This window comes from Hymenobacter siberiensis (assembly GCF_018967865.2).
Classification (GTDB): domain Bacteria; phylum Bacteroidota; class Bacteroidia; order Cytophagales; family Hymenobacteraceae; genus Hymenobacter; species Hymenobacter siberiensis.
In genome coordinates this window covers 1722305-1779975 of record NZ_JAHLZY020000001.1, presented here as the reverse complement: position 1 = coordinate 1779975, position 57671 = coordinate 1722305, and the positions used below count along the sequence as shown (strand labels likewise).

General features: G+C 62.1%; 41 protein-coding genes (1 of these 41 cut by a window edge). 22 read left to right on the top strand and 19 right to left on the bottom strand.

Going from position 1 to position 57671, the window contains the following annotated elements; all coding sequences use genetic code 11:
- Positions 1-156 precede the first annotated feature (156 nt).
- The 7 genes from KQ659_RS07840 (at position 157) to KQ659_RS07810 (ending at position 7843) form a co-directional block, all read left to right on the top strand.
- The gene (locus KQ659_RS07840; RefSeq protein WP_216689293.1) at positions 157-1170 is read left to right on the top strand and encodes an MBL fold metallo-hydrolase; all 1014 of its coding nucleotides are present in this window, start codon (positions 157-159) and stop codon (positions 1168-1170) included.
- Positions 1171-1305: 135 nt separating this feature from the next.
- Positions 1306-2811 carry a sodium:solute symporter gene (locus KQ659_RS07835; protein ID WP_216689294.1) on the top strand — a complete coding sequence of 502 codons (1506 nt, stop codon included), beginning with the start codon at positions 1306-1308 and terminating at the stop codon, positions 2809-2811.
- Between the two features lie 96 nt (positions 2812-2907).
- Positions 2908-3402, top strand: coding sequence for an energy transducer TonB (locus KQ659_RS07830; protein ID WP_216689295.1), 495 nt, complete (start codon positions 2908-2910; stop codon positions 3400-3402).
- Between the two features lie 212 nt (positions 3403-3614).
- Positions 3615-5459: an ABC transporter ATP-binding protein gene (locus KQ659_RS07825; protein WP_216689296.1), complete on the top strand. Its 1845-nt coding sequence runs from the start codon at positions 3615-3617 to the stop codon at positions 5457-5459.
- Between the two features lie 38 nt (positions 5460-5497).
- Positions 5498-6070 carry a hypothetical protein gene (locus tag KQ659_RS07820; protein ID WP_216689297.1) on the top strand — a complete coding sequence of 191 codons (573 nt, stop codon included), beginning with the start codon at positions 5498-5500 and terminating at the stop codon, positions 6068-6070.
- Positions 6071-6166: 96 nt separating this feature from the next.
- Positions 6167-6406 (top strand): DUF433 domain-containing protein, encoded by a 240-nt coding sequence (locus tag KQ659_RS07815; protein ID WP_216689298.1) that lies wholly within the window; start codon positions 6167-6169, stop codon positions 6404-6406.
- A gap of 552 nt (positions 6407-6958) precedes the next feature.
- Positions 6959-7843: a DUF2911 domain-containing protein gene (locus KQ659_RS07810; RefSeq protein ID WP_216689299.1), complete on the top strand. Its 885-nt coding sequence runs from the start codon at positions 6959-6961 to the stop codon at positions 7841-7843.
- Between the two features lie 116 nt (positions 7844-7959).
- Here the strand turns inward: KQ659_RS07810 and KQ659_RS07805 are convergent, their stop codons facing one another.
- The 6 genes from KQ659_RS07805 to KQ659_RS07780 form a co-directional block, all read right to left on the bottom strand.
- Positions 7960-8751: an SDR family NAD(P)-dependent oxidoreductase gene (locus KQ659_RS07805; RefSeq protein ID WP_216689300.1), complete on the bottom strand. Its 792-nt coding sequence runs from the start codon at positions 8749-8751 to the stop codon at positions 7960-7962.
- A gap of 397 nt (positions 8752-9148) precedes the next feature.
- On the bottom strand, positions 9149-11089 hold the full coding sequence (locus KQ659_RS07800; RefSeq protein ID WP_216689301.1) for a CocE/NonD family hydrolase: 1941 nt from the start codon (positions 11087-11089) through the stop codon (positions 9149-9151).
- Between the two features lie 115 nt (positions 11090-11204).
- Positions 11205-12095: a glycerophosphodiester phosphodiesterase gene (locus KQ659_RS07795; protein ID WP_216689302.1), complete on the bottom strand. Its 891-nt coding sequence runs from the start codon at positions 12093-12095 to the stop codon at positions 11205-11207.
- A gap of 150 nt (positions 12096-12245) precedes the next feature.
- Positions 12246-12887 carry a phosphatase PAP2 family protein gene (locus tag KQ659_RS07790; protein ID WP_216689303.1) on the bottom strand — a complete coding sequence of 214 codons (642 nt, stop codon included), beginning with the start codon at positions 12885-12887 and terminating at the stop codon, positions 12246-12248.
- A 98-nt stretch (positions 12888-12985) separates the two neighbouring features.
- Positions 12986-14362 (bottom strand): aspartate kinase, encoded by a 1377-nt coding sequence (locus KQ659_RS07785; protein WP_216689304.1) that lies wholly within the window; start codon positions 14360-14362, stop codon positions 12986-12988.
- A gap of 122 nt (positions 14363-14484) precedes the next feature.
- Entirely contained in the window at positions 14485-17136 is a 2652-nt protein-coding gene (locus KQ659_RS07780; RefSeq protein ID WP_216689305.1) for a PIG-L family deacetylase, read from the bottom strand.
- Between the two features lie 494 nt (positions 17137-17630).
- Between KQ659_RS07780 and KQ659_RS07775 the strand changes: the two genes are divergently transcribed.
- From KQ659_RS07775 to KQ659_RS07765, 3 genes are all read left to right on the top strand, one after another.
- The gene (locus KQ659_RS07775) at positions 17631-18029 is read left to right on the top strand and encodes a hypothetical protein (RefSeq protein ID WP_216689306.1); all 399 of its coding nucleotides are present in this window, start codon (positions 17631-17633) and stop codon (positions 18027-18029) included.
- 112 nt (positions 18030-18141) lie between these two features.
- Positions 18142-19797 carry a S8 family peptidase gene (locus KQ659_RS07770; protein ID WP_226929879.1) on the top strand — a complete coding sequence of 552 codons (1656 nt, stop codon included), beginning with the start codon at positions 18142-18144 and terminating at the stop codon, positions 19795-19797.
- 114 nt (positions 19798-19911) lie between these two features.
- Entirely contained in the window at positions 19912-21372 is a 1461-nt protein-coding gene (locus tag KQ659_RS07765) for an IS4 family transposase (protein ID WP_216689307.1), read from the top strand.
- A gap of 139 nt (positions 21373-21511) precedes the next feature.
- On the opposite strand, the gene KQ659_RS07760 is transcribed toward KQ659_RS07765, so the two are convergent.
- The 3 genes from KQ659_RS07760 to KQ659_RS07750 form a co-directional block, all read right to left on the bottom strand.
- Entirely contained in the window at positions 21512-21733 is a 222-nt protein-coding gene (locus tag KQ659_RS07760) for a PID-CTERM protein-sorting domain-containing protein (protein WP_216689308.1), read from the bottom strand.
- A 57-nt stretch (positions 21734-21790) separates the two neighbouring features.
- Complete coding sequence (locus KQ659_RS07755) at positions 21791-25807, bottom strand: FG-GAP-like repeat-containing protein (protein WP_226929877.1); 4017 nt, start codon at positions 25805-25807, stop codon at positions 21791-21793.
- A gap of 114 nt (positions 25808-25921) precedes the next feature.
- Entirely contained in the window at positions 25922-27034 is a 1113-nt protein-coding gene (locus tag KQ659_RS07750; protein ID WP_216689310.1) for an IS4 family transposase, read from the bottom strand.
- A gap of 177 nt (positions 27035-27211) precedes the next feature.
- Between KQ659_RS07750 and KQ659_RS07745 the strand changes: the two genes are divergently transcribed.
- A complete protein-coding gene (locus tag KQ659_RS07745; protein WP_216689311.1) occupies positions 27212-28324 on the top strand; it encodes an IS4 family transposase in 1113 nt (370 codons plus the stop codon).
- Between the two features lie 31 nt (positions 28325-28355).
- Here KQ659_RS07745 and KQ659_RS07740 read toward each other — a convergent pair whose 3' ends face one another.
- Entirely contained in the window at positions 28356-29165 is an 810-nt protein-coding gene (locus KQ659_RS07740; protein WP_168674137.1) for an SDR family oxidoreductase, read from the bottom strand.
- Between the two features lie 273 nt (positions 29166-29438).
- Here KQ659_RS07740 and KQ659_RS07735 point away from each other — a divergent pair, with 273 nt between their 5' ends.
- The 5 genes from KQ659_RS07735 (at position 29439) to KQ659_RS07715 (ending at position 39959) form a co-directional block, all read left to right on the top strand.
- Positions 29439-31709, top strand: coding sequence for a GEVED domain-containing protein (locus KQ659_RS07735; RefSeq protein WP_216689312.1), 2271 nt, complete (start codon positions 29439-29441; stop codon positions 31707-31709).
- Positions 31710-31819: 110 nt separating this feature from the next.
- Positions 31820-37378, top strand: coding sequence for a T9SS type B sorting domain-containing protein (locus tag KQ659_RS07730; protein ID WP_216689313.1), 5559 nt, complete (start codon positions 31820-31822; stop codon positions 37376-37378).
- A gap of 243 nt (positions 37379-37621) precedes the next feature.
- Complete coding sequence (gene rlmD, locus KQ659_RS07725) at positions 37622-39034, top strand: 23S rRNA (uracil(1939)-C(5))-methyltransferase RlmD (RefSeq protein WP_216689314.1); 1413 nt, start codon at positions 37622-37624, stop codon at positions 39032-39034.
- Between the two features lie 2 nt (positions 39035-39036).
- Complete coding sequence (locus KQ659_RS07720; RefSeq protein WP_216689315.1) at positions 39037-39573, top strand: hypothetical protein; 537 nt, start codon at positions 39037-39039, stop codon at positions 39571-39573.
- An 11-nt stretch (positions 39574-39584) separates the two neighbouring features.
- Positions 39585-39959 (top strand): hypothetical protein, encoded by a 375-nt coding sequence (locus KQ659_RS07715; protein WP_216689316.1) that lies wholly within the window; start codon positions 39585-39587, stop codon positions 39957-39959.
- A gap of 145 nt (positions 39960-40104) precedes the next feature.
- Here the strand turns inward: KQ659_RS07715 and KQ659_RS07710 are convergent, their stop codons facing one another.
- From KQ659_RS07710 to KQ659_RS07690, 5 genes are all read right to left on the bottom strand, one after another.
- Entirely contained in the window at positions 40105-41148 is a 1044-nt protein-coding gene (locus KQ659_RS07710) for an LLM class flavin-dependent oxidoreductase (RefSeq protein ID WP_216689317.1), read from the bottom strand.
- A 229-nt stretch (positions 41149-41377) separates the two neighbouring features.
- Positions 41378-41842, bottom strand: coding sequence for a YybH family protein (locus KQ659_RS07705; protein ID WP_216689318.1), 465 nt, complete (start codon positions 41840-41842; stop codon positions 41378-41380).
- A gap of 122 nt (positions 41843-41964) precedes the next feature.
- Positions 41965-42486, bottom strand: a complete 522-nt coding sequence (locus KQ659_RS07700) for a glycine zipper domain-containing protein (protein ID WP_216689319.1) — start codon at positions 42484-42486, stop codon at positions 41965-41967.
- A 326-nt stretch (positions 42487-42812) separates the two neighbouring features.
- Positions 42813-43844, bottom strand: a complete 1032-nt coding sequence (gene thiL / locus KQ659_RS07695) for a thiamine-phosphate kinase (RefSeq protein WP_168674145.1) — start codon at positions 43842-43844, stop codon at positions 42813-42815.
- Between the two features lie 165 nt (positions 43845-44009).
- Positions 44010-45161 (bottom strand): T9SS type A sorting domain-containing protein, encoded by a 1152-nt coding sequence (locus KQ659_RS07690; RefSeq protein WP_226929873.1) that lies wholly within the window; start codon positions 45159-45161, stop codon positions 44010-44012.
- Positions 45162-45445: 284 nt separating this feature from the next.
- On the opposite strand from KQ659_RS07690, the gene KQ659_RS07685 reads away from it, so the two are divergent.
- Positions 45446-46066: a hypothetical protein gene (locus KQ659_RS07685; protein WP_216689321.1), complete on the top strand. Its 621-nt coding sequence runs from the start codon at positions 45446-45448 to the stop codon at positions 46064-46066.
- 103 nt (positions 46067-46169) lie between these two features.
- Positions 46170-46337, top strand: a complete 168-nt coding sequence (locus KQ659_RS07680; RefSeq protein ID WP_216689322.1) for a hypothetical protein — start codon at positions 46170-46172, stop codon at positions 46335-46337.
- A gap of 77 nt (positions 46338-46414) precedes the next feature.
- Here KQ659_RS07680 and KQ659_RS07675 read toward each other — a convergent pair whose 3' ends face one another.
- Entirely contained in the window at positions 46415-48157 is a 1743-nt protein-coding gene (locus KQ659_RS07675; protein WP_394369629.1) for a M3 family oligoendopeptidase, read from the bottom strand.
- 242 nt (positions 48158-48399) lie between these two features.
- Positions 48400-49500: a 2Fe-2S iron-sulfur cluster-binding protein gene (locus KQ659_RS07670; protein ID WP_216689323.1), complete on the bottom strand. Its 1101-nt coding sequence runs from the start codon at positions 49498-49500 to the stop codon at positions 48400-48402.
- A gap of 196 nt (positions 49501-49696) precedes the next feature.
- Here KQ659_RS07670 and KQ659_RS07665 point away from each other — a divergent pair, with 196 nt between their 5' ends.
- Positions 49697-50383: a peptidoglycan DD-metalloendopeptidase family protein gene (locus tag KQ659_RS07665; RefSeq protein WP_216689324.1), complete on the top strand. Its 687-nt coding sequence runs from the start codon at positions 49697-49699 to the stop codon at positions 50381-50383.
- A 162-nt stretch (positions 50384-50545) separates the two neighbouring features.
- Here KQ659_RS07665 and KQ659_RS07660 read toward each other — a convergent pair whose 3' ends face one another.
- Complete coding sequence (locus KQ659_RS07660; protein WP_216689325.1) at positions 50546-51769, bottom strand: ABC transporter permease; 1224 nt, start codon at positions 51767-51769, stop codon at positions 50546-50548.
- A 110-nt stretch (positions 51770-51879) separates the two neighbouring features.
- Between KQ659_RS07660 and KQ659_RS07655 the strand changes: the two genes are divergently transcribed.
- The 3 genes from KQ659_RS07655 to KQ659_RS07645 all read left to right on the top strand — a co-directional run bounded on the left by KQ659_RS07655 (position 51880) and on the right by KQ659_RS07645 (position 54702).
- On the top strand, positions 51880-53103 hold the full coding sequence (locus KQ659_RS07655; protein WP_216689326.1) for an exo-beta-N-acetylmuramidase NamZ family protein: 1224 nt from the start codon (positions 51880-51882) through the stop codon (positions 53101-53103).
- 45 nt (positions 53104-53148) lie between these two features.
- Positions 53149-54090, top strand: a complete 942-nt coding sequence (gene fmt, locus KQ659_RS07650; protein WP_216689327.1) for a methionyl-tRNA formyltransferase — start codon at positions 53149-53151, stop codon at positions 54088-54090.
- Between the two features lie 123 nt (positions 54091-54213).
- Positions 54214-54702, top strand: a complete 489-nt coding sequence (locus tag KQ659_RS07645; RefSeq protein ID WP_216689328.1) for a dihydrofolate reductase — start codon at positions 54214-54216, stop codon at positions 54700-54702.
- Between the two features lie 96 nt (positions 54703-54798).
- On the opposite strand, the gene porU2 is transcribed toward KQ659_RS07645, so the two are convergent.
- Positions 54799-57671 carry the 3' portion of a putative type IX secretion system sortase PorU2 gene (gene porU2 / locus KQ659_RS07640; protein ID WP_216689329.1) on the bottom strand. The gene runs 2317 nt beyond the window's last position, so only the last 2873 of its 5190 coding nucleotides appear in the window; its start codon lies off the right edge, out of view — the gene reads right to left on this strand; the stop codon is at positions 54799-54801.

The following is a 57671-nucleotide window of genomic DNA, read 5'->3' as shown; positions in this document are numbered from 1 at the left end:
TCACCGAATGTCGCCCCGCCGGGGCTTTGTTGTTCTGTTTATGCCGTTTACTACCGATATGTCGCCCCGCCGGGGCTACCGTCCCACTATCACCACAAAACACTTGGGCCTTCTACCCGTTTCTTTGGCTCCTCAAGCTTCTCCGATTCTCGCCTCATGGCCCAACGCATTTCTTATCTCCGCAACGAGGCCCTGCCCACCGTGCGGCCCGGCTACCCCGGCAACAAGCTATTTGGCAACGAATTCGCCAACGGCGAGGAATTGTTTGAGCCCAGCTTTGCTAATCTGCTGAGGTGGCAGCTCTCAACCAACCCCCAAAAAGAGGCAAAGAAGCGCGACACCTGGGCCCCGGAAGTGGTGGACTGCGCGGCGGCGTTCTCCTCGACGGAGGACATGCTGGTGTGGCTGGGGCACTCATGCTTTCTGCTGCGGGTGGCGGGCGTGTCGCTGCTCTTCGACCCCATGTTGTTTTCGTCGGTTGGGCTGCGGCCGCGCCATGCCCTGCCCTGCCCGCCCGAGGCCATGCGCAGCATCGACTACCTGCTGCTCTCGCACGGCCACCGCGACCATCTCGACGAGAAATCCATTAAGCTGCTGGCGGTCCAGAACCCGCAGATGCAGGTGCTCTCCTCGCTGCGCATGGCCCCACTACTGCACGGCATGGTGCCGGGCCTGCCGGTGCAGGAGGCTGGCTGGTGGCAGCAGTACGACCTGGGCCCGGCCGCGCCGCTCGAAATCACCTACCTGCCGGCCTCCCACTGGCACCGCCGGGGCCTGGCCGATGTGAACCGCGTGCTCTGGGGGAGCTTTATGATTCGGGTGCAGGACCGGCTCATCTATTTCGCCGGCGATACGTCTTACGCCGACCATTTCGAACAAATCGAAGCCCGCTTCGGCCCCATTGACATTGCCATGATGCCCATCGGAGCCTACAAGCCGGCTTACATGATGGCCAAAAGCCACGTCAACCCCCACGAAGCCGCCAAAGCTGCCAACGTGCTGCGCGCCGGCCACGTCGTGCCCATGCACTACGGCACCTTCGCCCTAGCCGACGAGCCGGCCTCCGAACCCCTGCGCCAACTACGGGAAGTGGCGGCCGGCGGCATGCTGCGCGGCGAGCTGCACGCCCCCGCCGTGGGCAAAGTACTGCGCTGGCCGGACTGGGAATAGGGAAGTTTTGAGGGTTGAATGTTGAGGGTTGAATGAGGAATGCTTCGTTGCGGGGTAGCTTTGACCCTGATTTCGGATTGAGAGGAATTTAGCAAGCTCAATCAACACTCAACATTCAACACTCAACCCTTCTGAATGTCGCCAACTTTAGTTCTGAGCCTGGTTGCGGGCTACTTCCTCGTCCTCATCGTCATTGCCATGCTCACGTCGCGGGGTGCCACCAGCGAAAGCTTTTTCGTGGCCAACCGCAACGCGCCGTGGTACATGGTGGCATTTGCCATGATTGGCACCTCGCTGTCGGGCGTCACCTTCATCTCAGTGCCGGGCAACGTGTATGGCAAAAGCTGGAGCTACCTAGCTGTTGCCCTGGGCTTTGTGGCGGGCTATGTCGTTATCGGCACGGTGCTGCTGCCGCTCTACTACCGGCTGCGGCTGGTGAGCATCTATTCGTATCTGGAGCAGCGCTTTGGCTACTGGAGCTATAAGACGGGGGCGCTGTACTTTTTGATTTCGCGCTCACTAGGCTCGGCCCTGCGGCTGTACCTGGTGGCGGGCGTGCTGCAATTAGCGGTATTTGATGCGATGGGCGTGCCTTTTGCCGTGACCGTGGTGGTCAGCATCCTGTTCATCTACCTCTACACCTTCAAGGGCGGGCTGAAAACCATTCTCTGGACCGATACCTTCCAGACCCTGGCCATGCTGAGCTGCGTGGCCCTGAGCATCTACTTCATGTCGGATGCGCTGAATTATTCCTTCAAGCAATTGGTCACGTCGGTGCGCGAAAGCTCCATGTCGCAGGTCTATTTCGCTGATTTTCGGGACGATAAATTCTTCTGGAAGCAGTTCGCCTCGGGCATGTTCATCACTATTGTGATGACCGGCCTCGACCAAGACCTAATGCAGAAAAACCTGAGCTGCCGCAACCTCGGCGAGGCCCAGAAGAACCTGTTCTGGTTCACGCCGGTCATCGTGGGAGTCAACATCCTGTTCCTCACGCTGGGCGTGCTCATGTACCAATACGCCGCCGCTCGCGGCCTCAAGCTGGCCGAGCTGCCCCAGCTCCTCAACCTCAGAGGCACCCTCGATACCGACAAGGTTTTCCCTTTCCTGGCTACCACACAGTTCTCGCTCACGGCGGGCATCATCTTCATCCTGGGCATCATTGCCGTTACCTACGCCTCGGCCGATTCGGCCCTGACGGCTCTCACCACCTCGTTCTGCGTCGACTTTCTGAATATTCAGCAGTACCCCGAAGCCCGGCAGACGCGCCTGCGCCAGCTCACGCACCTGGGCTGGTCGGTGGTGCTCATCGTCATCATCCTCATCTTCCGCGTCCTCAATGAGCAGAGCCTGATTGATGCGGTGTATAAAGCCGCCGGCTTCACCTACGGGCCACTTTTAGGCCTGTTCGCCTTCGGCATTCTCACCGGGCGGCAGCTGCGCGACCGCCTGGTGCTGCCTACCTGCACGGCGGCCGTACTGCTCACACTGCTCATCGTGTCGCACTCCGTGGAGTGGCTGAATGGCTATAAGTTCGGCTTCGAAATCCTGCTGCTGAACGGCGCGCTGGTGTACATCGGCCTGCTGCTGATTTCGCGCCCTGGCGATACCGTACCCCAAGCCGCGAACCTGACGGCGTAATCCGGGGTTGAGGTATTCCGGGGGTTGATTCGTCTATCGCCCAACCGGCGGGCCGCGCCCACGCGCATCCGGCCCCGTCTTTGCATTTCGTCGCTCATGAAGACTTTATTTGTTCCCCTCGCGCTGCTGGCCACCTTCACCGCCCACGCCCAAACGCCCGCCGCGCCGGCCACCGGCCAGACCATCATATTGAAGCCCGGCAACATGCAGGTGCAGCGCAACCCCGCCGCCAACCGGCCCGACCGCGCCCCGGTGTACCCAGGCGGCGAGCAGGCCATGGGCCTGTTTTTCCTCGAACACATCAACTACCCCGCTGCGGCTAAAGCCGCCGGTATCACCGGCAAAGTACTAGTGAATGCCACGGTGAATGAGGATGGCACCACCAGCAACCCCGTAGTAGCCCAGTCGCTATCGCCCGAGTGCGACGCCGAAGCCCTGCGCGTGGTGAGCCTGCTGGCGGGCTGGCAGCCGGCCATGCGGCGCAGCCGCCCGCTGCCGGTGCTGGTGCAGTTGCCCGTGCCCTTCGGCGCGGCCGGCATGATGCACGTGGAGCAGGTGAAGCGCCAACCGGTGCACGGAAAACGTCAATAAGTAAATGAACGTCATGCCGAGCGCAGCCGAGGCATCTCGCGTGAGGAAGTAATTCAATCGTGAAAGCGTTATTGATTAGTGATGGCACGCGAGATGCCTCGGCTGCGCTCGGCATGACGTTCTAGCGTGACTTTCAAGGGGCGCTTCACCCGCGCCTCATGCCCGGCGACCGAAATTGCCGCGTTATAATTAGCAGAATTAGATAAGACCCGATGGCCCGTAGTGGACTCAACACCAGCGGCAACGACGCAACCGCCGACTTGCCCAAACCGAAAGTAAACAAGGAATCACTCAAGCGCAGCCTGCGGATTTTCCGCTACGTGCTGCCTTATAAGGGCCTGTTCTCCGTGGGCCTGATGATGTTGCTGCTCAGCAGCAGCACCTTCATGGCGTTTCCGTTTCTGGCCGGCAAGCTCATCGACGCAGCCAACCACAAGCCCGTTATCCTGCCCAATGGCATCGAGCTGGGCATCGACCGGATTGCCATGCTGCTGTTTGCGATTATCGTATTTCAGGGCTTTTTCTCATTTGGGCGCATCTGGTTCTTCACGCAGGTGAGCGAGTTCACGGTGCGCGACATCCGCAAAGCGCTCTACGCCAAATTCGTGCAGCTGCCCATCCCCTTCTTCGAGCAGAACCGCGTGGGCGCCATCACCTCGCGCATTACTTCCGATGTAGGCCAGATTCAGGACACGTTTTCGCTGACGCTCGCCGAGCTGTTCCGCCAGATTTTTACGCTCGTTATTGGTATCACGGCCATCATGGTGGTGTCGGTGAAGCTCTCGCTGTTCATGTTGCTCACGTTTCCGCCCATCATCCTGGCGGCGGGGCTGTTTGGGCGCAAAATCCGCACGCTGGCCCGCAATACGCAGCAGGAGCTGGCCACCACCAACACCATTGTGGAGGAAACCCTGCAGGCCATCAACTCGGTGAAAGCCTTTACCAACGAGCAGTTTGAGGCCCAGCGCTACGGCTCGGCGCTCGACCGCGTGGTGGCGGCGGCGCTGCGCAGCAATCTGTTCCGGGGTGGCTTCGTGTCGTTCGTCATCATTGGCCTCACCGGCGGCATCATCCTCATTCTGTGGCGCGCTGCCACGCTGGTGTACAACCCCGGCCCTGACCATCTTGAAGTAAGCCAGCTACTTACGTTTCTGCTTTACACAGCCTTCATCGGCGCGTCCATCGCCGGTCTGGGCGAGATGTACGGCAAGGTGCAGAGTACGCTGGGCGCATCGGAGCGCATCCTCGAAATTCTGGATGAAACGCCCGAGCCCACCCACATTGAGCCGGCCCGGGGGCTGGTGCCGGCCCGCATTCAGGGCGATATTCGCTACGAGCACGTAGCTTTCCGCTACCCCACCCGGCCCGATATCGCGGTGCTCAAGGACATCAACTTCCACATCGCGGCGGGCGAGAAAATTGCCCTCGTAGGCCCCAGCGGCGCGGGCAAAAGCACCATTGCGGGCCTGCTGATGCAGTTTTACCCGCTCAGCGGCGGCCGCATCATCGTGGACGGCCACGACGTGCAGGACTACGACCTCACCAGCCTGCGCCGCCACATCGGCATTGTGCCGCAGGAAACACTGCTCTTCGGTGGCACCATCCGCGAGAACATCGCCTACGGCAAGCCCGGCGCGAGTGATGCCGAAATCATTGAATCGGCCCAGCGGGCCAACGCCTGGCAGTTCATCCAAGCCTTCCCCGAGGCGCTCGATACGATGGTGGGCGACCGCGGCATCAAGCTTTCGGGCGGGCAGCGCCAGCGCGTGGCCATTGCCCGCGCCATCCTGAAAAACCCTGCCATCCTCATCCTGGACGAAGCCACCTCCTCCCTCGACAGCGAAAGCGAAAAGCTGGTGCAGGGCGCCCTCGATGAGCTAATGGAGCACCGCACCAGCCTCATCATCGCCCACCGCCTCTCCACCATCCGGAAGGTTGATAAAATCCTGGTGATTGACGGTGGCCGAATCGTAGAGGCCGGCACCCACGAGGAGTTGAGCGAGCGCGAAGGCGGGCTGTATGCGAACCTGCTGCGCCTGCAGTTTGAGCTGACGTAGGGTTTTTCATTGCTATTGAGAATTTAATAGTAAAGCTCTTGAAACATAAGTGGCTCATTGCTTTTGGTTGCTTTTTCTGGTACGCTTCATTTTTTTGTGAAGAATCAGGCTTACAACCCTACTCCACCGTTGGACTAGTTATTGCACCTATTCTGATAGTTGTCGGAATATTTGGTTGGGTCCTGCATTATTATAAAACCAGAGGACATTACCCCAGAATAGGGCACACTATTAGTATGGTTATCAGCGGCATGACGAAAAACCCATTCTTTGGGATAGGTTTCCTATTTAGTCATTTACTACAATTCTGGACTCTTATTACCCTTTTCTGGATAGGAATTTCATTCTTAGGGTTTGGCATTTTTGGCAATTCAGATGCATTTATAGCAACCCAACAATACTGTGAAACAAACAGTAGTATCCTTTCAAATACTGGAAGAATAAAGTATTATTCTCCTTTAATTGGCGGAAATATTAGAATGCATAATGATGATGGAAGCGCCGAATTATTCTTCACAATTATTGGCGCAAAAGGCAATTTCGACGCTGAGTCGAGGCTAATTAAGCAAGATGGAAACTGGATGGTGCAAGAGCTTAAAATGAAGCAATAGCCATTCTTCCATGCCACGAAACCCGTGCCCCAAGCGCGGGTTTCGTGGCATGGAAGAATGGCTATTGCTTCATTTTAAGCTCTTGCACATTCTCCAATGGACCTTCACGCCATCATCACCATTGACCCCGAAATCCTCGGCGGTCAGCCCGTTTTTGCCGGTACCCGCGTGCCCATCGAAACGCTGTTTGACCATTTGGAGGCGGGCGTTTCGCTGGACGAGTTTCTGGATGACTTTCCGAGTGTTTCCAAAGCGCAGGCCATTGCGCTGCTCGAAACCGCAACCAAATTGCTTACCTCCGCCAATGTAGCCCAACTATATGCGGCTGCTGCTTGATGAAAACCTACCGAAGCGCCTGAAGTCGGATTTTCACACCCATGAAGTATATACAGTGTGGTAGAAACAGTGGAATGGCACCAAGGATGGCGAACTGCTGGAACTGATGCTGGCCGATGGTTTCCATGCCCTGCTGACGTTTGATAAAAACCTGCACCCGCCCGCGAAAATCCCTAATCAATCCGAATAAGGTTTATTGAATGCGCCTATCAATGAAGCTGTTTAGAAAGTCCCCGAACGGTCATGCAGCGCGCAGCGAAGCATCTTGCTCGCATCGTCAGGCCCGTTCAACGAGGCGAGCAAGATGCTGCGCTCTGCATGACCGTTTGAGTACCTTTTGTGACTTTCTAAACAACTCCAATACCTACGCCGAACTAACGAAGCTCTCTGCTCAAATTAATGTGCTGCTGGCAGCGGGCAACCTGCCGCCGGGGCCAATTATTATCAGGGCTACGTAATAATGCAGGTTGCGAATCCCCCAAAGCCCGCGCCCCAAGCGCGGGTTTCGTATTTTTAGCCCTTCAACAACTCTCCCTCACTCTCTCCTTACTGATGAGCAAGCACTTCGCAAGTTTCTCCGTCGCTGTTGCAGCGGCTGCTACCCTGCTGGCCGCCCCGGCCGCCTACGCCCAAATCAAGACGCCCGCTGCCAGCCCCCAAAGCACCGTTTCGCAGCGCGTGGGCCTCACGGATATCACCATCACCTACTCGCGGCCGGGCGTGAAGGCTCGGCAAATTTTCGGCACAGTGGTGCTGTTTGGCAAGCGCTGGCGCACGGGCGCAAATGCCACTACCAGCATCAAGTTCTCGGATGATGTGACGATTGAGGGCAAGAAGGTGGCGGCCGGCGAATACGGCATCTACACCATCCCGAACAAGACCGAATGGATGGTGGTGCTCAACAAAAACACCAAGCTGGGCGCCGACGTGGACGGCTTTAAGGACGACCAGGATGTGGCCCGCTTCACCATCAAGCCCTACAAGCTGGGCAGCAAGGTTGAAACGTTCACCATCAACTTCACCGACCTCACCCCCGCCACTACCAACGTGGCTATGGAGTGGGAAATGACCGGGGCCAAGTTCAAGGTAATGGCCGACGTAGAAAGCAAAGTGATGGCCCAGATTGAGGAGAAAGTCACTAAAAACGACAACCCCGCCTCGACGGACCTCGCCGCCGCTGCCGTGTACTACTACGAAAACAACAAGGACCTGAAGCAGGCCCTGACCTGGATGGAAAAAGCCAACGCCGCCGAGCCCACCAAGTTCTGGAACCTGAACACGGAAGCCAAAATTCACCTGAAAATGAAGGACTACGCCGGCGCTACGAAAGCCGCTGAGGCTTCGAAGAAAGCCGCGCTGGCCGCCACGCCGCCCAACGGCGAGTACGTGAAGATGAATGAGGATTTGATGGCAGAGGCGAAGAAAATGGGTAAGTAAGCATCCCCTCCGCACCCTGATTAGGGCAAGGGAGCAACTTTCGCGAAAGTTGCAGCCACCCGACTATCAGCGAGCCATGGAAGGCCGCAGCACTGGTGCTGCGGCCTTCTTTTTTTCTATTTCTCCGCCGCATGCAGCTGGTTGTTCATGATGGTAGCCAGCATGGAATCGGGAAGCACGAGGCTGGTGAAGAAGTTGACTTTGGCGCTCATGGTGGGCAGGCTGCGAGCGTCGCCTTCCATTAAAGCGTCGTAGCCCTCTTCGGCCACGGTGCGTGCCGATACGGTGTGGTTGGCAGCGCGGGTGTTTTCGGCGTGCGCAACCTGGAAGAAGTTGGTATCGGTGGGGGGCGGGCAGAGCACGGTCATGGTCACGGCCGATTTCTGCTGCTTAAGCTCGTGCTGCACCGCTTCGGTGAAGCTGAGCACAAAGGCCTTGGTGGCGGCATACACGGCCTGGTACGGACTGGGCGTGAAGGAAGCCAGCGAGCCGACCTGCAAAATCCGCCCGTCGTTGCGGGCCACCATATCGCGCAGGTAGAGCTTGGTAAGCTGCACGAGGGCCGCCGCGTTTACCTGAATGATGGCGAGCTCGGTGGTCAGGTCGGTATCGGTGAAGTAGCCGGTTTCGCCAAAGCCGGCGTCGTTAACCAGCGCGTCAATTTGCAGGCCACGCGCCGTGGTTTCGGCGTAGAGCTGGGCGGGCGTTTCGGGGTGGCTGAGGTCGAAGGGCAGCAGCACAATTTCAACTTCTTCAAACTCCTGGTGCAGCAGTCGGGCCGCTTCTTTGAGCTCAGCGAGGTGGCGGGCTACGAGCACTACCCGATAATCGTCGCGGGCAAAACAACGGGCCAGTTCGAAACCGATGCCACTTGAGGCACCGGTAATCAGGGCGGTTTGGTCGTTCATAGCAGTTGGGGTTAGGTTAAATTGATTTACTATGTTAATATAATCATTAAATATTTATTATTATATATTATTGAAAATCAAATCGTTGAAATTCATAGAGTTTCGCCTATGCAATAGCGCTGATTTCGTGCAAGTCTTTCATTTCTCCCCCAAAGCAGGGTGTAGCCTGCTTACATAGAAGGCAAAAAGCCCGATTCCATGCGGAATCGGGCTTTTCCAAACCTGGGGTCATTGCGCCGGTCTGACCGCCCTAGGCAGTCTGACCGGTTGTCGTTGTTGCGATATCGTGCCCACTTCAACCGGTCTGACCGCCCTAGGCGGTCTGACCGGCGCAATGTATTGCCTCCTCCCCTGGCGGCGCGTGCTGGCTTCGTGAGGGACTCGGGCCGTTGTACCGCTAGGGCAGCACCTTCACCACCAGCTGCGAGGCGTGGGCGGGCGAGTGGTACAACTGGTGCGTGGCAACCTGGAAATCAGCTTCTTCAGCGTTGTAGATATTATCGATGTATTTCTGCGGGTTGCGGTCGACGAGCGGAAACCAGGTGCTTTGCACCTGCACCATCAGCCGGTGGCCGGGCTGGAAAGTGTGCATGAGGTCCTGCACGGTGAAGGGCACGGCGGTGACCTGGCCGGGCGTGAAGGGCTCGGGCTTACTGAAGCTGTTGCGGAAGCGGCCGCGCATTACTTCGGAGCGCACCATTTGCTGGTAGCCGCCGAGGTGCACGTTGGGGTTCAGGCGCGGGTTGTCGGGGGTGTTGTCGGGGTACACGTCGATGATTTTCACGACCCAGTCGGCATCGGAGCCGGTGGTGGCCACTTGTAGCAGCGCCTGGATGGGGCCGGCCAAGGTGAGCGGCGCGGTGAGTACATCGGTCTGGTAGGTGAGCACGTCGGGGCGGCGGCTGGCGAAGCGCTGGTCGTCGGTCATGTACTCGCGGGTCATGCCCACGTTGGTAGCTTCGGTGAAGGGCACGGGGTGGGCCGGGTCGCTCAGGAACTGGTCGAACTCGGAGCCGGCGGCGGGCTGCTCAAAACCGATTTTGCCGCCCGGCTGGAAGTAGAGCGTTTTTTCCTGCGTCTGCCGGGGCGGCCAGGCATCGAAGGTGCGCCACTGGTTGGTGCCGCTTTCGAACACGGTGGCTTCGGGCAGGTTGGCCGTCTGGCCATCCTTCAGGTAGGATTTGAAGAACGGGGCTTCGATGTTCTGCTGATAATAGATGGACGGCGCAGCCCCGTAGGCCACATTACCCACTATCTCGCCCGAGCCGCGCGCCCAGCCGCCGTGCACCCAGGGGCCCATCACAAGGCCGTTGCGCATGCCCGGGTTTTGCTTCTCAATGCTCTTGTAGATATTGAGCGCGCCGAACAGGTCCTCGGCATCGTTGAAGCCGCCCACGGTGAGCACGGCGGTGCCTTTTTGCAGGTTTTTGAGGTGCGGCCGCAGGTCGCGGGCCTGCCAGTACTCGTCGTAATTCGGGTGCTGCATCATCTCGTTCCAGAACGCGACCTGGCCCTTGTAGTAGCGGGCATCGGCGTTTTTCAGCGGGCCCATCTTCATGAAGAAGTCGTAGCCATCGGGGGTGCCGTGCTGGAAGCCGGGGTTGCCGGTGGGCGTGGGCTCGGGCCGGGGCAGGCCGAAACTGGCCAGGAAGTTGAACGCGTGGGGCAGAAAGAACGCGCCGTTGTGGTGGAAATCGTCCCAGAACCAGTCGGCGATGGGGGCCTGGGGCGAGGCGGCTTTCAGGGCCGGGTGCCGGGCCAGCAGGCCGGTGGCAGTGTAGTAGCCGGGGTAGCTGATGCCCCACTGGCCCACGCGGCCGTTGCTTTTGGGCGCCTGCTTGTTCTTGAGCAGCCACTCGATGGTGTCGAAGGTGTCGGTGCCCTCGTCAATGTCGGTTTTGCCCTTGTGCACTTCCTTTTCGGGGCGCACATCCACGAAGGTGCCTTCGCTCATGTAGCGCCCGCGCACGTCCTGATACACAAAGACGTAGCCCTCGTGCATCATCTCGCTGCTCGGCCCCAAGCTCTTTTTCATGCTAGCCGACTTGTAGGGCCCGATGGCGTAGGGCGTGCGGTTGAGCATGACGGGGTAGCGCACCTTGTCGGCATCGCTGGGCGCGTACACGATGGTATAGAGCTTCACGCCATCGCGCATGGCCACCTGGTGCTCCGTCTTTTTGTAGTGCTGCTGAATATAGGCCGTATCGGCCATCACAGTAGCATAGCGGGCCTTTTCGACCTCGGACCATACCGGGTACGCGGGGCCGGGCTGCTGGGCAAGCGCCGGGATGGCCGCCGTCGCGCCAAGCATCAGGGCAAATAGAAGAGTTGATTTCATGCAGTGCAGGATTTGAGTGGGAGTACGCCGGTAAAGGTAGAAGCCTCACTCAAATACACAGCTTTAACCCGCGCATTTTTCAGGTTGATGGCCGGCCTTCTGCAACGCTCCCCTGCTACTGGCCCCGACCCTGCATTATCAGCAGGCGCTTCACGTTATCTACCTCAATCTCATCGGGCTGGGTTTTCAGTACGCGGCGCAGGTCTTTGGGTGAGCGGCCGCCGAACACCACCACTTTCAGGCCGGCGGCGTGAGCCTGGGCACTTTGCTCGGGCGTTACACGGTCGGCATCGAGCACCACGGTGTGCACCTTTTCCGTTTTAGCCACTTTCAGGCCGAAGGCAAATTCGTCGGAAGCAATTTCGAGGCCGATGCGGACGCCCGGCATGGCAGCGCGGGCCAGTCGCACGGTAGCACCTTCCTGGGTGATGAACAGGACTTTATCCAGCGGTGTGTGGTTGCGGGCGAGGGTGCGGGCAATCTGGCGCACCAGCAGCGGCACCTGCTCGTGCTGGCGGCCGGGGGGCAGGCACTGGTCGTCCTCGTGCAAATCGAGGTGGATGAAGGGGAACGTGGGCCGGCGGTTGAGGCGGGCCAGCAGGGTATCGAAGGTGATGGGCCGTTCCTTCTGAATGAGGTCGTAGGGAAAGCCGCCTTTGTAGCGCAACTGAGTGATTTCGGCGGCCGTGCGCTCGCTCACGCAGCCGGTGCCGGTGCTGCCGTCCTGCAAATGCTGGTCGTGGTAGAGCATTACCACGCTATCGCGGCTCATTTGCAGGTCGATTTCCACGCCGTCGGCCCCGCGCAGCAGGGCGCGCCGGATGCCGCGCCAGCTGCTCGGCGGCCGGAAATTGAACGGGCTGATGGGTGTGTAGAAACCGGAGCCGGCGTGGCCCAGCACCACCAGCTTGGGGTTGGCTACGGGTTTAGTGGCGGTGCAGGCCGCCAGCATTGCTATCAGGAAAAGCGCCAGGGAAGCAGCGGAGAGTACGCGAATTTTATTCATGCAAAAACGAGGGCCGGCACGCGCCGATTGGGGCTGAACGGGAATGGAGTTGGCAGGTTGTAGCGACGCATCCTTGCGTCTTGTCGTTGGACGGAATCATCTGGCTATCCCTTTGCAGGCCGTTCAACGCCGAAACGCAAGAATGCGTCGTTATATCACAGCTGTTTTACGCGGACTATCCAGCAGGCCGAACAAAAACGTGAGCGCCACCACCAGCCAGATGGAAAACCACACGTCGCTGAGGTAGTGCGCGCCCAGCACCAGCCGGCCCAGCGCAATGAGGCCCGGCAGCACCAGCAGCGGCCCCCGATACTTCGGAAAAGCCACCGCCAGCGGCCAAAACAGGCTGAAATAAGTAGCAGTGTGCGTAGAAGGGAACGAGTCATTGTGCGGGCCGGTGGCCCACAGACCCGTGCCCGCGTAGCCCGTGCCAAACAGCACTTCGGGCCGCAGGCGGTGCACTGTGCCCTTCAGCACGTTGGCCAGCACCATGCTGAACTCGTGGGTGAGCAACAGGATGAGAAAGATAGTGGCCCCGCGTCTTTTCAGCCCATAGCGGCCCACTGCGAAGGCCAGCCCCAACGCCAGGAAGATGATGGGCAGGCCCACAACATGCATCATCAGCGCATCGTGGATTTTATCGGCGGTGGCCGTGAGGGTGGCGAAAAACGGGGCCGCGCCGCCGAAATGCCCGTGAATGAACCGGGCCAGCGGCTGGTCGCCGAACACTATCAGCAGGGCGCAGGCGGGTAGCGTGAGAGCCGTGAAAGCGAGGAACTGGCGGAAGGTCATAAGTCGTAGCGCGGACTTTTAGTCCGCGAATCCAAACGGGCGTGGCAGGAACAATTTTTCACGGCTTGTTACTCGCGGACTAAAAGTCCGCGCTACTGCTACCCCAGCGCCCGATTCAGGGCGATGATGGCCGTTTTGTAATCCTCGCGGCCCACGATGAACTGGATATTGACCTTGCGCAGCGCAAAGCCGGCGCTACGGATGTTGATGCCCGCATCGGCCAGGGCCCCGGCGGCGCGGGCCAGCAGGCCGGGCTCATCAATATTGGAGCCGATGAGGCAGACCAGGGCGGCCGGCTGGACGGTCACGTTCTCGTACTTGGCTTCCAGGGCGGCCACGAGCTGCGGCTTGAGGTCCTTTTCCCAGATGAGCAGCGAAATGCTATTGGCACTGGTGGCCTTGAAGATGTAGCTCACCCCGAGGTTGAAAAACACCTGCATCAGGTGCAGGTCGAAGCCGGCCGCGCCCACCATCAGCGGGTCGTGAATGTCGATTATGACGACTTTCTCGGTGCCCGTGATGACTTCGATGCGCTTGGTGGGCGAGATGTAGTCGCGGGTGATGAGGGTGCCGGGATGCTCGGGCTCGAAGGTATTTTTGATGCGCAGGTCGATGGCGTTTATCTCCAGCGGCTTCGAGGCTTTGGGGTGAATAGCCTCCATGCCCACGTCGGCGAGCTGGTCGGCCACGTCGTAGTTGGTAAAGCCGATGGGGTGGCACTGGTCCACGCCCACCAGGTTAGGGTCGGCGGAGCTCAGGTGGTATTCCTTGTGAATAATGGCCTCCTGGGGCCGCACGGCCACGGCAATCTTGCTGAAGGTGACTTCCGAATAACCCCGGTCAAACTCGCGCATAATGCCCTCGGTACCCTTGGTGTAGCCGGTGGCAATGCTGATGGTGCGCGGAAAATCAATGTCCGTAAACGCCTGCCGGATGCGCTCGTCAATGGTCAGCGGCTGGGCGTCGTCGAAGCCGCTGAGGTCGACCAGGGTGGCGTGCACGCCCCGGTTTTGCAGGATATTCACGGAGTTGAAAGCCGAGTGGGCCTCCCCTATCGAGGCTAGGATTTCACGCGCGGCCTGCAGGATATTCACGCTGTTGACGTAGCCGGAGGCCAGCACGTTCACCAGGCTTTCGAGATAGGTCTGGGCCTGGTCGATGCGCTGCTGGATGAAGGCATCGGCCACAGCCAAATCGAGACCCAGCGGCTCGTACTGCTGGTTCAGCTCTTTGAGCTGGGCAGCCACGTCCTGCAGCGGCCGGCTAAACTCCTGGCCCTGGGTGATGTGGTGATACACGCCGGGAGCGCCGGTTTTCTTGTTTTCGAGCAGCCAGTTGGTGACGTTGGCGTAGGCTGACACCACGAAAATGCGGTTGTACAGCTTCGCGCCCTCGCGGCCGTGGAAGATGATGTTGTCGAGGACGTCGGCGAAGGCGGTCATCGAGGTGCCGCCGATTTTTTCTACTGTGAGCACGGGTGTGTTGCATGTAGAGACGCATACTTGCGTCTCGTCGTTGCTGATGTTGTTAAGTCTGTGGGTTGTCGGCGCAGTTCCGCTCGTTCAACGACGAGACGCAAATATGCGTCTCTACTGCGCTACTTCCCGTACGAAATCATGTTCGTAATCAGCCGGTACGCCCCCGGCACGCCCGCCGGCAGCTCCCGGAACAGCGACAGGCCCGTGTAGATGTAGTGGCCCTTGCCGTAGTCCGTGACCAGAATGGCGCTTTCCTTGGCCGCCTCGCCGGGGTCGCTGCTGGAAATCACGGTCTGGTATTTCGGGTCCCACTTCGAGGGGTAGTAGAGGCCCTGCTCCTGCACCCAGCCTTTGAAATCCTGCTCGGTGATTTTGTTGGGGGCGGCCAGCAGCGGGTGCTTCGAGAGCGTCACGGGGGCGTCTTCCACCGTGACCCGGTCGCGGGAAAGTGTCATGGGATAGGGGCCGATTTCGGGCAGCACCGTGCCGCGGTCGACCACGTACTGCACCACCACGTTGCCGCCCTGTTCGATGTATTTGAGGATGTCGGGCTGCTTGGTTTTCAGGGCCTCGACGGTGTTGTAGGCGCGGATGCCGACCACCAGCGCATCGAACTCCTTGAGGCGAGCGGCGCTGATTTCCTCGGGCTTGAGCAGGGTGACGGTGTAGCCGATTTGGCGCAGGGCGTCGGGCACTTCGTCGCCGGCACCCATGAGGTAGGCCACGTTCTGGCCGCGCCGCTTCAGGTCGAGCTTCACCAGCGGGGCCACGGCCTCGGGGAAGAGGAACTGCGTGGGGATGTGCGGGTACTCAATCTTCTGGATGCCGCGGGCGTAGGCCTGGCCGGCCACGGTGGCAGATGCCCGCAGCTCGGCGCGGCCGGGCGCTGCCCCGGCCAGGGGCTGCACCTGGAAGTTCACGGTCAGCTCCTCGTCTTTGGCGGCGAGGGCGAAAGGGACGGTGGCGGGCTCGCACTTCCAGCCGGCGGGCAGGGCCAGGGCCAGACTGCCGCTCACCCCGGCGCGCCCGGCCCGCAGCGTGACGGGCACGGTCTTGGGCTGGGCATCGGCGAAGACGTAGGAACGGGCGGGCGGCAGGTTCACTAGCACGGGCGGCACCACGGCCAGCGGCTGGTAGAGTTCGCCCAGCACGGGGTCGGTGTGCTTGTATTGGACGGGGACGGAATAGAATAACCTACTCCCATTTACTTGTACTATGAAACAAACACCACCTGCCGGCGGATTTTCAGGCATTCCTATTAAGGATTGTCGCCAAAGCATGTAGCCAAAACTTCCGGTAGGCTCGTCGGCTGGTAACTGGCTGACACCAGCTTTCGATTGAGCCATTAACACAGCTGCACCTTCGCTAAAAGGAAAACTTAGCGATTCTGGCACCGAATACATACCAATAGAACCCGGAATCTGCAACCAGTATGGTTGTGTCTCCTTACCAGAAAAGCCTGCTTCACCCTTTCTCTTAATGCTAATTAGTTTATTGAACGGTAGAACAAGCGCACTATCATACGTAAAACCTAGTCCATGAATGCTGGTAACGGTAACCGGGACATGAGACTTGTTTATTACCTCTAGGTTCACCTGAAAAGATTGTCCCCCTTGAAAGGCGTGACCTTCAGCAACAGAAACTTGCGTTGCAGTAGCTTCTAACCCCAATCCAAGACAGTTTTTAATCAGACTTTCTACCTGTTGTGTTTTTTCCGTTTTCCAGAAGGACAAGTCTGGAGCATTGCCGCTCCAAGAAATTGGCTTTGTTGCAAGTGCTGCCCGCACCTTCAGTAGCCCCGCTACACTCGCGCTGGGGTTGCTCGGGTCATACTTGCGAATCACCTCCTCGATGAGCTTGCCCACGGCCGCGCCGCCGGGCACCCGGTTCCAGCTCTGGTCCACGCCTTCGAACAGGTCTTTGGTGGCCGGCGCGCCTTTCACCAGCTGGAAATACTCCAGCGCCTCGCCCCGCTGGGCGGCCGAGCCGAAGCCCTGGCTGCGGTGGTTGGAGCGGCTGCGGGCCGCGATTTCGCCGTAGCTCTGGCCCAGCAGGGGGTTGTAGCCGCCGGCATCGAGCCGGAGGTAGCCGTCCATGTTGTCGCCGGGCTTCACGAAGAAGCTGCCGGTGTTCCAAAGCAGGCGCTTGGGCTGCCAGGCTTGCACGTACTGGAGCTGTTCGGGGAAGCGCTTGGGGTCGCCGGCGGCGTCGAAGGCTTCGGCAGCGAGGATGGCGCTGGCCTGGTGGTGGCCGTGGCCGGCGCGGGCATCGGGCGGAAAGCGGGTGATGAGCACATCGGGCCGGCGCTGGCGGATGACCCACACCATGTCGGCGAGCACCTGCTCCTTGTCCCAGATGCGAAAGGTTTCGTCGGAGGTTTTGGAGAAGCCGAAGTCGTTGGCGCGGGTGAAGAACTGCCGGCCGCCGTCGAGCCGCCGGGCCGCGAGCAGCTCCTGCGTGCGAATCACGCCGAGGCCCTCGCGCAGCTCGGGGCCGATGAGGTTCTGGCCGCCGTCGCCGCGGGTGGCGCTCAGGTAGCTGGTTTCGAGCAGGCGCTCGTTGGCCATGTAGGCGATGAGGCGGGTATTTTCGTCGTCGGGGTGGGCGGCGATGTACATCACCGAACCGAGGACGTTGAGCTTCTTGAGACCCAGCAGGATTTCGGAGGAAGTGTAGGACTTCGGCGTTTGGGCCTTCGTCTCAATGAAGAATGAGGAATGAAGAGTGAGGAATGCCGTGAGGACGGCAATGGGGCGGAGGAGTCGGAACATGCGCGGGAAACCGGGGTTGAGGGCGTGAAGTTACCAGCCGCCGGCCCTCCCGTTGCTGGCGCACGTCTGCGACACGTGCTGACTGGCGGTGAGCCTGTGGCTCGGGCAATGAAGACGCTGCCATACGTAACCCCTTACCCGAGCCAGAGGCTCGGGGCCGGTCGGCACGTGTCGCAGACGCGCGCCAGCAACGGGGCGCACGGTCGCGCAACAGTACGGGAGCAGTTATTTAGCCAGGTGTTGTGGTTAGTTAGCCAAACATTGTAGTTAATTAGCCAGACATTTTGGCTAGTTAACCAGATATTGCGGCTAGTTAGCCAGGCATTGCAATTAATCAGCTTGGTTTAGTAGTTATTCAGCCAGATTCTGCGATTAATTAGCCAGGTATTTTAACTAATTAGCCGGTTTATGTAGTTAATTAGCCAGGTGTTGCAATTACTTAGCCTGAAATTGAATTAAATTAGCCCGTGGATTTACATTTCCATCAATACGCTATGCCCGAAACCCTACCCGCCGCCTTTGCCCGCCGCGTGGCCGAGCGCGACAACCCGCCGCCACCGCCCCCACTCAGCCAGGAGCCCGCCGCCGTGCAGGCCCGCCTCGAAAACTGGCTGCTGAAGACCTATAAAGTGCGCGACAAGCGCGGCCGTCTGCGCCAAAGCCTGATGCTGCTGGCCCTGATGCAGCACCCCGAGCGCACCACCGCCGAGCTGGCCGAAGCATCCGGACTGCCCGCCCGGGCCGCCGCCCGCGTGGCCGTGCGCCTCGGCGAATTTGACCTGCTCACATGGGAATACCGCAGCCTCTGGCGCTACTGGCACCTCACCCGCGCCGCCGAAGATGCCCTGTTGCTGGTGGTGGTGGGGCTGCCCACGCCCGCGCCGGTCGCCTAGCGGCGCAACATCGGGCCGGACGGGTGCGTCTTTGGCGCGGCTGAACTTCATTTGTGTGAAAATCGGTTTATCACCCACACCGGCTGCCCACTTGCGGCCACTTCCTTTGTTTATGACGATTCTTCCCTTCCGCCGCTGGTCGCTTTCGCTGGCCTTATTGGCGCTGCCCGCCTTGGTCCAGGCCCAGGCGGTGAATGCACCCTCCCCCACTCCCGCCACCCCCACCGGCGATATGAGCGCCGCCCAGTGGTACCTCAAAGACCCGCAGCTCGACAACGTGCCCGGCGTGGGGGCCACCCGCGCCTACGCCGAAATTCTGAAAAACCTGATTCCAACGCCCGTTATCGTGGCCGTCATTGACTCCGGGATTGACACGGCCCACGTCGACCTCAAGCCCGTGCTGTGGGTGAACCGGGGTGAAATTCCCGGCAACGGCATCGACGACGATAAGAACGGCTACATCGACGACGTGCACGGCTGGAACTTCCTCGGCGGGGCCGACGGCCGCAACGTGAACGCCGAAACCCTGGAGATGACGCGCATTGTGGCCGCCGGCCGCAAGCGCTTCAAGGGCATCACGGCCAAGACCGTGAAGCCGGCCGACAAGGCTACTTACGCGCTCTATCAGAAGGCCGAGAAAGCGTATTCGGCCCGCCTCAAGGAGGAAACCGAGCGCAGCAAGCAGGTCGAAGAAATGTCGGGGCCTCTCACCATGATGGTGACCAACATGAAGCAGGCGCTGGGCACCGACAAGCTCGACACCACCGCCCTCAAAAATGCCAACACCAGCGACCCCAACCTGAAACGCGCCGTGGCCGGCATGCTCGACATGATGCGCCAGACCGGGGCCGCCGATGCCGATGCCCTGCTCAAGGAACTGAACGAGGGCATGAAGCAGGAGCGCAGCATGCTGGACAATTCGCTGAACCTGAGCTTTAATCCCCGGGCCGACATCATCAAGGACGACCCCGAGGACATGAGTCAGCGCTTCTACGGCAACAACGACCTCCACGGCCCCGACCCCATGCACGGTACCCACGTTTCGGGCATTATCGCGGCGGTGCGCACCAACAACCTCGGCATCATGGGCCTCGCCCCCGACCCGGTGCGCATCATGATGGTGCGGGCCGTGCCCGACGGCGATGAGCGCGACAAGGACATTGCCAACGCCATCCGCTACGCCGTAGACAACGGCGCGCAGATTATCAACATGAGCTTCGGCAAGGAATTCTCGCCCCAGCGCCCCGCCGTGGAAGCGGCCTATAAATACGCTGCTCAGAAAGGCGTGCTGCTGGTGCACGCCGCCGGCAACGAAAACCACAACCTCGACGTGGCCGACAACTACCCGGCCTCGTTCTACCTGAACAACACCACCATCCCGAACCTGCTCACGGTGGGCGCATCCGGCCCGAAGGACAACGTGAACCTGACCGCCGATTTCTCGAACTACAGCAAAAAGGGCGTTGATGTGTTCGCGCCCGGCGTGGGCATCTACAGCACGCTGCCCGGCAGCACCTACGGCAACGAAAGCGGCACCAGCATGGCCTCGCCCGTCACGGCCGGCGTGGCAGCAGTCCTGAAATCATACTTCCCCAAGCTCACGGCGGTCGATTTGAAGCGCATCATCATGCAGTCGGCCCAGGTGCACCACACCAAAGTGCAGACGCCCGGCGGCGAGAAGCAGGTCGATTTCTCGACGCTGTCCGTAACCGGCGGCGTGGTGGATATGTACGAAGCCGTGAAGCTGGCGCAGAAGGCATCACTATAAAGGAGTTAAGAGTTGAAAAAGCCCGCCAGGATTCCTTGTCCTTACCCAAAACTTTTGCAAAGCGCCGGCCGGTAGGCCGGCGCTTTTTTTGCGCTTAGCGGGTAGCTTGCGCGCATGAGTATTTCGACGGACTTTGGGAACGCACCGCAGTGGGCGCACACGCACTTTAGTGGGGTAGGACTGGGCGACGTGCGCCGCAACCGACGCGTGGTGACGCTGGCGGCCGGCTGGGCGCGGGAGCCGGGAGCGACGATTCCGCGCCTGAGCCAGGGGCAGGCCTACGCCGGCAAAGCCGCCTACCAGTTGCTGGGCCACGCGCAGACGACCCCGGACGCGCTGCAAGCCCCTCACCGCCAACACGTGGGCCAGCAACTGCAGGCGCCCGGCACCTACCTGCTGGTCGAGGATACGACCGAGCTGAGCTGGCCCGAAGCGGCCGAGCGCCGGGCGGGCCTCGGGCCGGTGGGGCCGGGCAAAGCCTATAGCCAGGGCGTGCTGCTGCACTCGCTGGTGGCCGCCGCCTGGCCCGCCACCGACCCCGACCCGGCGGCCAAACGGCCGGCCCTGCCGCTGCTGGGCCTGCTCGACCAGCAGTTTCACGTGCGCCAACCCGTGCCCGACGCCGAGAAGGCCCACCCCCACGGCGGCTCCCGCCCCCGCCAGGGGCGGCCCCGCGAGTCAGCCCTGTGGGCCCAGAGCCTGCGGGCCGTCGGGTGCCCACCGGCCGGTACGCGCTGGGTGGTGGTGGCCGACCGCGGGGCCGACATCTACGAGCACTTGCAGCAGTGCCAGGCCCAGGGGCTGGGCTTCGTGGTGCGGGCCGCCCAAAACCGGGCCCTGGTGGCCGGGGCGGACAAAACGGCCGCCGGCCGCCTCTTCGAGCAGGCGCGGGCGCAGCCCAGCGCCGGCACGTTTTCCCTGGCCCTGCGCGGGCGGCCCCGCCAGCCGGCACGTGCGGTGGTGTTGCAGGTAAGTTTCAGCCCGGCCCTGGCCCTGCGGGCCCCGCAGCGGCCGGGCGGGGCCACGGGAAAGGGAGCGCCCGTGCCCGTCGGCCTGGTGCGGGTCTGGGAAGAACAGGGGCCGGATGCCCCGGGACCCGGCCTGGAGTGGCTGCTGCTCTGCGACCAGCCCGTCACCGACTTCGCCCAGGCCCTGGTCTGCGCCCGGCAGTACGCCAGCCGCTGGCTCATTGAGGACTTTCACAAGGCCCTGAAAACGGGGCTGGGAGCCAAAAAGCTGCAGCTGCAAACGGCGGCCCGCCTCTTCGCCGCCGTGGCCCTGCTGAGCGTATTGGCCCTGGCCCTGGTGGATTTACGCGAGAAAAGCCGGCTCGAACCGGACTTGCCGGCCCAGGCGGCCGGCCTGACGGCCACCGAGTTGCGGGTGCTGCGCCACCAAAGCCGCCGCTCCCTGGACACGGTGCGCGCCGTCTACCTGGCCTTGGCCGCGCTGGGTGGGCACCTGGGCCGCAAAGGGGACGGCCCACCCGGTTGGCAAACCCTCTGGCTCGGCCGCCGGAGCCTGCGCCTGCTCGTGGAGGGCGTGAACATGGCGGCGCAACTACTTGACGAATAACAGACAAAAAAGCGCCGACCTGTCGGCCGGCGCTTTTTGAGTTTTGGGTAAGGACAAGGGCCTCCCGCGGGGCTTGCTTGGCGCGGCGGCAGCCCGCAGTATCTGCGGCGGAATCTCCCACCGGGGGCCACTTCGGCCGCTAGCGCTGGCGGCGCTGGCGGAGCTTGCGCAGGGCGTAGCCCACGCCGCCGACCAGCAGCAGCGAGGCCCCGCCATCGAGGGGCACGCCCGTGGGCGCAGACGTAGACGTGGGCACGGGGCCACCCGAACTGGGTTGGGCGCGGGCTTGCAGGGCCGTCAGGACCATCAGGGCCGGCAAGGCGAGCCGCAGCAAGCGGGTCGGGGAAAAGAGCTTTTTCATAAAACGGGGGGATGAGTTGGTGAAGGGGCCGGCCCCCGCGGGAGCCGGCCCCCGGAATTATTGCAGGACCACGCGCTTGGTCAGGGTGGCGGTGCCCACCTGCATGCGCAAGGTGTACACGCCGGTGGCCAGGCCGGCCGTTTCCACCGCGAAGGCGGTGCCGCTTGCGGCCGCTTGCGTACGCATAACCTGGCCCAAGACGTTGAGCAGGGTGACGTGTACTTGCGTGGCCCCGGCCACGGTTGGCACGAGCACCGTAAATCGGTCGTGGGCCGGGTTGGGGTACAACGCCACCTGCGCGGCACTCAGGGCCGGTGCGGTGGCCAGCGCGGCGCGGGCGGCAAAGTGCAGCGTGAAGCGGCCGCTGATGAGTACAGCGGCCTGCGTGGGGCTCACGCTAAAGGCGTAGGCCGGCTGCAGGCGCAAGTTCACGGTCTGGCCCGTTTGCGCGTCGCTCAGGAAAGCATCCAGGGCCGCGGGGATGTTGTTCAGCGCCACGGCGGTGAAGGAGTAGGTGCCGGCGGCGGGCACGCCCAGGGCCAGGGGCAGCACGGTGGCGGCGGTGAAGGCCGGCCGGGCGTCAATCGAGAGCGCCTCGCCGCTGGTAGCGGTGCTGCTCAGGTTCAGGCCCGTGGTGTTGGCCAGCTTGGCGGCGTCGAACTGGCTATCGAAGGCCGGGGTGGCCCCGGTTTCGGCGTAGGCGTAGAGCGCATCGGCGAGGGTGCCGGTGCTGCCGCGCAGCTCGAGCTGCACCAGCGGGCGGGCGTCGGCGGCGCCGCGCTGGAAGGCGGTGGCGTCCGGGGCCGTCAGGCGCTGGCTGTTGCGGAAGGTGAGCGCGCCGCTGGTCTGGCTGTCGCTCACGCGGACGAAGAAGCCCTGGGCCACCGGCAGCACGGGGTTACCGCCCATGCCGTTGACGTAGCTGCGGTAGGTGCCTACGTACTGGCTGGTGCTGCCATAGACGTAAATGGCCGCGTCCAGATTGGCGCGGTCCACGCCTTCCACCAGCGCGTAGTTGAGTGGGGCGGGGTAGGGGTTGCCCACCAATTGCCAGCCGGCGGCGGAGTTGCCGGCCACGCGGCTCAGGACCAGGGGTGGCTGGTCGCCGTTGGTGAGCGTGCCCACGAAGTCGACGAGCTGGTCGCCGGCGATGTTCACGGCGTAGCCCTTGCCCACGGCCAAGGGCGTGGTCAGGGCGGCGGGCACCACGAAGCCGCGGTCAAACGGGGCGGAGCTGTTGGCCAGGCTCACGCGGCTCTGGTCGTAGCCGAACACGGTGGGGAAGGGCGTGGTGGTGCCCGGCGTGGCCGAGGCGTTGTAGGACGTGGTGAGCGTGGGCGTAAAGCCGGTCGTGGTGGCCAGGTCGGCCACGGTGGTGTTGCTCACCGGGGCGCTGTAATGGCGGTAGCCGGGGCCGGCATTGGTGGTCGGGTCGATGTAGCGCTGCACCGTGACGGTGCCGGTTACCGTGCTGCCGGTGCCGTTTTCCACCAGAGCCGTACCCGTGGCGTTGCTCAGCAGCGTGAGGCTGCCGCCCGCGCCCAGGGCGGTCGTGGAGTTGTTGTACACGCCCAGCTTGCGGCGCACCTGCACGGGGACCTCTATGCTCAGGTAATCGTAGCTGCCCTGCTCGCCCACGGTCAGGGTCTGGAACGTGACGCCGGCCGTGCCGTTGAGCACGTGGCTGGGCCCGCCGAAGCCGATTTCGCTGGTCGCATCAAGGACGAACGTCGCCCCGTTGTTGGTCATATTCTGCGTGATGTAGAGCTCGCTGCCCGCTCCTTGGGTGAGGGTGCTGCCGGTGGCTAAGACCAGGCTGCCGTTGTTAAAGGCGCTGGTACCCAGCGTGAGCTGGGTGGTGGGGGCCGTGGTGGCGGCCAGTGTGAGGCTGGCCCCGGCCTGCACGGTCACGTTCTGCACCAGCTGGGTGCCGGTCACGGTGGGCTGGGCAGCGGCGGCAACGACGGTGGTGTTGAGGTAGGTGTTGGGCACGGCGGGCGGGCTCCAGTTGGTGGCCGTGGCCCAGGCGGTGCCGGCGCTGCCGTTCCAGGTGACGTTGTCGGTCAGGCTCAGGGAGAAGGCGGCGCTGGTGCCGTTGGCATTGGTCACGGTCACGTTGTACGCACCGTTGGTGTTGGGCGCGGCCAGGGGCAGGGCGAAGGCCAGGGCCGTGGCCGTGTTGCTGCTGAAGCTGGTGAGCGTAATGGGAGAGAAGCCGCTGCGGGCAAACGTGACGCCGGTGGCCCCGGCCAGGCCGGTGCCATTGAGCGTGACCAGGCCGCCGCGGGCCACGGGGTTGTCGGCCGCGCTGCTGATGGTCGGCGCAACCGTCACGGTGAACGTCTGGCTGCTGGCGGCGCTGGTGCCGCCGGGCGTGGTCACGGTCAAAGTGCCCGTCACGGCCCCGCTGGGCACCACTACGCCGGTGATGCTCGTGCTGCTAGCCACGGAGAAGCCCGTGGTCACCACGTTGCCGCTGGTACCGCTGAAGGTGATGGCCGTGGCCCCCGTCAGGCCGGTGCCCGTCAGGCTGATGGTCGTGCCCGTCGGTCCGCTCGTGGGCGTGAAGCTCGCAATAGCAAGCCCCGTCCCGCCGTTGAGCCGCACGCTCGCCGTGTTGTCGTAGTAATTGGCCGTGAGCAGGTCCAGGTCGCCGTCGCCGTCCACGTCCCCCACCGCCACGCTGGAAGGAGTGTCGCCCACGGTGGGGTTGGGGTTGGTGGCCGGGGCCGTGAAGTTGCCCGCCCCGTCGTTGAGCTGCACGCTCACCGTGTTGTCGCTTTGGATGGCCGTGAGCAGGTCCAGGTCGCCGTCGCCGTCCACGTCGCCCACCGCCACGCTGATAGGACCGTTGCCCACGGCGAGGTTGGCATTGGTGGCCGGGGCCGTGAAGTGGCCCGTCCCGTCGTTGAGCCGCACGCTCACCGTGTTGTCGTCAAAGTTGGCCGCGAGCAGGTCCAGGTCGCCGTCGCCGTCCACGTCCCCCACCGCCACGCTCTTGGGAGTGGTGCCCACGGCGGGGTTGGGGTTGGTGGCCGGGGCCGTGAAGTTGCCCGTCCCGTCGTTGAGCCGCACGCTCACCGTGTTGCTGCCCTGGTTGGCCGTGAGCAGGTCCAGGTCGCCGTCGCCGTCCACGTCTCCCACCGCCACGCTGGTAGGATCGGTGCCCACGGTGGGGTCGGAGCCGCCAGTGAAGTTGCCCGTCCCGTCGTTGAGCCGCACGCTCACCGTGTTGCTGCCGGCAGCCGCGAGCAGGTCCAGGTCGCCGTCGCCGTCCACGTCCCCCACCGCCACCCTCTGGGGATTGGCGCCCACGGCGGGGTCGGAGCCGCCAATGAAGTTGCCCGTCCCGTCGTTGAGCCGCACGCTCACCGTGTTGCTGCCGGAGTTGGCCGTGAGCAGGTCCAGGTCGCCGTCGCCGTCCACGTCCCCCACCGCCACGCTACCGGGATTGGCACCCACGGCGGGGTCGGAGCCGCCAATGAAGTTGCCCGTCCCGTCGTTGAGCCGCACGCTCACCGTGCCGCTAATCAAGTTGGCCGTGAGCAGGTCCAGGTCGCCGTCGCCGTCCACGTCCCCCACCGCTACGCTGTAAGGACCGTTGCCCACAGTGGGGTTGGCGTTGGTGGCCGGGGCCAGGAAGTTGCCCCTCCCGGTGCCGCCGGTGGCGGCCGTGAACTGGTAGACCTGCCGGACGGCCGCCGCGCCGCCCGTGCTTTGCACGGTGGCCGGCACGGTCACGAACAGCGTTTCGCCCGGCTTGAAGCCCGCTACCTGCGAGCCCGTGGTCGGCACCGTCGGCGCGAGCGTGGCCGTGGCCCCGCTGGTGCTCACCGAGGCCGTGCGCTGCCCCCGGTACTGCTGCGAAAACACCTTAATATTACCTGTCGTCGCCGGATTGAGGTTGGCCGAAAACGTCACGCTCACCGGCGTGGTGAGCGCCGCTGCCCGCGCGTTGCGGGCCGGGCTTCGCGCCGTCACGGTAAGGGTCTGGCCCTGCGCCGTCAGCGGCAAGGCCAGCGGGGCCAGCAGCCCGCAGGCCGCCAGTAGCGAAGTAAGTAAACTGTTCTTCATGTGAGGGGGAATAAAAAAGAAAACCGCGCCCACCACCAACGGCGGCGCGGCAGTAAAAGTAGCTATTATTACAAATGCTTGCAACATACTATGATTTTATTGTACGTTTGTACTCTACCCTACTATTTTTAGTAATTGATTTTTAGCAAGTTGCCTCGTAATCCAGTTCAGTAGCGTTTCAACCAAGCGGGCCAATGGGTCCTCGGGCAGGGTCAGCGGGCGGGCGAGTTGGCGGAGCAGGTTGAGGCCGTGGCGGCTCAGGCTGGCGGCCCGGTAGCCGTGGTTTTTGCGGGCAATGGGCTGGCGGCCGCCGTGGGCGGCCGCGCCCACGCCCAGACAAAACGCGTAGGCCAGGCTGACCAGGGCCACGAGCTTGCGCAGCTTTTGGAAACAGCGCAAGTGGGTGGCTTCCAGGTTAAAGCCCCGCCCTTTCAGATTTTGAAAGCATTGCTCAATCGTCCAGCGCTTGGCGTAGAGTTGCGCGAGGTGGTTCAGGCCGGCCGTGGCAAACAGGAAGACAAACGCGTCCGCCGCCACGGCCTTGACCCAGACCTGCCCCCAAACCCCGTCGACCTGCAGGTGAGCGAAGCGGCGCACCTGCCCCGGCACCAGGCCCAGGTCGGCCACGGCCTGCCGCCGGCCGTCGGCGTGGGTCAGGCAGTGGTGCTTGGGCAGGCGCATGACAAAATTAAGCCCGTTGTCTTTTAGCCACTTGAACCACGCATGGCCGACAAATTCCCGGTCGCCCACGACCAGGCCGATGCGGTCTTTCCCCAGCAAGGCCACGCATTTTTCGAGCACGGCGATGCGGTCGGCGGCGTTGGAGTTGCCGCTGCGGTTGTCGAGTAGGTGCCAATAAAGGGGCACGTGGACCTCGCCCGTGCCGACGGTGACGAGCAGGATGTTCACCTGGCACTGGCCGAAGTCCCACTCCGTGCGGTCGAGGCATAAGCGCAGCTTGCCCTGCGCAGGCAACAAACTCAGTAAAAGCTTGGCCACCAGTACGTAATTGAGGTCTACTTCGCGGAAAAAGTCCTGAATGCGCGTTTCGTTCGAGGCGGGCTTGGCCGCGTCGTTCAGGTGCTGGGCCACTTCGCCAAATTGCACGTTGCGGCTCTTTATCAGGCCAATAATGAACTGGCCCACAAACTTTTGGCGGGACAAGTGGCCCACAAACGGGGCCTGTTGCAAAAGCGTCGTAATTTTAGCGGCGAAGTGTTGCTTCACGGGGCAGAACGGATTTTTGGTGGTGTCAGAACCCCAAAGGTCGGGCTGCCCCGTTTTTGTACCTGAAAAATAGTAGGTAGAGTACTCCTAAGCTACTCTACCCTACTAAATTTTAGGGCATAAAAACGGGGCAGCCCGACCTTTGGGGTTCCAACCACCAAAAACCCGTTCTGCCCCGTGAAGCAACACTTCGCCGCTAAAATTACGACGCTTTTGCAACAGGCCCCGTTTGTGGGCCACTTATCTCGCCAAAAGTTTGTGGGCCAGTTCATTATTGGCCTGATAAAGAGCCGCAACGTGCAATTTGGCGAAGTGGCCCAGCACCTCAACGACGCCGCTAAGCCCGCCTCGAACGAAACGCGCATTCAGGACTTTTTCCGCGAAGTCGACCTCAATTACATGCTGGTGGCCAGGCTTTTGCTTAGTTTATTGCCTGCGCAGGGCAAGCTGCGTTTGTGCCTGGACCGCACGGAGTGGGACTTCGGCCAGTGCCAGGTCAACGTGCTGCTCGTCACCGTCGGCACGGGCGAGGTCCACGTGCCGCTCTACTGGCAGCTGCTCGACAACCGCAGCGGCAACTCCAACGCCGCCGACCGCATCGCGGTGCTCGAAAAGTGCGTGGCTTTGCTGGGGAAAGACCGCATCGGCCTGGTCGTAGGCGACCGGGAATTTGTCGGCCATGCGTGGTTCAAGTGGCTCAAAGACAACGGACTGAATTTTGTCATGCGCGTGCCCAAGCACCACGGCCTGACCCACGCCGACGGCCGCCGGCAGGCCGTGGCCGACCTGGGCCTGGTGCCGGGGCAGGTGCGCCGCTTCGCCCACGTGCAGGTCGACGGGGTCTGGGGACAGGCCTGGGTCAAGGCCGTGGCGGCGGGCGAGTTCGTCTACCTGTTTGCCACGGCCGGTCTGAACCACCTCGAGCAACTCTACGCCAAGCGGTGGACGATTGAGCAGTGCTTCCAAAACCTGAAAGGCCGGGGTTTCAGCCTGGAAGCCACCCACTTGCGCTGCTTGCAAAAGCTGCGCAAACTCGTGGCCCTCGTCAGCCTGGCCTACGCCTTCTGCCTGGGCGTGGGCGCAGCCGCCCACGGCGGCCGCCACCCCATTGCCCGCAAGAAGCACGGCTACCGGGCCGCGAGCCTGGCTCGTCACGGCCTCAACCTCCTCCGCCAACTCACCCGTCCGCTAACCCGGCCCGATGACCCGTTGGCCCGCCTGGTTGAAACGCTGCTAAACTGCACTACGAGACAACTTGCTCGAAATCAACTACTAAAAATAGTAGGGTAGAGTACTCCTAAGCTTTAACTCTTAACTCAAATCACCCCACATCCACCCCTTTTTCCTCTTTCTGGAAGCTGCTTAGCACCAGCCGGTCCGTCAGACCGGGCAGCCATTTGTTGAGAAAAACCACCAGCTTGCCCTGGCCGGTGAGCACCAGCGTGCGCTTGCGCTGCTGCACGGCTTTGAGGATTTCCTGGGCCACGGCTTCGCTGCTCATCATAGCGCCTTCGTCGCGCGGCGACTCGCCCTGCGAGGAGCCGTCGGCGGCCAGCGCGGTCTGGCGGATATTGGAGGCGGTGAAGCCGGGCGCGGCCGTGAGCACGTTCACGCCCTGGTCGAGCAATTCGGTGCGCAGGGCTTCGAGGAAGCCGTTCATGGCGAATTTGGAGGCCGAGTAGCCGGTGCGCCCCGGCAGGCCCCGGTAGCCCGCAATGCTGCTGATGCCCACGATGCTGCCCTTGCTGGCCAGCAAATGCGGCAGGGCAAACTTGGTGGTGAACACGGTGCCGAAGAAGTTGGTCTGCATCAGGCGCTTGATGACTTCGAGGTCGGCATCCTGAAAGCGGGCGCGCATGCTGATGCCCGCGTTGTTGAGCAGCACGCTGAGGCCGCCGAAGCGGGCCACGGTTTCGGCCACGGCGCGCTCGGCGGCGGCCTCGTCGCCTACATCGGCCCGGATGGTGAGGTGGGCCACGCCGGCAGCGGCCAGCGCGGCGGCGGTATCGGCGAGTTTAGCTTCGTCGCGGCCGGTGACGGCCACCTGGTAGCCGGCCCGGCCAAAGGCCAGCGCGCAGGCCCGGCCAATGCCCGAAGTGCCGCCGGTGATAAGAACAGTAGGAGTTGCCATAAACTAAAAGGAGTGGCCCGGTCGGACCGGGAGAAGACGGGCAAATAATATTGGCAAATTTACGGGTGGCTGGTGCGATTTTTGCACCGCCCGATTAAACCTGTTTCCCGGGTTCTGGTCAGGTAGTTGCCGGGCGGGCGGTGGTGGGCAGTAGGCGAACCGGTGGGTTGAGTGGGCGACTCATAGCGGGCAGCGGCCGATTGTGGGCAGGCCATCCCCGCTTTCTGCTTACATTTATCCGTTGAATTCAATTGCTTTATTTCAAAGTACCGCATGCATCCACACCTACGTTCCTGGTCCCGGTTCACGCCGGGTTTTATTGCTGTTTTGCTGGGACTGGGCGTGAGCTCAGAGGTCGCCGCCCAAACCACCTGCCCCATTGCGGCCGTGTGCACGCCGGGCAGTGCCACCAACGGCCAGGCCAACCTCTACGGTATGGGTATTCTCAACGTTACCGTTGGGAACAACCTCATTAATAACACCACCAGCAACTACATCGACGGCTACCGCGACTACGGCTGCACCTTCAACGCCGCCCTGACGGTGGGCCAGATCTACACCATCAGCGTGCGCACCGGCCCGAACACGAACGAGAACGTGAAGGTCTGGATTGACTACAACAACGACGGGGCCTTCACCGGCACCAGCGAGCTGGTGTTTGATGGGCCAAACAGCATCCTGCACACGGGCACGTTTGCGCCGCCCGCCACGGCCGTACTCAGCACCAACCTGCGCATGCGGGTGGCGTCGGACTACGCGCTGGGCACCGTGCCCACGTCGTGCTCCACGCCCCAGTACTCGCAGGTTGAAGACTACAGCGTGCGGCTGTCGTCGAACGTGAGCGCCCCGGTGGCGGCCTTCACCACCAATGGCACCACCACCTGCTCCGGCACCGTGCAGTTCACCGATGCCAGCCAGAACCTGCCCACCGCCTGGCTCTGGGCCTTTGGCGACGGCACCACCAGCACCCTACAAAGCCCCTCGCACACCTACACCACGGCCGGCACCTATGCCGTGACCCTGCGCGCTACCAACGCCGTGGGCAACAACACCAGCGCCGCCACCAGCATTGTTTATAACGCCTCGGTGCCGCTGGCGGCCGGCTGCTCGCCTCAGACCACCAATTACTTCGCCAACTACGGCATCACCCGCTTCCGGCTGGGCAGCATCGATAATACCTCGGCCGACGGCAGCGCCGGCTACCAGGACTTCACCTGCCCGCAGCGCACCGATTTGATTGTGGGCGTGAATAACCCGATGATTATCACCACGGGCGGCGTGAACCCGCACGACATCCGGGTGTACCTGGACCTGGACAACAACGGCGTTTTTGCTACGTCCGAGCTGATTTATACCGGCCTGAACACGGCCAGCCCCGGAGCCACCACCACCCTCACCCTGCCCACCAGCACCGTGCTCAACCAGCCCCTGCGCCTGCGCGTGATTGCCGACGCCATTGGCAACACGGCCGGTCCCTGCGTGAGCCCCGTGAGCGGCCAAGTAGAAGACTACACCATCATTGCCCGGCCCAATACGCTGCCGCCCATCATCAACTTCAGCACCAACTACGTGGTTGGCGGCTGCGTGAATCCCATTCAGTTCACCGACCTCACCACCAACGTACCCATTTCCTGGCTGTGGAGCTTCGGCGATGGTACTACCAGCACCCTGCAAAACCCCACGCACACCTACACCGCCTCGGGCACCTACAACATCACCCTCTCGGCCACCAATACAAACGCCTCGGCCAGCGTGACGCGCCTGAACGCGGTAACCATTCAGGTGCCCTGCCTCACGTATTGCGCGTCGAACGGCACGGGGGGCACCGGTCCCGGCGGACAGCAGATGCCCAGTCCGTTCTTCATCGCCACCGTAGGCATTGCCAATGCCACCCCGGCTTTCATCAATAACAGCAGCGTTGCCACGGGTGGCTACGCCAACTACACAAGCCTGACCCTGTCGGCCAGCGTGGGTAACTCCCTTAGCCTGACGGTGGGCACCAACCTGGCCGCGCAGCACCGCACCTCGGCCTGGGTAGACTGGAACATGAACGGCACGTTTGATGCCTCCGAGCTGGTGGTGAATGGCACGGCTAACGCCAACACCTTCACCGCGCCCTTCACGGTGCCCGCCGGCATGGCGGGCAGCACGCCCCGCATGCGGGTGATGGTGGTGGCCAACGCCACCGGCGGCACGCCCAACCCCTGCGCCACCAATCTCATCAACGCCGAAGTGGAGGACTACCAGCTGCGGATACTGCCCCTGGCCACCCGCGATGCCCAGGCCCTCCCCACGCTCAGCCTCTTCCCCAACCCTACCCTTGACGGGCGGGTGAGCCTGCGTCTGCCCGATGCCAGCGCCGCCGGCCTCTACACCACCGAGGTGCAGAACCTGCTGGGCACCACGGTGCTGCGCACAGCCCTGCGCCTGGGCCCGGCCGCCGATGCCCAGCTGGACCTGAGCGCCCTGCCGGCCGGCGTGTATGTGCTGCGCCTGCGCGACGCGCAAGGCCAGACCGCCCTGCGCCGCGTGGTACGCGAGTAACCGACAATTTCTGGCGAGCCGACACCCGGCCCGCCCTCAATTTCCAGCCGCCCCGGCCGCCTTCTGGTGGCCGGGGCAGTTTTTCAGCTCCCCCCCCTTCATTTTATTGTATGCCTACAACCTTACTACGGCGTTTTTTTGGGCCGATGCTACTCCTGGCGCTGCTGGTGCTGGGCACGCGCCCGGCGCAGGCCTCGCACCTATTGGGCGGCGAGATGAGCTACCGCTACCTCGACGCCACCGGACCGGCCGCCACGCCCTTTCGCTATGAGATAACCCTGACGGTGTACAGCAACGGCCTGTATACCAATGCCAACCCCAACGGCATCGCGGCTCCCCCGGTGAGCGCGCCGATTGAAATATACAATCGCACCACCGGGGTGCGCATTGCCAACTATACTTTCAGCCGTACCTCACCCACGGCTACCAACGCCAACCTGCCGCCGCCCATTGCCCCGCCCGTGCCGCAGGGCTGCGCCGTGAGCGGCCCCAGTCAGCCGTTTTACCTGTGCAAATACGTGCAGACGGTGAACCTGCCGGTGTCCTTCGATGGCTACTACGCCGTGTACTCGGTGGGTGCCCGCAACAACACCCTGACCAACGTGAACAACCCCGGCGGGGGTACCGGCGGCAACGTGCCCCTGACGCTGTACGTGAGCATGGCCCCGCCGCTGATTTACAACCGCTCGCCCGTATTTTCGGATACGGCCGTGGCCATCGTGTGCCAGAACGATACCACCATTTCGCTCAACAATGCCTTTGACCCCGACGGCGACCGCCTGGTGTACTCTTTTGGTACGCCCTACGGCTTCCCAACCCCCGGCGGCACTTTCCCACCCTTTCCCCAAGCGGTACCCTATTACCCGGCTTACAGCGCGGCCAACCCCTTTGGGACGGGCGCGGGCAACTTTGCGACCATCAATGCCAGTACGGGCATCGCCAAATATGGGGCCCGCACCAACGGCCTCTACGTAGTAGCGGTGGATGTGGCAGAATACCGCACCATCAACGGCGTGGAAGTGCTGATTGGCACCACTCGACGAGACTTGCAGCTGGTGGTATCGACCTGCCCGCCCACCACGGCGCCGGTGCTGCCGGCCCCTACCCTCACTCCCCGCAGCTATACCATTGAGGAAGGCCAGTCGCTGACCATTCCGATTACGGCCACGCAGGCCAGCGGCAACCACCCGCTGGTGCTCACCGTGAACAGTGCCCTGCTCGATGGCAGCGGACCGTTCAACACCACCTTTAATGGCAGTACGGGCACGGTGCAGCCCGGCAACCTCACCGGCACGGCTACCGCCACCGGCACCGGCACGGTATCGGGCACGTTCATCTACAGCTCCGGCTGCGGCCAGGCCCGCACCACACCCTACGACCTGGGCGTGACCGTAAAGGATAACGGCTGCGGCGGCAAGCTGGCTTCCGATATTTTCCGGGTGACGGTGACCCGCGCTGCCGGCCCCAACGCCATTACCGGCCCCACCACGGTGTGCGACCCCGCCACGGTGCGTACCTACACCGCTGCCGGCCCCGTGCCGGCCTCCTACCGCTGGCGCATCACGGGCGGCACCATCACGAGCGGCCAGGGCACCAATGCGGTGCAGGTAACCTGGGCCAACGCCAATACCACCGGCCTGCTCTCGCTCAAGGGCATTTCGACCTACGGCTGCCTGTCTGACTCAGTGGTTAAATCCGTGGACATCCGGCCCCTGCCGGCCCTCACGGCCACGGCCCTCGCGCCCAGCATCTGCCTGGGCACCTCAACAACGCTGACTGTGACGGGCCTGGCGGGCCTTACCTACGTGTGGTCCGGTGGCGGTATTAGCTCCACCAGCACCACCGTTACGGTAATACCCACCGCCACCACCACCTACACCGTGACCGGCACCGACGGCACCTGCTCCGTCACGGCTACCGTGACGGTGACCGTGACGCCTCCGCCCGTGGCCAACGCCGGCCCTGCCCGCACCGTGTGCCCCAACGTGGCTTCTACGCCGCTGGGCGTGGCAGCTGTCACTGGCTTTACCTACACCTGGACGCCGGCCCTGGGCCTGAGCAGCACTACCGTGGCCCAGCCCACTGTGACGCTGCCCAACCTGACCGGCGCCCCCATCACCCAGACCTACACGCTCACCGTATCCTCCGGCCCGAGCTGCTCCAGCACCTCTTCGGTGGTGGTGACGGTGAGCCCCGCCGCCGTAGCCGATGCCGGCCCGGTCCGTACGACCTGCTCGGGAGTGGCTTCGGCCGCCATTGGTACTGCCGCGCTGGCCGGCTACACCTATAGCTGGAGCCCGGCCACCGGCCTGAGCAGCGCCACCGTGGCCCAGCCCACCGTGACGCTGCCCAACCTGACCGGCACGCCCATCACCCAGAGCTATACCGTGACGGCTACTAACAGTACGGGCTGCACCGCGACTTCGACGGTCATCATCACCATCAACCCTGCGGCCGTGGCCATTCCCGGCCCGGCCATTAGCTTCTGCTCGGGTACGGTTTCGGCCCCACTGGGCAGCACGACTACGCCCGTGGCCGGCACTACCTATAGCTGGAGCCCGACCACTGGCCTGAGTGACCCGACTATTGCCAACCCCACGGTAACGGGCACTAACACGACGGGCGTGCCCATCGTGAGGACTTATACCCTGATTACCACTTCGCCCCTCGGGTGTCCCTCGGCCCCTGCCACCGTGGTGGTAACCATCAACCCCGCCGCCGTGGCCGATGCCGGCCTGGCCAAGGCGACCTGCTCGAACGTGCCCGTGGCCATTGGCAACGGCGCGGCCGTGGCCGGTACCACCTACGCCTGGAGCCCGGCCACCGGCCTGAGCAGCACGTCGGTGCTGAACCCGACCGTGACCCTGCCCAACCTAACGGCCGCCCCCATCACCCAGACCTACACCCTGACGGCCACCACCGCCAACGGCTGCACCGCCACCAACACGGTGGTAGTAACCATCAACCCCGCCGCCGTGGCCGATGCCGGCCTGGCCAAGGCGACCTGCTCGAACGTGCCCGTGGCCATCGGCAACGGCGCGGCCGTGGCCGGCACCACCTACGCCTGGAGCCCGGCCACCGGCCTCAGCAGTGCCTCGGTGCTGAACCCGACCGTGACCCTGCCCAACCTGACCGGCGCCCCAATCACCCAGACCTACACCCTGACGGCCACCACCGCCAACGGCTGCACCGCGGCTGCGACGGTCATTGTCACCATCAACCCTGCCGCTGTGGCAGTGGCGGGGGCTAACCAGGCCGTATGCTCGGGCTCGACCATTACGCTGGGCGCGACCCCGGTAGCGGGCTACACCTACAGCTGGAGCCCGGCCACCGGCCTGAGCAGCACCACCGTGGCTAATCCCACCTTCACGCTGACCAACACCACGGCCACCCCGAATCCCATCATCTTCACGCTGACTGCGACCACCGCCAACGGCTGCGTGGCCACCAGCCCCGTGACCGTGACCGTGAACCCTGCCGCCGTAGCCGATGCCGGCCCCGCCGCCGCCGTCTGCGACCTCAAAACCATTACCCTGGGTACCCCGGCCCGCACCGGCTACACCTATAGCTGGGCCCCGGCTACGGGCCTGAGCAGCAGCACTGCCGCCCAGCCCGTGTTCACGGCCTCGAACACCACAGCCGCGCCCATCACCCGCACCTACACCGTGACGGCCACCACCGCCAATGGTTGCGTGAGCACCAGTGCCGTGGTCGTGACCATCAACCCGCGCCCGCTGCCTTCCGCTATTGTGGGGCCGGCCTCGGTATGCCCCACGGTTACAGGCATTGCCTATTCGGTAGCTAATCCCGTGGGCACGGCCTTCACCTGGCTGATTCGCGGCGGTACCATTGCCAGCGGCAACGGCACCTCGGCCATCACCGTGGACTGGGGCGTGGCCAGCACCGGCGGCTACCTCAAGGTATTCAGCTTGAATGCCCAGGGTTGCTCGTCCGACACCATTACCCTGCCCATCATCATCAACCCACGCCTGCAAACGGTGCGGCCCACCGGCCCCGGCGACATTGTGGCCGTAGCCCCGCTGCCGCGCGCCGTGTGCCAGGCCGATGGCCCCTACCGCTACGTGAGCGGCATTTTTGCCAACGGCTCCAGCTATGCCTGGACCATCATCGGCGGTACGCAGGTGAGCACCCTACAGAACACGGTGACCGTGAGCTGGACTCCGGTGACGGTGCCCACCATCGGCAAAATCGTGGTGACGGAAACCAGCAACCCCGCCAGCGGCGTGCGCTGCCTGGGCACTTCCGATACCCTCAAGGTGCTCATCAACCCCTCGCCCCGCCCCACCCTGGCCATCACCGCCCCGGTGCGCGTGTGCCAGACCAACGGCCCCGTGACCTTCGGCCTGCCCGGCGGCTTCACCGGCTCCAGCTACGTGTTCCAGCTGGCGGGCGCTACCCTGGCCGGCACCGGCAATACCCGCGTGCTCGCCACGCTGCCCGCCCCCGGCACCTACACTCTTACGGTGCAGGAAACCACTTCGGCCGGCTGCACCGGCCCGGTGTACACTACGCCATTCACGGTGGCTCCTACGCCCACCGCGCCCACTATTTCGGGCTCGGGCTTCGTGTGTAATGTGGCTACGCCGCAGCAATACGCCATTGCCAACCCCACGGCCGGCGCCAGCTACCAGTGGACGGTAGTGGGCGGCACCGTCACAGCCGGCGGCACCAGCAGCCAGGTTACGGTGCGCTTCAACGCCACCGGACCCTACACGGTGAGCGCTGCTGAAATCAGCGCCGCGCCTGCGTCCTGCACCGGCCCGGCCACCATCCGCACCATCCTCTTCGATAGCCCGACGCTGACCCTGAGCAACGCCTCGGTAGATGCCGCCAGCAACAGCCGCGTCATCATCTCGCTGGGCACGCTCAACAGCGCCAACACGCCCAACCCGGTGCAGGTGCTGCGCCGCGTGGCGGGCGCGGGCAGCTTCGCGCCGGTGGGTACGGTTGCGGCTTCGGCCACCACTTTCACCGACAACAGCGCGGTGGATGCCAACGCTAATTCCTACGAGTACCAGCTCAGCCTCACTAACGGTTGCGGCACGGTTACTACTACCGGCGTGGCCCAGACCATCCGCCTGCAAGCCACTGCTACCGCCACCGCCGGCGGCCGCGACCAAGGCAGCACGGCCCTCACCTGGAATGCCTTCGTGGGCTTCGCGGTGAAGGAGTACCGCATCTACCGACGCACCGACGCCGGAGCATCGGAACTGCTGGTTCCGATGCCCACAATAACGGTATCAGGCTCGACGCTAACGGCCACCGTTTCCAACAACGCCCCCAACAGCACGGCCACCGGTCTGGGCTTCAGCCAGAACTTCCGGGTAGTGGCCGCCAGCACCGATGCCACCCCGCTGCTCTCGAACTCGAACGAAACCAGCGTGAGCTTCGCCAACGCCGTGAAGACCTACAACGTCATCACCCCGAACCGCGACGGCCAGAACGATGTGCTCGTCATCGACAACATCGGCCTCTACCCCGGCAACACCTTCACCATCTTCAACCGCTGGGGCCGCGAGGTGTACAAAACCACCAACTACCAGAACAACTGGGGTGGCGACGACAACACGCCCGCCGGCAACTACTTCTACATCCTCACCCTGCCCAACGGCACGAGCGTGAAGAACTGGTTCGAGGTGGTAAAGTAATGTCTGAACTGCGGATTTATCGGATTGGTCGGATTTTGTAGCCGTACTCCGTCGCGTTAGCCAACAAGAAAGGCCACCCAATCGGGTGGCCTTTCTTGTTGGCTAACGCGACGGCAACTTCGTTTCCACGGTGTGCAAGCTCGTTTCCATCGTATGCGATTCCGGATTGCATACCGCCCACAAAATCCGATAATTCCGACCAATCCGATAAATCCGCGGTTCAGACAGTAGTTTTGCACCCTTATGAGCCGAGCCAAAAAAATAGCCCCCGAGTTACTCCGCAACGTCACCATTCAGGACATGGTGGCCGAAGGCAAATGCCTGGTGCGCGTCGAGAACCTCGTCATTTTCGTGTCGCAGGTCGCCCCCGGCGATGTCGTGGATTTGCACGTCACCAAAGCCAAGAAGACCTTTTTGGAAGCCGTGCCGGTGAAGTTTCACCAGTATTCCGAGCTGCGCGTGACGCCGTTTTGCCAGCACTTCGGCACCTGCGGGGGCTGCAAGTGGCAGCACATCGGCTACGATACCCAGCTGCACTTTAAGCAGCAGCAGGTCATCGACCAGCTCACCCGCATCGGCAAAGTTGAGCTGCCCGAGATTCCGTTTATCCTCTCCTCGCCCCAGCGCACCTACTACCGCAACAAGCTCGAATACACCTTCTCGGACAACGGCTGGCTCACCACCGAGCAAATCAACGACGACACCCAGACCTTCGACCGCAACGTGCTGGGCTTCCACACCCCCGCCCGCTTCGATAAGATTATCGACGTGCAGCACTGCCACCTCCAGGCCGAGCCCAGCAACGAAATCCGCCTTTTCATCCGCGACTACGGCCGCGAGCACGGCCTCGAATTCGGCAACATGGTGCGCCAGACCGGCAACCTGCGCAACCTCATCATCCGCACCGCCCAGAGCACCGGCGAAATCATGGTGATTCTGCAGTGCTACCGCCCCCACGAGAGCATCGAGCCCCTGCTCGACGCCCTCTACGCCAAGTTCCCCAGCATCACCTCCCTCAACTACGTCCTCAACAGCAAGGGCAACGAAACTTTCCACGACCTGGAAGTGGTGACCTACAAAGGCAAGCCCTACATCGAGGAAGAGATGGAAGGCCTGCGCTTCCGCATCGGCCCCAAGTCCTTCTACCAAACCAACTCCGAAGGCGCCCACCAGCTCTACAAAGTAGCCCGCGATTTCGCCGCCCTCAAAGGCGATGAGCTCGTGTACGACCTCTACACGGGGGCCGGCACCATCGCCAGCTTCGTGGCCCACCAGGCCCGCAAAGTCATCGGCGTCGAGTACGTGGAGCAGGCCGTGGCTGATGCCCACGTCAACGCCGAAATCAACAATATCACCAACATGGAGTTCTATGCCGGCGACATGAAGGACATCCTCACGGCCGACTTCACCGCCCGCCACGGCCGCCCCGATGTCCTCATCACCGACCCGCCCCGCGCCGGCATGCACCCCGACGTGGTGGCCCGCCTCCTGGAGCTGCGCGCCCCTCGCATCGTCTACATCAGCTGCAACCCCGCCACCCAGGCCCGCGATTTGGAACTGCTCGATGCCGCGTATCGCGTGACGCGCGTGCAGCCGGTAGATATGTTCCCGCACACGCACCATGTGGAGAATGTGGTGGCGCTGGAGTTGAAATGATTATGTGGCTGAATCAGAAGAAAGTTGCTAAAGCAATTCAAGAAGGTATGTTACCTAAGTCCGTTGATTGGTATGGCGGCTTTGTAGGTGTGTTTATCTGCTTCCTTCTCTGGATAGCTTGCGGCTCAATTCTCTTCTTCGATTCTTTTACTCCAGCTCAGGTCTTGTTTATAATGGTTTTTGCAGGGCTTAGCTGCCTCTCTTATTATGGAGTATATAACCTGCTCCATGAGCGAAAATTATTTCAAATTCAAACTGGGTTGAGCGCAGCCAATAATCACCAGTTGTTGACAACCACATTTAAACAACTGGACTGTAGTACTTCACAGAATAATCTAACGATTATTCAAGCCTCCGTTTCGAATAAATGGACTGAATTGAACCGGGAGGCAATTGAGCTAATTTCAGATAACACTGTGCATTTGGCTATAGTGGAAATTAGCAGTACCAAAGGCAGATTTCCATTTTTCCGAAGAGGCGATAACGAGAAATTGAGTCTGCTGGTGAATAAGATTAATGAGCAACTGAATAAGCTTTAGTGACCACTATTATGGACTACTTCAACGACCCCGAACTCAACGGCAAATACCTCGGCACCATCACCAAGGATTTCGTCGTCGTGTGCGACACCCTGCTCGAAGCCTCTTCCCAGATTCGCAAGGGCGACTTCAGCCAATACCCCATTTTCGTCTTTGCCAAGCAGGAAGTGCCCCTCGGCGGCCTCCTCGTCAACGCCGACGACCTGAACCTGGACTGGCACGTCTTCGCCAGCTACCTGGAGCTCTTCATGCAGCAAGGCATCATTGAACCCGACGGCTTGGCCTATTTCCAGGCTAATTACAAAGACCCCGACGAGTTCTGCTGCCTCTTCGTGCTCGATAAGGAGTTCACGAAGTTTGTCTTCGTGCCCTACCCGGAGGATTAACCGAAACCAAGCAGTCGAACAAAAAAGAACGTCATGCTGAGCGCAACCGAAGCATCTCTACCGCGAGAGTAATTATTTACTACTGCGGTAGAGATGCTTCGGCTGCGCTCAGCATGACGTTCTGGTTTTAATATTCCGGCGGGCTTTAGCCCACCAGCTGCTGCTCACTCTGCGGCTGCGGAATCCCCCGCAGCGCCTCCGCCAGCAGCTGATAGGAATACACCCGCGCCTCGTGGCTGAAAATGTTGGATACCACCATGATTTCATTCACCTGCGTCTCGTCCACAAACGCCTGCAGGTCCTGCTCAACGGTGGCCTTGCTACCGATGAAGGCACAGGCCAGCATCTGCTCCACGGTGTATTGCTGCGCCGGCTCCCACAGCCCGGCCATCGACTCGACGGGCGGTTGCAACGGCGCGGGCCGCCCCTTGATGACGCCCAGCATAAACTGCTTGAGCGAGGTGGCCAGGTGCTGCGCCTCGGCATCGGTATCGGCGGCCACCACGTTCACGCAGGCAATAACATAGGGCGCGGCCAGCGCGGCCGACGGCCGGAAGTTCTGACGGTAAATCTCTAGCGCCGCAAATAGCTGGCCCGGCGCAAAGTGGCTGGCAAACGCATAAGGCAGCCCCAGCGCGGCGGCCAGGTAGGCGCTATCAGTGCTGGAACCCAGAATCCAGATGGGCACCTCCAGCCCCTCGCCCGGAATGGCGCGCACGGTGGCGGTGCTGTTGGCGGCCGAGAAATAGGCCTGCAGCTGCTGAATGTCGCGGGGGAAATCCTGCGGGCCACCGAAGCGGCTGCCCCGAATGGCTTGGGCCGTCACCTGGTCGGAACCAGGCGCGCGGCCCAGCCCCAAATCAATGCGGCCCGGATAGAGCGAGGCCAGCGTGCCCAGCTGCTCGGCCACCACCAGCGGTGCATGGTTGGGCAGCATGATGCCGCCCGAGCCCACCCGCAACGTGCTGGTGCCGCCCGCGATGTAGCCAATCAGCACTACCGGCGCCGAGCTGGCCACGCTCGCCATGTTGTGATGCTCGGAAAGCCAGTATCGGGTATAGCCCAGCTTCTCAACCTGCTGCGCCAGGTCCAGGCTGTGGTGGAAAGTATCGGCCGGCGTGCTGCCGGCATTTATAGGGGCCAAATCCAGCACGGAGTAGGCCAGGGGAGCAAACGAATCAGTTGTCATGAACGGAGAATTAGAAGGAAGAGGCCGCCGGCCAGCAGCTACAAGCCGCAAAGGGGCCGTGGCGGACGATGTATAACGCTTCAAGCGGGCAATTGATTCTTTTGCTTCTGTTATCAAAGCCAAAAAGCCCCAACGGGCACCCCAGACGTTGGCGAACATCTGGGGTGCCCGTTGGGGCTTTCACTTAGTGGGTAGCGTAGTAGCGCGGACTTTGTAGTCCGCGCTACTTTTAATTGCGGCGCTGTACCGGCAGGTCTTCCAGCTGCGCGTAGCTCAGCTTCCAGGTATTATCGGCGGCTTTTTTCCAGAAGAAAATATAGTTGCCTTCGCCAAAGCCGGCGGGCTCGCCGGGGGCGGTGGGCTGCACATCTACCGAGAACGTGCCGGCCTCGTAGGTGCTGTTGTCGTCGGTATTGCTGCTGCTCACGCTGGTTTTCAGGTTGGCGATGGTCGGAATCGTGGCGCTCACCCATTTCTGGCCTACTTCATCCTTGCCCTTCCAGTGGGCATTGCCCTGCACAAAGGTGATGTCATCGGCCATCATGCCGGTAATTTTACCCGTGTCGCGGCTATTCCAGGCCGTGACAAAGTCGCGGTTCAGGTTCTGCACGTTGGCCGTGTCGGCGGGCGCTTTCGAACAGGAAGAAGTGAGGGCGGCGGCGGCCAGCAACAGGCTACAAACGAGGGATTTCATACATCCGGGGAATTGGTGAAAGAAATAGTGGCGGGCAGCTGTGCCCACCGCGGCAACTGGTCAGAAACAATCAACCCCCGGGCGCGGGCGCCCAGGGGTTGCAAAATAATGCGAAGTGGCAATTACCAGCTTTTCCGGCGATACTCGGAAGTGCCATAGGGGTGCGAAGCATCGCCGTAGGCAGGGTTGGGCAGGTAAGCGGCGTTTGAGGGAGCCGGCTGCGCGGCGGGCTGCATGCCGCCCACCATGGTGCTGGAAGCCGTCAGGCTATTGGCGGGCACCAGGGCCGTTTGCGTGGTGCGGGTAGTGGTAACGGTCGGGCGGTTGCGGGCCAGGGCCAGCTCGCGGCGATAGTTAGCTTCGCGGGCGGCCACGGCGCGCTGCTGGGCGGCGGCGGCGGCACGCTGCTTGCGCTTGTTGTCGATGTGCTTACCAATACCGTAGCCAATAGCACCACCGGCCACGCCACCTACCACGCCACCCACAACCCGATTGCGCTTGTTGATGATGGCTCCGGCAGCAGCCCCGCCCAGGCCACCGATAACGGCACCTTTGGCCTGTGGGCTCCATTGCGCATGGGCAGCCGGAGCATGAAACGAGGTGAGCAGGATAATGAAAGCGAAGAGATACGGGAGCTTATTCATGGCCGAAGTCATTAGGGAATGAGAGATTTACTCGGAACGTAAGAGTCGGCTTGACAAGGAGTGTGCCAGTTCCGAAAGGGGCAGTTGCCGGGCTAAACGATAGCGGGCCCTAAAAGTTTATTATCGGACCCGTTATCTAAATTTAAAAACGGATGTTACGCCGGCAGCTCTTGTGCCCGGTGTTTCAACGAGCAATCAGAAACAGCCGCTACATAAGCCACTGCATAGCATTGGAGTTGTTTAGAAAGTCACAAAAGGTCCCCGAACGGTCATGCAGCGCTGCGCGCTGCATGACCGTTCGGGGACTTTCTAAACAGCTTCATTAGTTAAAAACTAGTCCAGCCCTGCGCCTGCAACGGCACTGCCTGCCCGGCCTTGGTCACCAGGTTGGTCCCGTCAGATTTGTCCGTGAGGTGGCCGATGATAGTGATATCGGGGTGGTTCTTGATTTTTTCGTGGTCCGTAACCGGTACCGTGAACAGCAGCTCGTAGTCCTCGCCGCCATTGAGGGCGCAGGTGAGCGGGTCGAGGTTGAACTCGGCCGCCGCCTCCAGCGTGGGGTTGGCCAGGGGCAGGAATTCGGTGAACACCCGCGCGCCCGTGCCGCTGGCCGTGCACAGGTGCAGCACTTCCGAAGCCAACCCATCCGAAATATCAATCATGCTGGTGGGCCGGATGCCGCGCTCGCGCAGCTCGTGCACAATGTCGAGGCGGGCCTCGGGGCGCAGCTGGCGCTGCACGATGTACTCGTAGCTGGCCAGCTCGGGCTGGGTTTCGGGGTCGGCCAGGTAGGCTTGCTTTTCGCGCTCCAGTACCTGCAGGCCCAGAAAAGCGCCGCCCAGGTCGCCGGTCACGCAGAGCAGGTCGGTGGGCTGACCACCGCTGCGGCGCACGGCCTCGCCGGTAGCCACTTCGCCCAGTACCGTGATGGCCAGCGTGAGACCGCCCCGGCTGGCGGTGGTGTCGCCGCCCACCAGGTCTACGTTGTAGGCCTCGCAGGCCAGGCGCATGCCGGCATACAGCTCCTCAATGGCCTCCACGGTAAAGCGCGGGCCGGCCGAAAGGGCCACCACCAGCTGCGTGGGCAGGGCATTCATGGCGGCCACGTCCGACACGTTCACGGCCACGGCCTTGTAGCCCAGGTGGCGCAACGGGCTGAACGAGAGGTCGAAGTGAATACCCTCCACCAGCAGGTCGGTGGTCATCACGGTATCGGTGCCGGCGGTGGGCCGGATGATGGCCGCGTCGTCGCCGATGCCGAGCACGGTGCCGGGCTGGCGGGCCGTGATATTGGCCTGCAGGCGGCGGATAAGGGCAAATTCGCCAATGGCGGAAAGGGGCGTGAGGTTATCGGACATAGGTTGTTGGTGGTCAGTTGCTCGGGGGCAGTTGTCAGCATCAACCCACCCGCCAAACAGCCGGACAACCGGCCACGAGCAGCTGACAACTACCGCACAAAAGTACGCCCACAAAAAAAGGAGAGAATTGCTTCCCTCCTTTTTCGCTTTCAGATAACCGGCCGTTTATTCAACCACCAGCTCTTTATAGATTTTGGTCTGGCCGTCGGCGCTCAGAATCTGCACGAAGTACAGGCCGGGCTTCAGGGCCGAGATGTCGAGCTGGAGCTTTTCCTGGCCCTGGCCTTTGGCCTCGGCGCTGATGGCCTGGCCCAGGTTGTTCAGCACGGTAACGCGGCCCACTTTGGCATCTTTGATTTCAACCGTAGCAAAGCCATGGGCCGGGTTGGGGTACACGCTGATGTTTTTGTCGAACTTACCCAGCGTGCTCAGCACGGCCTGGTAAGTGCCGAAGGGACCTACGTAGTCGTTGTGGCTGCCCAGCTGGTCGTAGAGCTGGCCGGCGGGGTTTGAAGTCCCATTTGGGCCGTTGAAGGCCGTAGAGTACATCACCCACTCGTCGGCAATGTTATAGCCGCCCGCGGCACGGGTGGGTGGGCAGGTAGCGGGAACAACGTTCTGAGGAGATGGGTTAACCCGGAGGCCGCGCGATACGGTAGCCCGACGGGTGATGGACTGGTTGGCCGAAGCCACGAAAACCGCGTTGGTGCCGGTACCGTCCAGGGGGTTGGTGCCGCTCCAGTTGCCGCCCGTTGCGCAGGTCTGCAACACAGGTCTTTCACCAATCACGCCAATCAGGTCCACAATCACGCCATTGCCGGAGCCCGCCGTGCCGCTGGGGTAGCGCACCAGGGCCATTGCGTCGTCGCCGTTGAAATAAATAGGGCCGCCACCAAGGATTACCGTGGGAAGGGTGGTCACGCCGTATTCGGCGCTGAACTGGTTTGCGACGTTCACAATAGCCGGAATGGTCGCTTGACCGCAGGCCAGCACGAAGGTTGTGCGGGCATTCATACTGTTTATCCCCACAGCGGCATGTGCCTGGTTGCTGCGGAACAATTTCTCTTCCTCCACTACCGTTAAACTGCCGTTGGAGTAGCGCCGCACCGAGTATGGGTTCAGGCTGACGGTGTTATTGGTCGGGTTGAAAATCTCCAGGGCTCGCTCGTTGCCGGTCGAGGGGGCCGTACCGCCATAGGTTACGCCCATCTGGTGGGCTCCCTCGTTGTATTCCGAGAAAAACAGTTCCGTACCTTGGGCATGGGCAGCTCCGGCCAGCAGCAAAGCAGCAGAGAGCATTAAGTATTGCTTTTTCATATTTTTTGGAATGTGTAATGTCAGTGCAACGGCAAAGATACAAGCTTTTTATAGCTGGGTTGATTACGATACGGTGTACACAAAAATCACTTTTACTCTACATAACCCGAGTGAGATGAGCCGGTGGGCATGCCGCACATACCGAATAGCCTCGTTTGGGCGTTGCAGCCCGCATTGCCCCATCGGCATCGGGGCTGCCCCCGTTTGGCCCGGCCACGCATTTTTTCACCTGGCCCCGTAGCTTTGCCATGTCGGGGCTTTTTCCTTCCAGGCTTTTTTCTTTTATGCGCACTTTCTTTTCTTCCCCGGTTAAAACCGCTGTGCTTTCGCTGTTGATTTTTGCGGGCTGCGCGGCTTCCTGCAAGCGCGATGGGGCCAAAACGGCGTCCTTCGACCCGGCTTCGGCGGCAGCGGCCAAAGCGCAGTTCGATGTGCTGCGCGATTCCGTTGACATCAAATGGCGCAACATGACGGAAAGCGACGACCAGAAAATCGGCATCACCCGCCTGCTGCTGCGCGAGCTGAAGGGCCAGCCCGGCATCACTGCCACCCAGCTGCAGGACCTCGACCGCGCCAATACCCACCTCAAGGCCCGCCGCTACACCCAGCAAACCATGGCCAGCTCCGACCTGATTGACCAATACGACACCGCCCAGGACTCGCTACTGAAAGCCGTGTACCCCGTGGCCGCCCCCAACGGCAACGCGCCCACCGAAAATGCTCGCAACTTCGTGGAGGGCATTCAGCAGCTCGATGCGGGCGTGGTGGCATTTCGGGTGCAGTACGACCGCGCCGTGCACCAGTACAACGACTACCTCAAGCTGCACCGCGCCGAGCTGGAATCGCTCGGCAGCAAGTACGCCAACCTGCAGCCGCTGTCGTTTTTCACCATCGGGGACAAGTAAGCCGGAGGCTCACTATTCAAGTGGAGCAGCATTGATATAGAGCGGCAATCAGGTATCTTTAAGCCTCAGGCAATCAATACAATTCATCAAACGCCCCGCCTATATGCACACCGCTACTTTCTTCCGCCGGCTGCTGCCGGCCCTGCTCCTCAGCAGCCTCGCACTGGCTTCGTGCGAGGGCTGCAAAGACCACGACCCACGCCCCAGAGGCAAGTGCGGCTCAAAAACCCCGACTACTACTTCCGGCACGACGCCAGGCGGTAATTCGTAAGAATAGCATTTGGTTTAAAACAGAGAAGGCCGGCGTAATTGCCGGCCTTCTCTGTTTTAAACCAAATGCTGACTGGATTACAGCGCGGCCATTTCCTCGCGCACGAAGTCGGCCAGGGTGCGCAGGTACTCAGTGCTGAAATCGAAGCGGATGCCGGCGGCGGCATAAATCTGGCCGATGGGCGCGGTGTAGCCCAGGGACAGGGCGCGCTTGTAGGCGGCCAGGCCCTCGATGGGGTTCTGGCGGAAGTTGCGCCATACGGCAATGGCCCCGAGCTGCGCCATGGCATACTCGATGTAGTAGAACGGCACTTCGTAGAGGTGCAGTTGCTTCTGCCAGAGGTAGGGCTTGAAGTTATCGAGGCCGGCCCAGTCCACGGTGCGCTGGTTGAACTCGTCAAAAATCTCGACCCAACGCTGGTGGCGCTCGGTTTCGGTGTGCGTGGGGTGCTCGTACACCCAGTGCTGAAACTTGTCGATGGTGGCTACCCACGGGAAGGTTTCCAGTACACTTTCGAGGTGGGTTTTCTTGGCGCGACGCAGGTCTTCCGGGTTGGGGAAGAAAACGTGCCACTGGTCCATGCTCATCAGCTCCATGCTCATTGAGGCCAGCTCAGCCACTTCGGACGGCGGGTGCTTATCGGCTCCCAGTGGCAGGCCGCGCGTGAGGAAGCTGTGCACGGCGTGGCCGCCTTCGTGCAGCATGGTCACCACGTCGCGCAGCGAGCTCGTGGCGTTCATGAAGATGAAGGGTACGCCGGTTTCGTCCAGCGGGTAGTTGTAGCCGCCGGGGGCTTTGCCCTTGCGGCTTTCCAGGTCGAGGTGGCCCATCTGGCGCATGGTGCGCAGGCAGTTGCCGAGGTAGCTATCGAGCGTTTCGAAGACGGTGATGGTCTTTTCCAGCAGCTCCGCGCCAGTGCCGAAGGGGCGCAGCGGGGGCTGGCCGCTGGGGTCCACGTCGAGGTCCCAGGGGCGCAGGGCAGGCAGGTTCAGGTCCTGGCGGCGCTCCAGGTCGAAATCGTCAATCAGCGGCACCACCGTTTCGCGGATGGCGGCGTGGAAGTTGAAACAGTCCTGCGGCGTGTAGTCGAACCGGCCCAGGGCGGCAAACATATAGTCGCGGAAGTTGGCGAAACCGGCATTCAGTGCCACCTGGTGGCGCAGGCCGATGAGTTCGGTGAAGAGCTGGTCGAGGGGCTTGGCGTCCTGCAGGCGGCGGGCCTGAATGGCGCGCCAGGCCGTTTCGCGCACGGCCCGGTCGGGGTTCTTGAGGCGGTCGGCAGCCTGGGGCAGGGTCAGGTCGTAGCCGTCGAGGGTCACGTTCATGGCCCCCACCGTGGCGGCGTACTGCTGCTGCTTGGTGCTGATGTCGGTTTTGAGCGGGATGTTTTCGGCCCGATAAATTTCCGAAGCGCGGCGTACCGAGCGCAGAAACACGCCGTAGCGGCCTTCATCCAGCCCGGCCAGGTGCGGCGAGGCCAGCATCTTTTCGTTGAGGGCGTGGTCGTAGGGAGCCACCAGCGGCTCCACTTCGTTCACGAAATACTGAAAGGCTTCGGAGCGCGCCGGGTCCTGCGTGTCGCAGGTCATGTGGATGTAGCGCCAGGCGAGGTCTTCGCTCAACGCCGATTCCAGCTCGGAGCGGTCGAGCAGCCAGCGCTCCAGCTCGGCGGGCGTGTGCACCGGCCGAGCCTGCAATTCCTGGAAGAAGGGCTCAATCGTGGCCCAGTCGGTCACGATAAAGTCCTCGGGCAAATAGTGGCGGGGCGGCCGGCTCGTATTGGTAGCCGACTCGGCGGTAGGTTCAGCAAGAAGCATCATATTACAAGTATAGTAGAACGAAATCCAGGATAAGCTTTAGTAACCTTCACTTGCGGCAACAAACGCCGGGCCGGACTATTTTTTTAAGGGTGGCTCGCGTCTGTCATGCTGAGCGCAGTCGAAGCATCTCGCGTGGGAGTAGTAATTCAATTGTTGGCTATGCCGACCTTCGGTTAAAAAGGATTAGTGGTGGCACGCAAGATGCTTCGACTGCGCTCAGCATGACGTTCCTACTTTGCCTTCTACCCTATTTCAATCACCACATCATCCGTCATTGGGTGGCCTACGCAGGTGAGCACATAGCCCTGCTTCAGCTCCGAATCGGAGAGGCCTTCGCGCTCGTCGAGGTGTACTTTGCCACTCAGGCACTTGCCCCGGCAGGCGGTGCAAAGGCCGGCCTGGCACGAATACGGCAGGTCAATATCCTGGTCGAGAGCAGTATCGAGAATAGTTTTGCCGGCGGGCACTTCGATGAGGTACTCGCTGCCTTCGTACTGAATGGTGACGGTGCGGGTGTTCTTTATCTTATCATCGGGGCGGGCCGATACGTCGCCGTGGCCGCTGGGCTGGGCGGCGGCCAGCTCGGCGGTGTCGGCGCTGGCCACGAAGCTTTCGCGGCGAATGCGGGCCTCAGGCACGTTCAGCAGGCTGAGGGCGGCCTGGGCTTCGGCCATCAGGCCCTCGGGGCCGCACATGAAGTATTCGGCCTGCTCGGCCGGAAACTGGTGGCGCTGCTCCAGAATGCGCAGGAGCATGGTGCGGTTTACCCGGCCGGTGTGGCGGTGCGGCGCCATGGGCTGCAGGGGCTGGCTATACACGTGCTCTACCTGCAGGTGGCCATTGGAGCGGGCTTCGATGTCGGCAAGCTGCTGCTGAAAAATCACAGATTCCTCGTTGCGGTTGCCATAAATCAGCAGCACGTAGCTCTGGGGCTCGGCCGCTACCACGGCTTTCAGCATCGACATGAGTGGCGTGATGCCCGAGCCGGCCCCGATGAGCACCAGCGAGCGGGCCGCCTTGGGGCTGGGGCTGAGGGTGAAATTGCCGAGCGGTTCCATTACCTCTATTTCCTGGCCTACTTTCACGGTATCAAGCAAATAGTTACTCACCAGGCCGCCCACCACGCGCTTCACCGTCACGGACAGGCGCGGGGCCTCCGTGGGCGTGCTGCTGAGCGAGTAGGCCCGGCGCTCCTTTTTGCCGCCCGGCCCGCAGGGCACGATAAGCGTCAGAAACTGGCCGGGACGGCTGGCGATGGGCGCCCGGTCGGGCCGCTCCAGGTGAATGGTGACAGAATCGGCGGTTTCCTGGGTGAGGGCAACGACGGTGAGGGTATGGTACATTGAGCGAGATGAGCGAATGGAAACGAGGGGCCACGGGGCGGCGCGCTCGTTCGCGGTAAAGCGGTAACAGAAATGCGGACCGGATGATAAAAACATTCCCACCGGCCCACCGGCAAAGGTAACTTGCCAGCCATATTACGGGTTTGCGGACGGGCCGTTTTCCTTTGTTGTTTCACGTTTTTTAGTCTTTCAGCGCTTGCTCTCCACCCTGCTCCAACGTCACCAGGCCAGCTTTGGCCCTGTACTGCCCGTCGACCTCAACGACCCCGCCGTCGCCCGCCTCGATTTCACCGCCAATAACCCCCAGATAACCAGCGCCGACCTGCGCGACACTGCCGCCTTCGACCAGCTCGTGAATACCATACTGGCCGAGAAAAACGCCACCATTGGCATCGGTGGCTACCTCGAAAACCGGGTTATCTACCGCCGCAGCACCCATTTTGGGCCGGGTGCGGCCGAGGAGCCCCGCTCCCTGCACCTGGGCGTGGATGTATGGCTACCGGCCGGCACACCAGTACTGGCCCCGCTGCCAGCCACGGTCCACAGCCTGGCCGACAATGATAATTTCGGCGACTACGGCCCCACCGTCATCCTGCAGCACGAACTGGAAGGGACGGTTTTCTACAGCCTCTACGGCCACCTCAGCCGCGCCGAGTGGCAGGCGCTGCGCGTGGGCCAGGTACTGCAAAAAGGCGAAGCATTTGCCATCGTCGGCCCTTTCCCGGAGAATGGCGACTGGCCGGCGCACCTGCACTTTCAGCTCATGGCCGATATGCAGGGCCGGGTGGGCGACTTTCCCGGCGTGGCGCGGCCTAGCGAGCGGGAAGCATGGGCGGCCCTGTGCCCTGACCCGAATCTGGTGCTGCGCAGCCGGTATATCTGACCACGGATTGGCACGGATTTAAACGGATTTTGTAGCCAACCAAATAGCCAGCCAAAACCAACAGGAACCCAACAGAAAAGGCTTGCCGGGTGGCAAGCCTTTTCTGTTGGGCAGCAGCCAATAATCGACTGCAAAATCCGTGAAATCCGTTTAAATCCGTGGTCAGTCGAACTTAATGGCCACCACGGGCTTAATCCGCGAAATCAAGTACGTGGGAATCAGCACGGCCAGCAGCGAGGCGGCGAAGGTGGCCACGTTCAACAGGATGAGCATTTTGGGGTCCCAGGAAATCGGCACGCGGTCCATGTAGTAGTTCTCGGGGTCGAGGGGAATGACTTTGAAATAATACTGGATGGCGCAGAAGCCCACGGCCACAAGGTTGCCGATGAGCATGCCGCGTACCGTGAGCGAGATGCCCCGGAAGAAGAACATCCGCCGAATCTGGTTGTCCGTGGCCCCCAGCGCTTTCAGGATGCCAATCATGTTGGTGCGCTCCAGAATCATGATAAAAATGGTGGCCACCATATTGAATGTGGCCACGAAAATGATTAGGAGCAGGAAGATAATAACGTTGCGGTTGAGCAACTGCAGCCAGTCGAAAAGCTGGGCGTACTGCTCCGTTATTTTGTCGATTTTGAGGTCGTAGGGCAGGCGCTCGTAGAAATTATCAGCGGTTTTATCGAGTGTTTTGAAGTCCTTGAGCACCACTTCCATACCGCCCACCAGCGAGTCGGGCCAGGCCGGCGAGTTCAACTCCCGAATCTGGCGAATGTCGCCGATGACGTACACCTCGTCAAACTCATCGAGGCCGGTGGAATAGATGCCGCTGACGCGAAACTGCCGGATGCGGGGCGGATTCTGAATGAAGTAGAACAGCGCTTTTTCACCCACCGCGAGACGCAGCTTATCGGCCACTTTGCGCGAAATCAGCACATCATCGCTGGCCGCAGAGTCGGGAAAGCTGAGGAATTTGCCGGCCACCAAGTTCTCGCGCATGGGCGACAGGCCGTCGGTTTCGGCAATGCCCTTGAGCACCACGCCCAGCACTTCATCTTTGGTTTTGATGATGGCCGTTTTGACGGCGTAGGGCTGCGTGAATTTTACCTCGGGAAACGCGTGGAGCTGCTTCACCAGCTTGGGGCCGGCGATGGGGGCTACTTCGAGCGAGTTGTTGGTGTCGTAGCGCGAAATCTGGAGGTGCGCGCCGAAGGAGAAGATTTTATTCTGAATTTCGTTGCGAAACCCTTGCAGGATGGCAAACGACACCACCATCACCGCCAAGCCCATGGCAATGCTGATGATGGCTATTTTTGTGACCGACGCGGTGAAGGAGCCGGAATCGGCTCCCCCGTCAATCTTCTGCGAAATGTAGCGGGAGACATTCATTGTTCGGCCGTAAAGCTACGTTTTGAACCGGTACCAGCCGCGCTCCCGGCTTCAAGGCCCGGCCGGGTCCCAAACCGGGTTCTGTTTTTTCGCCTTTTTCGCACTGTTTAATGATTGGGTTATCCGTTAAAATCACCTTGTCGATGCTGCTGGCCCTGCCGGCTTGCAGCACCGCCCGCCCGGCAGCACCGGCCACGCCGCATACGTTGAGTACCCCGCCCCGCGTTGCCGCGCTCACCGTGGGAGCCGAGCGCCTGGAAAAATACCTCCCGCAGCTGCAGGGCAAGCGCGTGGGCCTGGTCATCAACCAGACCTCGCGCGTGGGCCGCGCCTACCTCGTGGATACGCTGCGGGCCCGGGGCATAAATGTGACGGCCATCTTCGCCCCCGAGCACGGCTTCCGGGGCGAGGAGGCCGATGGGGCCACCATCACCGACGGCCGCGATGCCCGCAGCGGTGTGCCCGTACGCTCGGTATACGGCAAAACCAAGAAGCCCACTCCCGAAATGCTGGCCGACGTGGACGTGCTAATTTTCGATATTCAGGACGTGGGGGCGCGTTTCTACACCTTCATCAGCACACTGCACTACGTGATGGAAGCAGCCGCCGAGCAGGGTAAAACCGTCATCGTGCTCGACCGCCCCAACCCCAACGCCGACCTCGTGGACGGCCCCATCCTGGAGCCGGCCCACAAATCCTTTGTCGGCCTCGACCCGCTGCCCATTGCCCACGGCCTCACGGTGGGCGAATTGGCCACGATGATTAACGGCGAAAAATGGCTGGCCGGAGGCAAAAAGTGCGCCCTCACGGTGGTACCGCTGGCGGCCGGCTACACCCACGCCACGGCCTACGCGCTACCCATTGCCCCGTCGCCCAACCTGCCCACCGCCCACGCCGTGGCCCTCTACCCCAGCATCTGCCTGTTTGAGGGCACCAACGTGAGCGTGGGGCGCGGCACCAGCACGCCGTTTGAGGTGATTGGCAGCCCCACGCAACCGGCCACGCGGCCCTACACCTTCACGCCCGCTCCCAATGCCGGCTCGCCCAGCCCGCCCCTAAAGGGCCAGGTCTGCCACGGCCTCAACCTGGCCGGTGTGCCCACCCGCGCCGCGTCGGGCGGCCTGGTGCTGAGCTATCTGCTCGATTTTTATCAGCAGAGTACTGACAAGGCCCATTTTTTCGGAAAGTATTTCGAGGAGTTATCCGGCACGAATAGCATGCGCGAGCAGATTATCGCGGGTAAGACGGAGGCAGAAATCCGCGCCTCATGGGCACCGGGGCTGAACAAGTTCAAGGCGCTGCGCAAGAAATACCTGCTGTACCCGGAGCGGTAGGAATGGCTCCTGCGCGTTGTGGCCATTCGGCGTTTTCTTTGCACCATGAATACTCCCCTGCGCCTGGTTTTCATGGGCACCCCTGATTTTGCCGTGCCCACCCTCGAAAGCCTGCTGGCCTGGCCCGGCGGGCAGGTGGTGGCCATCGTCACGGCTCCCGACCGGCCGGCCGGGCGCGGGCGGCAGCTGCAGGCCTCGGCCGTGAAACAGGCCGCCGAAGCCCACGGCCTGCCCGTGCTCCAGCCCACCAACCTGAAAGCACCCGAGTTTCAGGCCGAGCTGAAATCCTACACCGCCGATTTACAGGTGGTGGTCGCCTTCCGCATGCTGCCCGAAGCCGTGTGGGATATGCCCCGGCTGGGCTCCATCAACATTCACGGCTCGCTGCTGCCGCAGTACCGGGGCGCGGCCCCCATCAACTGGGCGCTGATGCACGGCGACCAGGAAACGGGCGTCACGTCCTTCTTCCTTCGCCACGAAATTGATACCGGCGACCTCATTTTCCAGGATAAAATAGCCATCGCGCCAGAGGACGACTTCGGCAGCGTGTACGACAAGCTCAAACTGGTGGGCGCCGCCCTGGCCCGCCGCTCGGTGGAGGCCATCGCGGCCGGTACCGCGCCCAGCATCCCGCAAGCGTACAGCACCGACCTGCGCCCCGCGCCCAAGCTCCAGAAGGAAACCGGCCGCCTTGATTTCAATCGCCCCGCCGCTGAGCTGGTGAATTGGGTGCGCGGCCTCTCCCCCATCCCCACTGCCTTCGCAGCCCTGGCCGATGGCCGGATAATCAAGATTTTCCGCGCCGCCACGCTGCCTTTCGGTGATGAAAACCCCGCCGCCCCGGCCGGCACCTGGGCTTCGGACGGCAAAAAATATCTGCGCGTAGCCGCCGCCGATGCCTGGCTTGATTTGTTGGATGTGCAGCTGGAGGGCAAGAAGCGGATGCCTGTTCAGGAGCTGCTGCGTGGCTTTAAGCTGCCAGCATAAGTATGTAGGGGCGGAGCGACGCTCCGCCCCGCCGTCCGCTCCATTTCAACGATTCCCTTCAGCGACGGGCGGAGCGTCGCTCCGCCCCTACACCGTTCAATTCTAACTCCTCCCCCAAAACCAATGGTTTCCTTCGTCGTAGCCGTAGCCGAAAACAATGCCATCGGGAAAGATGGTGAGCTGCCCTGGGGCCACCTGCCCGATGATTTGCAGCACTTCAAGCGCCTCACCCTGGGCCACCCCGTGGTGATGGGCCGCCGTACCTTCGACAGCCTCGGGCGGGCCCTGCCCAAGCGCCCTAACATCGTGGTGACGCGCCAGCCCGGCTGGGCCGCCCCCGGCTGCGAAACGGCCGGCTCGGTGCCCGCCGCCCTGGCCCGCGCCCACGAGCTGGACGAGGAAGTATGCGTGATTGGCGGCGGCGAAATCTACCGCGAAGCCCTGCCCGCCGCCGATGTCATCTACCTCACCGAAGTGCACCACAGCTTCGAGGGTGATGCCTTTTTCCCCGTCCTCAGCCCCACCGACTGGCGCGAAGAAACCCGCGAGCGCCACGAAGCCGACGAGCGCCACGCCTATGCCTTCAGCTTCGTAACGCTGCGGCGGCGGTGAGGTGAACTCGTGAGATAGTGAAATGGTGAGTTTGATGTTCCATTAGCGCTAATGGAACATCAAACTCACCATTTCACTATCTCACGAGTTCACCATTTACCGCATGAGCACCAGCTTGCCCCAGTCGTTTTTGAAGGCTTTGTCGCCTCCCGTGGCGCGGTGGCCAAACTGAGCACCGGGGTCGTCGAGGGCCACGCGGTAGAGGTAGGTGCCATTGGCGAGGCGGTCGCCGTAGGTGTCGGTGCCGTCCCAAGCGAAATCGGTGATGTTGTTGCCGATGTGCAGCGGGCCGAGCTCGTTCATGAAAATCTCGCGCACCACCTTGCCCGTGAGGGTCACAATCTGGATTTTCATGTTGCGGGGCAGCTCCTGGCCCGTCAGGGTGAATACGAAGCGGGCCTTGCTCACCACCGGGTTGGGGTACGGGTACACGTTGGAGATTTGCGAGGCGTTCACCACTTCAAACTTCACCTGGAAGTTTTGCGCTCCGGCGCTGGTATTGCTGGCGTCGCGGCCCTGCACCTCCAGGGTGTACATGCCATCGGGTAGCGGGCCGGTTTTGCCAGGCTCATAGGTGAGCTTGGCCACGCTGCCGTTGGTTTGGTCGACGCTGAAATGGAAACTGTTGCTGTTCACATCCAGCACGGCGGGCACCGTCTGGCCAGGGCGTTGCAGCAATACCGTGAAGAACGAGGCATCGGTGATATGGCGAAACTTGTCCTCGTCGTTGAGCTGAATATTGATGATGGGCATCGCCGATACCAGCTCGCCGTTGAGGATGTGACGGCCATCGAAAGCCACGTCGAGGGTCGGGGGCACGTTGCGGTCTGTTACCGTGAAGGCGGGCAGCGACAGCTCGTTGTTGGCGTAGTTCTGCTCGCGCTGGAGGCGGGGGTTCACTACCACTTCCGTCACGAAGGTGCCGAACTGGTTGGTCATGTCAAGCTTGACGGGGATGGTCAGCGTCTGGCCCGGTAGCAGCACCGTGCGCGTGGTCAGATCTATCGACTTGGCTATCGGCTGGCCCGTACCGGTTGAGCGCAGGTTCACACGGGTGATGAGCGGCGCGGCAAAGGGCGCATCCGAAATATTCTCAAACTTCACCGGAAAGCTGATGTAGGCCGAGTCGACGGCCTGCCGCGCAAATTTGGCCGGGTCGTAGTCGGCGGCAGTGGCCAGGTCGCGCCGCACCACGCCTTCGGGCACACCCTGCGAGGTGACGAGCCACTGCTCCAGTTGCGGCGGAATGCGGGTCACGGCGTCGGACAGGGCCAACTCCAGGCGCAGGTAGGGATAGGCTTTGGCCGAAACCAGGGTGGTCAGCGGCTGCACGGCGGCCGTCACATTGGGTAGCACCACAGTTTCGTGGCCCAGCGAGTCGATACCCACCACTCTCAGCGTGTGCTGGCCATTGGGCGTGAGGTTGCGAATGGTGCTGTAAAGGTTGGTCCACTGCTTGGCCGGGCCAATACGCATCGAAAGGATGCGGCCCGAAGAGCTGGCCAGCTGCAAGGTGTCGCGCAACACAATGGTCTGAATATTTTTGGCAATGGTGCTGCTGGCATCCGGTCCAATTTCGTGCACCAAGCGGCCGGTAGTGGCCGTGAGCTTCTGGCCGAGCAGGGCCAGAGGTTCCCCATCGGCCAGCCGGCCGATGAGCTGCGAGCCCAGCAGGGTTTGCAGACGGGTTTTGAGGGCCGCCGGAAGCAAGGTGTAGCGCAGGCGGTTGGCCGATACCACGGCCACATAGGAGCCCGCCGGAATATCCGTCAGGAAAGCATTGAGCTGCTGCTGACGAATAGCGCTGTAGTTCAGGTTGTCGAGGGTATCGACCGGCGTGTTGCCGTTGGCCGGGTCGGCCGCCGAGAAGTAGTAGAAATTATCCGGAGCCTGCCCGCACCGCTGGTAGCTGGCCGGCATGGCCACCGGCAGCAGCGAAGCCCCGTTGTACACGGCAATCAGCAGGTTGGGCGAGCGCACACCACACCCGTACACGGAGGGCAGCCCCGCCGCCGTGCGAATGTAAATACCCGCCCCGCTCAAAGAAACAAAGTTGGGCAGGCTGCGGGGCGGGCCGCCACCCTGCGTGCGCAACACCAGCGGCACCCGCGTGGCGGCAAACGCCCAACGCTTGGTAGGAGCCTTCACTTCTACACCGATGCGCGCATCCTGCCGGAACTGCGTGTAGTGGCTCTGCGACCAGCCGCCGGGGCTACCCGGAATTACGCGCAGCGAAGACGTGGCCCAATCACCGCTTTCGCCGGTCCCGGGGGTGTGGAAACGGGCGCGCCAGTACCACACCAGGCTGTCGCGCTGGCCCAGGCGGGCGGGCAGCGTGGGCGTCCACTCCGCCAGCAGGCCCGCCGTTATGGTGGTGCGCTGCACGGCTCCATTGAAGGTGGCCACGGTATCAATCTCGAAATCGTAGTCGCGCTGTGCGCCCAGCAGGTTGTTCGATTGCACCACCAGCCGGGGCTGGTTCGAGCCGGCGATGGCAAACTCCGTGGGGTTCAGTATCGAAACGCCCCCGCTCAGAAAAGTATAATCGATTTGGGCGGAGTTGTTGTTTTCGTTGGATTCCGCAATCCGGTTGTTCGGGTCCAGCATCACCACAAACGTGCTGCCCCCGCTGGTTCCCACGCTGTTGCGCATGGGCAGGGCGTAGGTAGTATCGGGACCCCAGGCGGCCCGCCGGGTGAAGCTAAACACCGAGTCGGCCCGGTTCAGGGCGGCGGGAAACTTCCGCGTTACCCGAATTTCCAACGGCTCGTAGGGAATTTTGCCGGGGTTGGCTACACCTACGTTCAGCACAAAGTCGTGCGAATCAGCCCGCACTACGGTCTGGCTCGGAGCGGGCACAATGGACAGCCTGGCCGCACTGGCAATGAAATCGGGCAGTGGCGGCGCGTACAGGCTCAGGGTAGGGTCACCCTGCCAGCCGGTACACAGCAGCTGCTCTTTTTCGTAGT

Bases quoted from the DNA above. Each gene is read 5' to 3' on its own strand.
- KQ659_RS07840 (WP_216689293.1), top strand. From the start codon at position 157: ATGGCCCAACGCATTTCTTATCTCCGCAACGAGGCCCTGCCCACCGTG.
- KQ659_RS07835 (WP_216689294.1), top strand. From the start codon at position 1,306: ATGTCGCCAACTTTAGTTCTGAGCCTGGTTGCGGGCTACTTCCTCGTC.
- KQ659_RS07830 (WP_216689295.1), top strand. From the start codon at position 2,908: ATGAAGACTTTATTTGTTCCCCTCGCGCTGCTGGCCACCTTCACCGCC.
- KQ659_RS07825 (WP_216689296.1), top strand. From the start codon at position 3,615: ATGGCCCGTAGTGGACTCAACACCAGCGGCAACGACGCAACCGCCGAC.
- KQ659_RS07815 (WP_216689298.1), top strand. From the start codon at position 6,167: ATGGACCTTCACGCCATCATCACCATTGACCCCGAAATCCTCGGCGGT.
- KQ659_RS07810 (WP_216689299.1), top strand. From the start codon at position 6,959: ATGAGCAAGCACTTCGCAAGTTTCTCCGTCGCTGTTGCAGCGGCTGCT.
- KQ659_RS07805 (WP_216689300.1), bottom strand. From the start codon at position 8,751: ATGAACGACCAAACCGCCCTGATTACCGGTGCCTCAAGTGGCATCGGT.
- KQ659_RS07800 (WP_216689301.1), bottom strand. From the start codon at position 11,089: ATGAAATCAACTCTTCTATTTGCCCTGATGCTTGGCGCGACGGCGGCC.
- KQ659_RS07795 (WP_216689302.1), bottom strand. From the start codon at position 12,095: ATGAATAAAATTCGCGTACTCTCCGCTGCTTCCCTGGCGCTTTTCCTG.
- KQ659_RS07790 (WP_216689303.1), bottom strand. From the start codon at position 12,887: ATGACCTTCCGCCAGTTCCTCGCTTTCACGGCTCTCACGCTACCCGCC.
- KQ659_RS07780 (WP_216689305.1), bottom strand. From the start codon at position 17,136: ATGTTCCGACTCCTCCGCCCCATTGCCGTCCTCACGGCATTCCTCACT.
- KQ659_RS07775 (WP_216689306.1), top strand. From the start codon at position 17,631: ATGCCCGAAACCCTACCCGCCGCCTTTGCCCGCCGCGTGGCCGAGCGC.
- KQ659_RS07770 (WP_226929879.1), top strand. From the start codon at position 18,142: ATGACGATTCTTCCCTTCCGCCGCTGGTCGCTTTCGCTGGCCTTATTG.
- KQ659_RS07765 (WP_216689307.1), top strand. From the start codon at position 19,912: ATGAGTATTTCGACGGACTTTGGGAACGCACCGCAGTGGGCGCACACG.
- KQ659_RS07760 (WP_216689308.1), bottom strand. From the start codon at position 21,733: ATGAAAAAGCTCTTTTCCCCGACCCGCTTGCTGCGGCTCGCCTTGCCG.
- KQ659_RS07755 (WP_226929877.1), bottom strand. From the start codon at position 25,807: ATGAAGAACAGTTTACTTACTTCGCTACTGGCGGCCTGCGGGCTGCTG.
- KQ659_RS07740 (WP_168674137.1), bottom strand. From the start codon at position 29,165: ATGGCAACTCCTACTGTTCTTATCACCGGCGGCACTTCGGGCATTGGC.
- KQ659_RS07735 (WP_216689312.1), top strand. From the start codon at position 29,439: ATGCATCCACACCTACGTTCCTGGTCCCGGTTCACGCCGGGTTTTATT.
- KQ659_RS07730 (WP_216689313.1), top strand. From the start codon at position 31,820: ATGCCTACAACCTTACTACGGCGTTTTTTTGGGCCGATGCTACTCCTG.
- rlmD (WP_216689314.1), top strand. From the start codon at position 37,622: ATGAGCCGAGCCAAAAAAATAGCCCCCGAGTTACTCCGCAACGTCACC.
- KQ659_RS07720 (WP_216689315.1), top strand. From the start codon at position 39,037: ATGTGGCTGAATCAGAAGAAAGTTGCTAAAGCAATTCAAGAAGGTATG.
- KQ659_RS07715 (WP_216689316.1), top strand. From the start codon at position 39,585: ATGGACTACTTCAACGACCCCGAACTCAACGGCAAATACCTCGGCACC.
- KQ659_RS07710 (WP_216689317.1), bottom strand. From the start codon at position 41,148: ATGACAACTGATTCGTTTGCTCCCCTGGCCTACTCCGTGCTGGATTTG.
- KQ659_RS07705 (WP_216689318.1), bottom strand. From the start codon at position 41,842: ATGAAATCCCTCGTTTGTAGCCTGTTGCTGGCCGCCGCCGCCCTCACT.
- KQ659_RS07700 (WP_216689319.1), bottom strand. From the start codon at position 42,486: ATGAATAAGCTCCCGTATCTCTTCGCTTTCATTATCCTGCTCACCTCG.
- thiL (WP_168674145.1), bottom strand. From the start codon at position 43,844: ATGTCCGATAACCTCACGCCCCTTTCCGCCATTGGCGAATTTGCCCTT.
- KQ659_RS07690 (WP_226929873.1), bottom strand. From the start codon at position 45,161: ATGAAAAAGCAATACTTAATGCTCTCTGCTGCTTTGCTGCTGGCCGGA.
- KQ659_RS07685 (WP_216689321.1), top strand. From the start codon at position 45,446: ATGCGCACTTTCTTTTCTTCCCCGGTTAAAACCGCTGTGCTTTCGCTG.
- KQ659_RS07680 (WP_216689322.1), top strand. From the start codon at position 46,170: ATGCACACCGCTACTTTCTTCCGCCGGCTGCTGCCGGCCCTGCTCCTC.
- KQ659_RS07675 (WP_394369629.1), bottom strand. From the start codon at position 48,157: ATGATGCTTCTTGCTGAACCTACCGCCGAGTCGGCTACCAATACGAGC.
- KQ659_RS07670 (WP_216689323.1), bottom strand. From the start codon at position 49,500: ATGTACCATACCCTCACCGTCGTTGCCCTCACCCAGGAAACCGCCGAT.
- KQ659_RS07660 (WP_216689325.1), bottom strand. From the start codon at position 51,769: ATGAATGTCTCCCGCTACATTTCGCAGAAGATTGACGGGGGAGCCGAT.
- KQ659_RS07655 (WP_216689326.1), top strand. From the start codon at position 51,880: ATGATTGGGTTATCCGTTAAAATCACCTTGTCGATGCTGCTGGCCCTG.
- fmt (WP_216689327.1), top strand. From the start codon at position 53,149: ATGAATACTCCCCTGCGCCTGGTTTTCATGGGCACCCCTGATTTTGCC.
- KQ659_RS07645 (WP_216689328.1), top strand. From the start codon at position 54,214: ATGGTTTCCTTCGTCGTAGCCGTAGCCGAAAACAATGCCATCGGGAAA.